The following is a 57,671-nucleotide window of genomic DNA, read 5'->3' on the forward strand; positions in this document are numbered from 1 at the left end:
CCCAACCGAAAGAACCACCCCATCCCCACATTCCGTAAGGAGAAGTACTGTTAATATCTGTTATTTTTTTGTGATTGGCTTTTACATTGACAATTAAATCTGGATTTTCTCCTGATGAAAGACCTTTAGTTTGTAATTGTCTCGATAGTTCATTCAGAACTCTATCTTTATCAATATCATTCAATTTCAAGTCATCAATTCTTATTTTATAAGTTTTATAAGATGTGAAATTTGCTGTTTCGGCGTAGTCAGAACGTACCTGAAATGGGCTACAAGAAGTTAATCCTAAAGTAGCCGCGGCTAACAAAATAAAAATATATTTTTTCATTTTATTTATTTTTTTTATCGTTTTTAATGAATGTATCGGTCTTTTTATCGTATCCGTAAGGACAGTGTCTACAGCCACTCTTACAACAATATCCTCGTTTCAGATGAAACTTTTCTGTAAAAACTTTGTACCCTTGTTCATTGTAGTAAAAGTCTTCATGTTCTTTGATGTCAAAATGAGCCATAAGTTAAATCTTGATCAAAAACTTTTATATTTGTTACTATGATAATTGTGTGCCAAAAACCATTAAAAAAATTAAAAATTAATGGCATTGCTCTCTTTCCCTTTATCTTCGTAAGGAAACCCGAAGATAAGGAAAATAATGTATTGATCAATCACGAGAAAATTCATTTAAGACAACAATTAGAACTACTGATATTTTTCTTCTATATTTTCTATGTTATAGAATATTATTATCACCTTTTCAAGCTTAAAGATCCTTATCTGGCTTATAAGAATATTTCGTTTGAAAGAGAAGCCTATGCGATGGAAAGTGATCTCAACTATCTGAAAAAAAGAAAATTATGGAGATTTTGGAAATACTTATAATAAGGGTCTGAGTTTGGTTTAAGTCAAAACCATCAGAACACTTGTTAATGCTAAAAACACTAATTTTGTTAAAACAGTATCATTTAAATTAAAATGCTATTAAAAGTCCCAACCGAAAAAATTCCCATTCAGGAAATTTTCATCGATAAAAAGGTTAAACTTTTCATTAAAAGAGAAGATCTTGTTCATCCTTTGATCTCGGGAAATAAGTACTGGAAACTTTTTCATAATGTTAATAATTATTTAGGAATCCATATTGAAGATCCATTGATCATCACTTTTGGTGGCGCTTTTTCTAATCATATTTCTGCTGTTTCTGCAGTAGGAAAATTATTGGGAGTTCGTACAATTGGAATTATAAGAGGTGAGGAACTTAAAGATAAATGGCGGGATAACCCTACATTGGTTTTTGCTTTTAGAAACGGGATGAACCTAAAATTTGTTTCCCGTGAAGAATATCGCAATAAAGAAAAATTATCAGAATTTTTACAACAGGAATTTCCCGGGGCTTTAATTGTTCCGGAAGGGGGAACCAATGATGATGCTGTTCAAGGTGTAAAAATGATGCTTAATAATGAAACAAAAGAATTTGATTATCTTTGCACGGCAGTTGGGACGGGAGGAACAATTGCTGGTATTTTGAAATTTTGTGAAGGGAATCAGAAAGTTATAGGTTTTAAAGTAGTTGATGATTCTTCATTACAGGAAACGATCTATCAATTAACCTTAAAGAAAAATTTTAATCTAATAGATTCTAGTTTTGGAGGTTATGGTAAAATAAAGGATGAAAACATTCGTTTTATGAATGATTTTAAAGAGAAATATGATATTCCTCTTGAACCGATTTATACAGGAAAAATGATGCAAAAAGTTTTTGAACTGATTGATGAAGGTTATTTTCCTGAAGATAGCAAGATTTTATGCTTTCATACCGGAGGTTTACAAGGGATTGAAGGTGCTAATTTGCTTTTAGAAAAACAGAATAGAAAATTAATTATATAAAGTAAAAATTGAAAAACATGAAAAGACTTTTCTTGCTAATAAGCCTTTTAGTTTTGTCAAAATTCTCAGCTCAGACTTGGGCTACTGAAGACCAGTATATTCAAAAATTTGCTCAATATGCAGTAGAAGAAATGGAGAAATATAAAATTCCCGCTTCTATTACTCTTGCTCAGGGACTTTTGGAGACAGGAGGGGGGCAAAGCAGGTTGGCTCAGGAAGGGAAAAATCACTTTGGGATAAAATGTAAAGAAGACTGGACCGGTAAAACGATGAAACATACTGACGATGCACCTAATGAGTGCTTCCGTGTATATGATGATCCCAGACAGTCCTACGAAGATCATTCGATATTTTTATCAACAAGAAAGTATTACACCAATTTGTTCAATCTGGATATGAAAGATTACAAAGCTTGGGCGTATGGTTTAAAAAAGGCTGGATATGCCACTAACCCTCGTTATGCTTCTATTCTGATTGGTAAAATTGAAAGATATAAACTTTATGAGTTTGATAATACCAATTCTAGAGAGGTTCTTTATGCCGTATTAAGCATGTATCCGGATCTAAAAGATGACAGAGCTTTTATGGCAAAGCTGGAGCCTTCAAAAGTTACAAAAAAAGACCCTGTTACAGTGAGTGTACCATATAAGCAGACTTCTTATGCACAGCAACAGAAAAGGGTAGAAAGAATTAAAACAAAAGCTGAAATTCTCAATTCTATTTTAATAAAAAGTCATCCGAATGATGGTTTAAAATACATTGTTATTCCTGAAGATACCGATGTGAAATACATTGCCAATAAATTCAAAGTAAGCGAAGGCAGGTTGATCAAATGGAATGAATTGGAAGGTACCACTCTTAAGAAAAACGAAATTGTATTTCTTGAATCAAAAAATTCAGCTGGAAATACAGCAATTTACAAAGCTGAATCAGGTGAAGATATGCATGATATTGCACAGAAATTCGGAATTAAGCTACATAAACTATACGCAAAAAACAGAATGGATGAAGGTCAGCAACCTTCTGCAGGCCAGTTAATTTACCTGATAGATAAGAAGCCTAGAAATTAATACCCAGTCAAACCATGAAAATGCTCAATATGGATATTAAATATCTATGGATATTTTTATTATTCATATCCTGTACTATGTTTTCGCAGGAACTGGACTATATTCCATACAGAAGAGGAAAAGTCTGGGGATTATGTGATGCAAATAGACGTGTAATGGTTCAGCCACAATATTACAGTATTAGTTTTTATGATCATTCTGTTGGTGGGTTTCACGCTGAACAAAATGGTAAATTTGGTATTATTGATAAAAACTCTATTCAGATAATGCCTTTTATTTCAGAAGGCATACCTATAAGTATAAGTGGTGATACATATGTTGTTTTTGATGGATTTGACTTATACAGGTATTCTATTAAATCTAAAATGAGACTGGATAGATTTGTTACTGTTTCAAATACTGTATTGAATGACTCGGGATGGTCTTCTTCTAAGACCTACGAGGGCAAAATGATAAGAGAGAGTTTAGATGAAGAAGATTGGAAGATGCTGAAGCCTTTCGATAATGATCAATACAGTTTTAATTTTAGAATAAATTATCTTGAAATAGTTTTAAATAATAGATCTATAGGGATTTATATTCCTAAACTCAAGAAAATATTTTTAGATACTCCTAATATTACACATGTTGGAGTACAAATTTATAATGGAAAATTTTATGTTGTAACAACAGATTCGAATGGCTGGTTATTTGGTTTGATGGATGAGAACTCTAATGAACTTTATCCAATCAAGTACTTGTCAATTGCTTTAATAGATGGTAGTGGCATTATTATTCTTTCTGAGCCTGATCCAAACAATCAGAATAATCGAATTTTTAAAACAATTCTTCCAGATAATCGAATTTTAGATGGAGAATTTTATCCAGATAGTAAGATTCTAAAAAATGGCTATCCATTTCAGCTATACTTTAAAATGGTTGATGGACAAAAAAATTATGCAGGAGAAGATGGAACCCTTTATTTCGAGGGTTAAATAATAAAAAATAAAAAAATGAAGTATCAAAGAAGTTCGGCTTTATTTGAAGAAGCCTATAAATACATTCCGGGAGGGGTGAATTCCCCTGTTCGGGCATTCAAATCAGTGGGTGGAGTTCCTGTGTTCATGAAATCGGCAAAAGGAGCTTACCTTACGGATGCGGATGATCATACCTACATTGATTATATTAATTCTTGGGGTCCTGCAATTTTGGGACATACTCACCCTGAAGTTTTGGAAGAATTAAAAATTCAGGCGGAAAAAGGGTTCTCTTTTGGTGCTCCTACAGAGCTGGAAACTGAAATTGCAAAATTTATTGTAGAGAACGTTCCAAATATTGATCAGATCAGAATGGTTTCTTCGGGTACTGAAGCTTGTATGAGTGCTGTAAGATTGGCGAGAGGTTTTACAGGAAGAGATAAGATTGTGAAGTTTGAAGGATGTTATCATGGTCATTCAGATTCATTTTTGATCAAAGCAGGAAGTGGCGCCGCTACTTTTGGAAATCCAAATTCTCCGGGTGTAACAGCTGGAACTGCAAAAGATACTTTATTAGCAAGATATAATGATTTTGAACAGGTAGAAGACTTATTCCGTCATAATCAGGGAGAAATTGCCGCTGTAATTATTGAGCCGGTTGCCGGAAATATGGGATGTGTTCTCCCGGGAAATAATTTCTTACAAAACTTAAGAAAGATCTGTGATGAGAATGGAGCTTTATTAATTTTTGATGAGGTCATGACAGGATTCAGATTAGCTTTTGGAGGTGCTCAGGAACTTTTCAATGTGAAAGCAGATTTAGTAACGTACGGAAAAGTGATCGGTGGAGGTCTTCCGGTAGGAGCTTTTGCTGGAAGAAACGAAATCATGGATCATCTGGCTCCGAAAGGGGGAGTATATCAGGCTGGAACATTAAGTGGAAATCCTTTGGCTATGAGAGCGGGTTTAAAAACACTTCAGTTGATTAAAAATGATCAGAATTTCTTCGAAAGACTTAATAAAACAACGGAAACCTTAGATTTTGAAATTGGAAAAATTTTAAATGAAAAAGGGATCGCGCATAAGATTAATAGAAAAGGTTCTATGATGTCGGTTTTCTTTCATATCAATAGGGTATCGAATTTTGATGAAGCGCAGGAAGCGAATCATTCCTTGTTCAATAATTTTTTCCATCAAATGCTAACCAATGGAATATATCTTCCACCAAGTGGTTATGAGACATACTTTATCAGTGATGCCATTAAAGATAAAGAAATTGATATGACATTGGAAGCAGTGAGAAAATTTGAATATTCCAATAAATAAATCAAAAAATAAGACCGGATTGTAAACCCGGTCTTATTTTTTGATTTAAACACTGGGTATTTTCTTTTTAAACTTTGCTTAACCTAAATTCACGTTAATTCAAAAAAAATATTGCTGCATTTTTTAACAAATGGTAATTGTGATCGTTCTGATATTCTTCAATTTTGTATCAAATAATATAATGATGGATACAAAAAAAGTTTTATTAACTGGTATCAGTGGTTTCCTTGGATCACATACAACAATCCAACTTCTTGAAAAAGGATACGAAGTAAAAGGTACATTGAGAAGTCTGAGTAGAGCAGGATCAATTAAAGATGTAATAGCAAAGCACACACGTTATGTAGACAATTTATCATTTTTTCAGGCAGATTTAAATGATGCCAATATATGGACTGATCTTACAAGAGGTATGGATTACGTTCAACATATTGCATCTCCATTTCCCAGAGAATTGCCTAAACACGAAGATGATTTAATCCTTCCTGCTAAAGAAGGAATATTAAATATTTTAAAGGCTTCATCTCAGAATAATGTAAAACGAGTGGTATTAACCTCGTCCGGGGCTGCAGTAGTATATGGAAAAACAAAGAGACAGCTTGAAAGTGTACTGAATGAATCGATCTGGACAGATATAAATTATAAACAAGACCTTTCTCCTTATTTCAAAAGCAAAACTGTTGCGGAAGCTGCTGCATGGGAATTTATGAAAAAGTATCCGTCAAAAATGGAATTGTCTACTGTTTTGCCTGGAGCTATTCTTGGCCCTGTATTGGAAAAAGACTATGGTACTTCTGCTAATATTGTAATCAAACTGATGGACGGAAGTATGCCTGCTGTACCACAAATTGGTTTTGAAGTCATTGATGTACGTTCTGTAGCAGATGCCTTAATTAAAGCAATGGAGGTAACCTCAGCGGCTAATAACCGTTATCTCTTATCGTCAGGTTTTCTGATGATGAAAGATATAGCACAAATACTTAAAAAAGTTTACCCGGAAAGAAAAATTCCAACCAGAGAGCTACCCAATTTCATTGTGAAACTTTTTTCTAAATTTGATTCTTCTTTAAGACCTGTTATTATTGATTTGGGCGTGAAGAGAAGAGTCAATGTGGATAGGGCTAAGAATGAATTACAGTGGCAGCCTATACCAGGAGAAGAAGCTGTTTTATCTTGTGCCAAAAGTATTTTTGAACAAGGAATTTTAAAATAATGGAAAAAATATTATCCGAAAACGATATTGAAATCTTTCTGTCTGCTTCAGCATACGCACTTTGAGAGCAAATGAATATATGAAAGTGAGCGGAGAGATTTCTTCGGAAATAGCTTTTGTAGATAGCGGAATTTTACGAATTTTCGATATGACAACTCTGGTTCAGATGTTACAAAATATTTTGTTCGCTCTGGGCAGTCTGTAATAGAGTTGGAGAGTTATTATTACGGTATTCGTATGGGCGAAGCTATACAGGCAGTCATAGATTCAAAAATATTCGTCGTCAAAAAAGTAGCTATAGAAAAGGTAAGCCTCCAAATTTTATCACTTTATCTTTTTTTGAAAAGCATGACCGAGAGTGCTTTACTCAACAAATTAAAGGGCCATGATTTTCTACATTATGGAATGGTGAAACAAAGTACACTGAATTTGTGAGAAGATATCCTGATTTAGCATTATACGTACCCCAATAGATGATCGCATCATACCTGAAAATTACACCACAATCATTTAGCCGAATGTAGAAAGAGGTTCAAGGAATAGATAAGTCTACAATACAGAAAATAGTAAAGAGTCAACAATACTTTTAGCAATTAGTAGGCATTGTTAACTATGTGCTATTGTCGAATTTCGATATCAAACGTCATACAAATAATTAATATTTAAGTCATGAATTTAATGAACAACCAAATTGTATTAACCAGTTTACCTAAAGGAAAATTAAATACAACAAATTTTAACTTCAAAAAAACGATGTTGCCCGTGCCAAAAGTTGGCGAGGTATTGGGACGGACACTATACATAGCAATCGATGCTGCCAGCCGTGCGTGGATGCAGGCTGACACTTATAGGCCTATACTTCGGGATAATGAATTGATGCCGGGATTGGCACTAGTTGAGGTGATGGAGTCACAGGTAGGTCATCTGAAACCGGGGGACCTTATTATTGCTGAGACAGGCTGGCAGACTTATTTAACTATTCCAGCAAACAAATTGGTTGCTTTACCAGAGATAGAACCGCTTACGAATCTTCTGAGTATTTTTGGAGTTCCTGGACTTACAGCTTATTTTGGACTTTTGCAGTGCGGTTTGCCTAAACCTGGGGATACATTAGTAGTCTCTGCAGCGGCCGGTGCCGTAGGCTCGATTGTTGGGCAAATTGGAAAAATTAAAGGATGTACTGTGGTTGGAATAGCAGGTGGTGTTGAAAAATGCAATATATTGGTTGAGCAATTTGGGTTCGACTCGGTGGTGAATTACAAGGAAGGAAACATAGAGGAGAATCTGCGCTTGACGTGCCCGAACGGAATTGATATCTATTTTGATAATGTGGGAGGAAGCATATTAGATGCTGTACTTTCCAATATGGCTAATTACGGGAGGATTGTTTGCTGTGGAGCCATATCTCAATATGACCAAAAAAAACTTGATGTCGGGCCAATTGGAATTCCTGGTCAGATTATATTGAAAAGCCTTATTATGAAGGGATTTTTATTGTTTGATTTTTTGCATGAGCAAGACAGGGCAATCCAAGATTTGGAGAAGTGGGTGAAATCTGGGAGTATAATCGTTCAAGAAGATATTATTGATGGGTTTGAAAAGCTTCCGGAAGCTTTGGTCGGTGTATTGAATGGAGAAAACGTTGGTAAAAGGATAGTGAAGGTTGCAAATCGTAATGAGTAAAAACTTAAACTTATTAATTCTGATTAATAGAATCTGGAATCTGAAATTTCTTTAATTGTTACTAATGGTAATAAGAGAAAAATAGATAGGAATATCAAAACCGTTTGTTTTAAATATAGATTTTGATATTTGAACTTTAAAGAAAATTTTTAATGTTGCTTAATTAATGACTATTGTTTTTTTCCTTAGAAGTTAGCAAATCGAAAATTTGAAGAAACAGTTTAGTACACGATTAAACCAATTAATATTCCAAAGCATAAATCATACAGAAACTGTTATAAACTATACTCGTTCTTTAGATGCGGTGTTCTTAACTTTGTAATAAATCGACTCGGAATGAACATTTCAAATAATATATCCCGCAAAGACTTTATTAAAAGTTCTGCTCTGGCAATGGCAGGATTAACTTTAACTTCAGGTACTATGAGTGCTACAAATTTATTTTCAGAAAACATCTCTCCTTTAGCAAAAGGGAAGCTTAGCCTTAAAAATGTACGTTTGGAAACCGGTTTTGAATATGAAGAAGGGGAGGTGATCTCGACGAAAACTGATTTGTTCTGCGTTGAAATAGAAAACGGAAAGATAATAGCAATAGCTCCGAATCAACCTAATAGTAAAGCAATTGATGTCAAAGGCTTTTTGATGCTTCCTGCATTTAAGGATATGCATATTCACTTGGATAAGACTTTTTATGGTGACCAATGGCAGGCGGTAAGAAAAAGAACAGGTGGTGTAAAGGGGATGATCGCGTTGGAGCAAAAGATACTTCCGGAAATGTTGAAAAATTCAACTTTTAAAGCTGAAAAAATGATAGAATTGCTGCAATCTAAGGGTACTTCCTTTGCACGAAGCCATGTTAACGTTGAGCCCACTTCAAAACTGGATTCATTAAAAAATCTTGAAAAGGCTTTAGTAAATAAAAAGAAAACTTTTGGAGCAGAATTGGTTGCCTTTCCTCAACATGGAGTTTTTTATACCGATTCAGTACCTTATCTAAAAGAGGCGGCTTCTATGGATATCGACTACATCGGTGGGCTAGATCCATATACGATTGATGGGGCCATTGAAAAAACAATTGATTTTACAGTCCAGTTGGCATTGGACCATAAAAAAGGAATTGACATTCATTTGCATGAATCAGGAGAATCAGGATTAAAAACCGTAGAGTATTTAATTGATAAAGTCAATGAAAATTCCAGTCTTAAGGGGAAAACCTACTTAAGTCATTGTTTTGTATTAGGAAAATTGGATAAACCAAAACAAGAGGAAGTTGCTGAAAAATTGGCGAATGCTCAAATAGGAATTGTTTCTACTATTCCTTTCGGAAGTCTTATTATGCCAATTCCCACCCTATATAAGCATAATGTATTGGTTTTAACAGGTAATGACAGTATTGTTGATCATTGGAATACTTTCGGAACGGGAAGTGTTTTGCAGAAAGCGAATCTGATGGTGCAATTGTATGGATATTCAACAGAGTTTTTATTATCAAGAAGTTTGAAACTGGCGACGGGAAATATTCTTCCTTTAGATGACAAAGGAAATCAGCAATGGCCTAAAAAAGGGGATGATGCTAATTTGGTATTTCTTAACGCCAGCTGTTCCGCAGAGGCTGTTTCAAGGATTTCACATGTAGAATCTCTAATTCATCAGGGAAATGTAGTCTTTTAGTAAAGTCTGTTATTCACTCTCATAAAATTTACTTATTTTAGAAAGTAAATTAAGAGTAGAATGAGTCACGGATCAGATTATTTTCCTGTTTTAGGTATTCATGAATTTAGTGAAGATCAGTCGAAGGGTTGTAATCTGGTGTTTAATGAGCTTCATGGGGAAAGATCAATTGATAAACCTCATAAGCATGATTTTTTTATCATTAATCTTTTTGAACAGGGCAGAGGCTTTCATACGATTGATTTTAAAGAATATAAAGTTGAAAACAATCAGGTTCACCTGGTTTTTCCAGGCCAGGTTCATCATTGGATCATAGAGAAAGAAACAATAGGATATCAGTTAATGATAAGTCGTGAATGGTTTGAAAGTTTCTTACCTGCCTTAAGGTTTTCTGCTTCTTACTACCACAATCATCCTGTTATTACTATTTCAAAGGAAATATATCAATTGCTTTTGTATGAGTTTAAAGGCATTCAGAGTATTTTAAATGAAAAAGTGGCATTCTGGGAATTGATACAAAAAAGAAGTGAAGTGATCGGATTGCTCATAAGTAAATCCGTTGAAGGGACTTTTAATGATTTTGAAATCTTTAATTCAAATCCCATTATCTCCAAATTTTTACATTTAATCGATAAACATTTTAAAGAAGAGCGTTCTGTTTCTTTTTATGCTGAAAAGTTGAGTATTTCTGCAAATTATTTAAATATTGTCTGCAAGAAAAACTTGAATGCTTCAGCTTCTTCTCTTATCCAGGATCGGATCTTACTTGAAGCAAAAAGGCTGCTGAAGGTTTCAGAAATGTCGGTAAAAGATATTGTCTATGATCTTGGTTTCTATGATCACGCCAGTTTTTCCAAATTTTTTAAAGCCCAGACAGGAATGACTCCTTCTCAATTTAAAGAATAATAATTGATACAAATGTTGATATAATTGGTACACCTGGTTTAGATATGACGGATGTAACTTTGTGGTGTAAAATCATGAGTATGAAGTCAGAATATCAATCTATCGGTACAGGAAGTTATACATTAAAAAATGTACGTCTGGAAACAGGCTTTGAATATGATGATAAAGAGGTTGTCAGAACAAAAACAGCTCTCTTTTGTATTGAAATTGAAGCCGGAAGAATAAAGGCTGTCAGACCTAATGATGTACATTCAAAGGGGATTGATGCAAAAGAGTTTTTGATGCTTCCTGCATTCAAAGACATGCACGTGCATTTAGATAAGACTTTATATGGACTGCCCTGGCAAGCGCTTTCACCGAAAAGAAAAACGGTAAAAGACATGATTACTTATGAGCAGGAGATTATCCCTGAACTTTTAAAGACCTCTGTTGAACGTGCAGAACAATTGATTTCTTTGCTACAAGGTTATGGGACAAGTTTTGCAAGAACCCATTTCAATATTGATCCTACTTCTGGATTAAAGTCTTTAGAAAATTTAGAAAAAGCTTTAGAGCATAAAAAAGATTTCTTCAAAGCTGAATTGGTTGCTTTTCCACAACATGGATTGTATTATACGGATTCGGCTCCTCTGATGAAAGAAGCCGCAGCATTAAAAACTGTTGATTTTATTGGAGGCTTAGACCCATATAGTATCGATGGAAGTATTGAAAAGGTGATTGATTTTACCGTTCAATTGGCTTTGGATAATCAAAAAGGAATTGATATTCATTTACACGAAGTCGGCGAGTCAGGAATCAAAACAATCAATTATCTAATTGATAAGGTGATTGAGAATCCACAACTTAAAAGAAAGACTTTTGTCAGCCATGCTTTTGCTCTAGGGCATCTTTCATTAAAGGAAACAGAACACATTGCAGAAAGATTGGCAATGGCTGAAGTTGGAATAGCTTCTTCCGTTCCATTCAGGGGAACAATTATGCCAATTCCAACATTGAAAGAATATGGAGTCAATGTTTTAATAGGTAATGACAACGTACAGGATTACTGGAGTACTTTCGGATCAGGAAATATGCTGCAGAAAGCCAATTTAATTGCTGAGCTCTATGGTTATGAAACAGAATTAGAGCTTTCACGTACTTTAGAGTTTGCTACCCAAAATATTCTCCCATTAGATGAAAAAGGAACTCAACAGTGGCCTAAAGGAGATGATGAAGCTGATGTGGTTTTCGTAGACGCAAGCTGCTCTGCAGAAGCTGTTGCAAGAATATCTGAAGTAAAAGGATTTATGGCTCAGGGAAATTTACTCTGGAAAGAGGATTAATATATTTTTTAATACTTGTTTTTGTAATCAAGCACCTTTGGGAATTAATTTCCGAAGGTGTTTTCTATTTTATGTTGAATGAAATTTGGTTAATATAATTTTAATATTAATTTTACGTAATAAAATGCGTTTATTATTTAAGAATAAAATAAATTCGCACAGTTATTTCAGAGCAGTGATGCTGTGGAAAATATTAAACACTATCGCACAAAAATTTTTTATGAAAAACTATTGTTTCACCTTCCAAAATTTTGGAGAGGCTAATAAATAATTATATATCATGAACTATTTAGAAGTAGATTACAAACAAATTCTTTTCTTTTATGCTTTTTTGAGACAGGTGGATTTGTCACTGGATAGAAGCAGATGGACCTCTTTAAAAGAACTTCAGGATTACTATCAGGATAGAATATCCCCTGAACAGATGATTAGCTATCTAAAGATAAAGCTTAATGTTCCTGATGGGAATTTTAATCATTCAACTGCACAGGCTGAGAACAGTAAAAGTAAGTTTAAATTATTTTCCAAAAAAGCGCTTCTTTCTGAGGAAGAGATGGTTAACCTTTATCAGCTGCTGTCATTATTTGATGAATGCCTTAAATCTGGTCAAGAACAGTATACCATAGAAACAGAGGGTCTAAGAGTGGATATAGCAAGATTCTACTCATTACTATTAGAACCAAAAATTGCTAAAAGCGACTTAAAGAAAGTAATTACCATAGAACATTACGGACAAAACAGATTGCTAAAAGCAAAGGAATTAAAAAATGTGATTCCTAAGGATTTTCTTACGACTTAATTTATACGATAAAATATGACGAAACTATATTAATAAAAAAGCAAAGATCATCCAAAATAGAGAGGTATTGAATATTATTCAATACCTTTTGTGTGATAAAAATATACGAGATTATTCTGGTGGAAGAGAAAATAATTTACTTACCCAAACTACAATACAACTGTTATTTTCTTGGTGATAGCTGGAAGGTTGTTTATAAAGAAAAGGTACAGAATATTAGTGTTAATTCATTTTATGGCTATCCATTCTATATAGTATTTGAAAATATAGAAGCGGTAAGTGAGCAATTGAGAATGCTAACTAAGAAATATCATGTTTTACTTTCAGATATTTTTCCTATAGAATTAATATTAAAAGATATGGTGGAGAATAAGCAAAGTTATTGGTTAAATCTATTTGTTGATTTTATTCTTGAAATGAATTATTTAAATGAAAATATTGCGAAAATTTTAACTGAAACTAAGAATAACAGAAACTTTACTCAGGTACTTAGACATAAAATAAGGAGAATCATACTTCTTAATAAGTATGAATATTAATAAAAGAAAAAGCCATCAGAAAATTATTTTCTGATGGCTTCTTTCAATTTGATATGAGAAACTAATTACTTAATTATTGTAATCCAGCTAAAAGGTTAACACCATCTACAGTAGCCCAAGCTCCTGCAACTAAAGATACTTTTGTAACCGTTGTAGAGTTAGTGAAAGTCTTAGCTCCGTTTGGAGTATATGCGTACCCCCAAACTCCAGCGTTGTCAGAGTTTAAATATGTAAGTGGGGAAACTACTACCTTACCATTGTTTACTTGGTTTGTTTCAGTTGCAGCATCTTGAATAAGAACTGAGTAAGCACTCTTACCACCCATATTTTTGTATCCGCTGATGTATACGTTAGAGAAAATACCTGTTCCTTGTCTCTTAAACTGGATTGCAGATATCTCTACTGAACCAGCAACTTCTGGATTAGTATTTGTATCCCTAATCAATGTAATGTTAGAGATTTTTGGCGCAGTATTGTCAACATTTGCAGAAGCTTCTATTTCCATTCCAAAGTTTCCTGTTCCTGTCTGAAACGCATACCAGTTTGTATTGTTTTGTCCACTCCAAGCATCTTGCCAGTCAAAAGAGTCATCGTAGTTACCATAAGAAACGATATTCTTAGCACTTACTGTACCTCCAAAGAACTCATAACCATCATCAGTTCCTTTATAAGAAACAAGGTTTTCTAGAGTTGTTCCAGCACCCACAGCATAAAATGTCATAGAGTTAGTCTCAGACGTACCATCGTTAATTTTCTTACCACCATATTCAACTCGAACAAATTTCATTGTCCCAGAATTATGATTTGCATCATTTCCACCATAGTATACACTATTTCCGTCTTCAGATAAAGCTTGGGATAATCCATTAACAGCTTTGATCGGAGCATTTCCATACAGTGTAATTCCACCCCAATCTCCTGGTGTTTTTGTTGTAGTTGTAAATACGATTGGTTCAGCTGCGGTTCCAACAGCATTTATTTTTCCATCTTGCAATATCACTAAACTACTTGATTTTGTTGTTACTACATTAAAAGTGGCACCAGCTTCAATTGTAATAGTAGCACCATTAGTTATTTTTACAATACCATCTAGTGTGTAATTTCCTTTCTTAATTAATATATCTTTTGTAATTGTTCCGGAAAGTGTTCCACTGCCGCTAAGTACACTTTCAGTCGTACCTGGGGTATTTACTGTTCCATTACCATTGTCTCCGTCATTAATATCAATAGTACATGAAGACAATGTTGCACTCAATACCAGAGCTAAGGAAAATAAAGTTAAAAGATTCTTTTTCATTTTATAGTAAGATTTAATTTTTATAATTTTTTAAAATGTATAGCCAACTGTGAAATTAAAATTGACTCCGTTGAAATAACTGTTTAGAGCATAATTATCATTAGTTTTTACTGGATAATAATTATTATCACCTAATTCAACACGATATTTACTGTTTAGAATATTTTGAATTCTGAATTTTACATTCCAGTTTTTATCAATTTGATTTTGATAAACAAAGTCTAATTGATGAAATGGTCTTTCATAATAATTGTCTGTTCCAGATCCCCCAACAGCATAAACCTTTGATCCAGAAACATTATAGACTAGAGAAAGTGTACTGCTAAGGTTTTTAGAATTTTTATATTCATATTTTAAGTCTCCATTGATTGTATATGGAGCAGCCCCTTGTAGTCCTCTTTTATGAAGATTATCATCGTTAAAGCCAACAATACCTGGTCTTTCAGTATTTAGCTGCTCGTTGCCTCTTGTGACATCTGAATACATAAACGTTGCATTAACTCCAAACGTAAACTTGTCCAGCGCATCTGAAATTCTTCCTAAACTTAGAATGCCTTCTAATTCTACACCTGCAAGATTTGCTTTTTTGGAATTATAAAAGGTAGTAACAAGACCACTGGCATTTCCCGACGGTGAAATAGATCTTTCAATAGCTTTATCGATTCTTTTTGCAAATAGATTCACAGCAAACATTTCTTTACTGGTTGGAAAGTATTCCCACTTAAGGTCTATATTATAGTTTTCGCTATTTTGGATAAATTCATTACCACGAACAGAAGAGTTATCTGGATTTATATACTCAATTGGCATGGTTTCAATAAGTATTGGACGTGTAATTGTTTTGCTTAATGAAAGTCTTAAATTATTTTTATTATCTAGTGCTTTTTTAATTGAAATTGAGGGTAAAATATAAGTTTTATTCGATGTTATATTTCTGCTTTTTTGCCCATCTGAATATCTAATGATTCTCATGTCATTTTCAGCCCTTCCACCTATCAAGATATCCCAACTATCATTTGGCTTATAGTCAAAATTAGCATAACCTGCATTTACAAATTGGTAGATATTAGATAAGTATGCATTGGGATTACTTCCTTCTTTATAATATAACTTGTCATTTTGAATTGAGTTATCTAAAGTAGATTGCAGCTGGTCAATATTAATAAAAACAGGATTATTTATACCTTTAGGTTCTCCAAAAATAAATCGATACGAGTTTTTTCTGATATCAGAAAATCCATTATATCCAACTGATAATTGCATAGGATAATCTTTTCGCTCACCCTTATTACCAAGTAAGACTGAATATTCTCCAAATGCTGACCCATAAAACTTACCATCAACATCTAAATATTGTCTGATAAGGTTATTAGCACCATAAGAAAATGCAGCATGACTATGGTCTTCAGGATCACTAAGTTCAAATATTTTTCTATCTGGTTGGCTATAATTATTAAGTACATAACTTCCACCAACTTTAAATAAATGACGTTCACCAATTTTTTGAGAAGCAGTTAATTGTAAATTTAAGAATCTTGATATATCCTGTTGATTGGTTCTAAAAAAACGTATGTCTTGTACGCTAAAATTTTTGTAACCTGTAAAATCTTCGATGATATTGGCTGAATTTTGAAGATAGATTGCATTTAAATTAATATTAGTCCCTTTATTTTTATACGCAGCTCCAAGTAAAACTGAGGATTCAAGTTCATGTACATAACTCTTTTTCCATAAAGAGTTACTTAACTCTATAATTTGTCCGTTATCTCTAAATTGATTATTATCCCCTTCTCTATATGAATATTTTGAACCTTGATTTAAAGAGAATAAAATTCCTATATTTCCAGTTTCGCCAGCCTTTACTTTTTGAACAGTTGTAAATCCTATACTTGTGTTAGGTAAAGATTTGATGTTATCAACATTCCATGAATCTTTAAAAGAATTTAATGATTCATCTTTTGAAAAGGCATAAGTGTTAGGTCTGAAATTTCTAACCTGACTAGGAAGTCTTCTATTTCTGGAATTCAAGCCTAAATAACCTTCAAAACCTTCTGCGCCTTCAGATACCTTAAAGTTATCTCTGAATGTACTTAATGTATTTACACCAACACTAAATTCAATTTTTGAAAATGACTTATCAATCGTTAAGGTTTCAATATCAAAAGTGGCTCCGGCGAAATCACCGTAAAGGTTAGAGTTGAATGTTTTGTAGATATTTAATTTACCTACAACATCGGTTGGGAATTGCTTTAATGCAATGATTTTTTGGAATGGGTTGTTGGAAGGAGATCCTAGTCCGTTTATTAATAGATAGTTGTATCTTTCTTCAAGACCTCTTACGAAAAGTCCTCTTCCTTCAACTGTAGTGATTCCGGTTACTTTCGTAAGACCTTGTTCTACGTTAGAGATTCCTTTTCTGGAAATTTCCTCGGCGCTTACAGCTTGTTTCTGGATAATTGCCTTTTTCTGTTCTCCTAATACAGCAGTTTCAGTTTTTTTATTGCTACTACCCTGGATGACAACACCTTCGATCTTTTTCTCTTTCTTGATGGTATCTTGCCTGGTATCTTGAGCATAAAATGCAGTCGATGAGGCGGTTAAAAATATAACCGCTATACTAACTTTCTTAAAATTCATTTTATTTTACTATATTCTTTCGCTGCAAAGAAATAAAAGTTAATCGGTCTTAATGGTTTAGTTTAATTTAATTTTTTCTTAACTAAACATTAACAAAACGATATAATTGTTAACTTTATATGAACGATAGATGATTTGTTCATCTGTGGTATAAAAATTATTAACTTTGACTCGTAAAAATTGAAAATGAACCAAAAGAAAATACTCTTAATAGACGATGAACTGGATATTTTAGAGATTCTGTCTTATAACCTGGAAAAGGAAGGCTACGATATTTATACCGCTACCAATGGTAACGAAGGAATAGAAAAAGCTAAAGAAATTATTCCGGACCTTATATTACTGGATGTGATGATGCCAGAAAAAGATGGTATCGAAACTTGCCAGGAACTTCGCAAAGTTAAAGAACTTCAAAAATCATTAATTGTTTTTCTTTCTGCAAGAAGTGAAGAATTTTCTCAATTAGCCGGTTTTCAGGCAGGAGCAAATGATTACATCGTAAAACTGATCAAACCAAAAATTCTTATTTCTAAAGTAAACGCCCTATTACAATTAACATCTCAGGTTTCTGACAATGCTAAATTAATTGAAATCGGAGACTTAATTATTGATAAAGATAATTTCAGAGTTTCTAAAGCTGGGCAGCAGTTTTTACTTCCAAAAAAAGAATTTGATCTGCTTTATCTTTTAGCATCTAACACTGAAAAAGTTTTCAAAAGAGAAGAAATTCTAGAGAAAGTTTGGGGTAATGATGTTATCGTTGGTGAAAGAACGATCGATGTTCATATCAGAAGATTGAGAGAGAAATTAGGAATTAATACCATTCAGACTCTAAAAGGAATAGGATATAAGTTGATCGTTTAATAACGAAATATCCTACCTTTACCCTACTAACCCATAAAAATTGTAAAATTGAAATTTTACAGGCTCACTCTTGTCGCATCATGTTTAATAACATTGGTGATGTTCTTATTGGTGATCATTTTTGATTCACTGAAAGATATTTATTATAAAACTCCTTTTTTCAAAATAGGACTTATCCTTTGTCTCGTTATTATCTTTATTGTTAATTATTTAGTCCTTGAATTGCTGTTTAATTACTACGGTAAAAAGCAGGTTCGTGGGCTTTCACAGCTTTTACCACAGGAGATTGTAAATAACAATGATGAAAATATTACCATTAAAGAATTAGGAGAAAGGTTTTCTGATCTTAATCAGCAGAAAGTTTCTGAGATCGATATGATGAAGGAAATGGAAAGCTATCGTAAAGAATATATTGGAAATGTTTCTCATGAGCTCAAAACGCCATTGTTTTCCATTCAGGGATATGTGGAAACCCTAAGAGATGGTGGGGTAGATAATTTAACCATCCGGGATAAGTATCTGGAAAGAATAGATATTTCTGTTGAAAGACTGATTGCTATTGTCACCGATCTGGATATGATTAACAGACTTGAAGCAGGAGAAATTAATCTTACAGTTTCAAGATTTGATGTGAATCTTTTGATAAAAGAAATTTTTGACCTTCTGGATCTTGAAGCTGAAAAACATAATACAACATTACAGATTCAAACCCTGCATCCACAGATTTTTGTAGAAGCAGATAAGCAAAAGATGTCTCAGGTTTTTATCAATCTGGTTTCCAATGCTATTCATTATGCTAACAGACAGGAGGCAAAGGTTGTTGTAAAAACAAGTGTCCTGAAGAACAAAGTCTTAATCGAGGTTATTGATAATGGGATGGGGATAAAATCGGAAATCTTACCAAGAATTTTCGAGAGATTTTATCGCGTAGAGACAAGTAGAAGCCGAAGAGAAGGTGGCTCTGGCTTAGGTTTGGCCATTGTAAAGCATATTCTTGAAGCCCATAAAGAAAATATTACAGTTGAAAGTGTGTACCTTGAAGGGACAAAATTCAGTTTTATGCTTGAAAAAAGCAAATAATCCTGGCAAAATGTAAGGAAAAAAAATATTTTAAAAAATCTTGAAATATTTTTTTGTGACATGTCATTTATTATATATTTGCAACAGAAATTTATCATAATAAATAAAGGCAAAAAGTAATTTAAAGACTGATATGGTTTACAAAATCCGCGTAATATTAGATGCGAAAGAAGATATTTTCCGTGATATCGAAGTAAAGGGAAAACAGACACTATGGAATTTACATCTAGGAATTAAGAGTGCGTTCAGCTTGCAAGGAGATGAGCTTTCAACTTTTAATTTACTGGAAGAAGATGGTACGATAGTAAAAAGTGTTCCACTAGAGGATATGAGTGATGATGGTGATGGCGAAATTATGTCAGATGTATATATTGATGAGGCTTTTGCAAAAGAAGGGGATAAAGCTCAATTCCAATATGGACTTCTGGATCTTTGGGAATTCTTCTGTGAGCTTGTTGAAGTAATTGAAGAAACAAAAGGAGTTAATTATCCAATTACAGTATACCGATTTGGAAATGTTCCTTTAAAAGCACCAAGTAAAAGTGGAAATGGGGGTGCATCTAAAAAGAAATCGGCTATGCCTCTGATGGACGACGAATTCAATTTTGACGATGATTTTGGAAGTGGTGATAGCTTTGCTGATGAAGATGACAACTTTGATGATGAGGAAGAAGAAGACTATAACGATGATGTCTTCGATGAGGAAGATGATAATGAAGAAGTATAAGATTTATACACTATTAAAAATATACAGTCCTGGATTTATATCCGGGACTTTTTTATGCTTGAACCTAAACAAAAGATAGAACAATAAATTTGCTTTTCTGCTTTTTATATTAATCATCCGAACAATTCCTATTTTTGTTAAAACGGGATTAATGAAAAAAATAATTTTATTAGCAATTATTGGCTTAGGAATTGTTTCCTGTGCTATACAAAATACAAATAAGACAATGGATTTACCCAGAGATTGGAAGCATTCTACTAATATTTATGAAGTCAATATAAGACAATACACTAAGGAAGGAACTTTTAAAGCATTTGAAAAAGAAATGCCGCGCCTAAAATCAATGGGAGTGAAGGTACTCTGGTTTATGCCTATTACTCCAATTGCCCAGCAAAATAAAAAAGGAAGCTTAGGAAGTCCTTATGCAGCTGCAGATTACACTTCTATTAATTCGGAGTTCGGTACAATCAATGATTTCAATCATATGGTGAATGAGGCACATCGATTAGGGTTTAAGGTGATCATCGATTGGGTTGCCAATCATACAGGGTGGGACCATATCTGGACAAAAACACATCCTGAATTTTATTTAAAAGATCCTGATGGAAAGTTTCACATTGCTTCAGGAATGGATGATATCATTGAACTTGACTATAAAAATCAAGAGATGCGAAAAGCAATGATTGATGCAATGAAATTTTGGGTTAAAGAAACAAATATCGACGGTTTCAGATGTGATCTTGCTTCGTGGGTTGAAGTTGATTTCTGGGTGCAGGCACGTCCTGAAGTGGAGACCATCAAACCGCTTTTCTGGTTAGGCGAGTTTGATGAATTGGAAAGTCCCGAATATGGAAAGGTTTTCGATGCGAGTTATTCATGGAAATGGATGCACACATCTGAAGACTATTATAAGAAGGATCTTCCATTACAGGATTTAAAAGACTTGCTGATTAAATATTCTAATATTGGAGACTCTTCAATGCGGGCATGGTTTACCAGCAATCATGATGAGAATTCATGGAATGGAACAGAGTACGAAAAGTACGGAGTCATCACCAAACCAATGGCTGTTTTCTCAGCAACATGGAATGGTATTCCTTTATTGTATTCCGGACAGGAGCTGCCTAATATGAAACGATTGGAGTTTTTCGAAAAGGATGCTATAGAATGGACAAACAATTATCAGGTTGCAGATTTTTACAGGACATTATTGGAGTTGAAATCTTCAAATTCGGCCTTAAGAGGTGGGGATGCAAACGTTATAACCTATCTTCTGAATACAACTGCTAATGATAAAATTTTAGCCTATATCAGGAAGAATGATAAAGATGAGGTTTTAGTTATTTTAAACATGTCAAAAGAAGATGTAAATTTCAGTATTCAGGATGAAAACCTGTCAGGAACATTTAGAAATGTATTTGATGGAACAAAAATGGACTTTAATACAGGTAAAGATTTTAATTTTAAAGTTTCTGATTACAAAGTGTTTGAAAAATGAAATTTTAAGCCATTGAAATTCTGGCTTAAAATATAAAAAAGATTGATTATATTTAAGTTTATAATACCAATAGAAGCGGGCTCCGGCCTGCTTTTTACATCAAGTAAATACAGGATCTAGTTAATTGTAAAATGAATAAGAAAGAAATATTAAATATTATAAAAACAAAACTCTCAGAGAGAATTCAAAAGTTTGAAACCCTAATTGCTGAAACCCGGGCCTCAAATAATGAAACCAAGAGTTCAATGGGGGACAAGTATGAAACCAGTCGTGAAATGGTTCAGCAGGAAATCAATAATCTTCAAAGACAGCTTAATGAATCTTTAAATCAGCAGACTATTCTTCAGAAAATAAGTTCAGATGAATCTTCCAAAGTACAGAACGGAGCATTAGTGAAGACCGATAAAGGATTGTTTTATATTTCCGTACCTGTTGGAGAAATTGTATCTGAAAATCAGAAAATAATGACCGTTTCTGTAGAATCTCCGCTGGTAAAAGCAATGTTTGGCAAGAAAATAGCAGAGAAGTTTGATATTAATAATATTGATCAAACTATTGAAAATATCTGGTAAATGATGAAATTTTAACGATAAACTTCTGTATTTCTTCCCTTGTCATTGAATGACAAGAGAATCATATATCATAATCATATTTTAATAAAATATGATCAAGTAATTGATAACAAAGCATTCACGATATTGAACTTTTTTTTATGATATATGATAATAGATTTTCTCTCATATTTTTCTAAATTTGAACCATAAAACAGTTTCAAAATGCAAAATTACTTAGACCTTTTACAGCATATCCTGGATAATGGAACAGACAAAACAGATCGAACAGGAACCGGAACAAGAAGTGTTTTCGGATATCAGCTGAGATATGATTTATCAAAAGGTTTTCCCTTGGTAACAACCAAGAAGGTGCATTTGAAATCTATAATTTATGAATTACTATGGTTCTTAAAAGGAGATACTAATGTTCAATATTTAAATGATCATGGGGTAAGCATCTGGGATGAATGGGCCAATGAAAATGGAGATTTAGGTCCCGTTTACGGAGCACAATGGAGAAGCTGGAGTGGAGCAGATAATAAGATAGTGGACCAGATTTCAGAGGTAATTGATCAGATCAAAAAAAATCCGGATTCCAGAAGGCTGATCGTTTCTGCATGGAATGTAGCAGAAATTCCAAATATGGCTTTAGCACCTTGTCATGCATTATTTCAGTTTTATGTAGCAGACGGAAAGTTATCTTTACAACTTTATCAAAGAAGCGCTGATGTTTTCCTTGGAGTTCCTTTTAATATTGCTAGCTATGCTTTATTATTGATGATGGTAGCGCAGGTTTGTGATCTCGAAGTGGGAGATTATGTTCACAGTTTTGGTGATGTTCATATTTACAATAACCATTTTGAACAGGTAAACAGACAACTTTCAAGAGATCCAAAACCACTTCCTACAATGAAATTGAATCCAGAAATTAAGAATATATTCGATTTTAATTTTGAAGATTTTACGTTGGAAAATTACGACCCACATCCGGGAATTAAAGCGCCTGTTGCGATTTAATGACTTTCTCTAAAATTTCCATTATCCTAATTTCTGTGATTTTTCTTTTTAGTTGTAAAAAAGAGAAAGATCCGGTTTATTCTGAACTTTTAATAGAAAATTGGGATAATTCTAAAGATGCTGTTTTTGATACATTGCGAGTGCCCCAGCATTTGAGAGATATCGTTAAACATATTTCAATAATCAATACCTATCAAACTGGGGACATAGGGAAAGGAACAGAAAAACCTGCCAATGCTGAAAATTTTAAAAAATTAGTTGAGCTGGCTTCGGAAGACGAACTATTATCACTAATTAATAATAAAAACATAACTGTAGCTGTGTATGCCTCAGTGGGACTTTTAGAAAGAAAACCAGAGCTTATTGACAAAGTGTTTTCGAACTTCTTAAATCTAAAAACTAAAGTTCATACAAAATATGGTTGTATAATTGGGGATCAGAATCCTGCAGAACCTTTATATCGCAAATATCTTTATGCTATACCCGGGAAGAACGGGCAATCTGATCAGTTGTTGAAAAAGCTTGATAGCATCATTATTTTTAATCCAAATTCGCCGAGAAGCCTTTTACTAGAGGTATTTAGATATAAAAATTATCCTAAAAATTACCGAAAAAGAATTGAGACTTTAGCTTTTAAAAATCATGAAATTTTTGCGGCTATTTACCTAAGTCATTGGCATAAAGGGGACTATATTGATGCCTTGCAAAAGGAATTCATCTCAATCATTAAAAATGATACTTTAGTTGGTATTTCAAAGGATATATATCTAAAAGAACTGCTGTCTTTCAGAAATCCCTCAAACAAAGAATTTATTCTTAATTATATTAAAAAAGATACCCTTTTCAGTGATGAAATTGAAATCAGAAGAGAATTAGAAGCAAATGATATTTTTCCTGATGAATATCCGACCAGATAAAGGTTTAGATATGTAACAAGTCCCTTTCTTTCACTACTTATTAATGAAATGTCATTAGTATGTTGAAAAAAATACTTTTTTGTGTTTCTATTGGAGTTTTCAGTTTAAATTTCGGTCAAAATATTAACAAAGAAAAACTTGATAGCTACTTTAAAACTTTAGACAAAGAGCATAGAGTAATGGGTAGTTTTGCCATTGCAGACCATGGAAAAGTAATCTACACCAATACGATTGGATTTTCCGATGTTGAAAGTAATAAAAGAGCTGATATCAATACCATTTACAGAATAGGCTCTATAACGAAAACTTTCACAGCAGTTTTGATTATGAAAGCAGTAGAAAGTAAAAAACTCACTCTCGACACCAGACTAAGTCAGTTTTTTCCTCAAATAAAGAATGCCGAAAAGATCAAAATAGAATATCTTTTAGATCACAGAAGTGGAATTCATAACTTCACTGATGATGGTCTGTATATGACCTACTATCTGCAGCCCATTTCACAGGAAAAACTCATCGATATTATTCAGAAAGCAGGTTCGGATTTTGAACCGGGCAGTAAATTTAGTTACAGTAATTCAAATTATTCTTTACTCGGCTTTATTTTAGAGAAAGTTTATAAAAAATCTTACACTCAGTTAATTGAAGAATACATCACCGCACCCTTGCAATTAAAATATACTAAAGTAGGTGGCAAAATAGAGCCTTCGAAAAATATGGCTAATTCATATACTTATCAAAATAATAATTACGTGAAAAGTCCTGAAACAGATATGTCTGTCCCTCTTGGTGCAGGAAACTTAGTTTCTACCCCCTCCGAGCTAATCACCTTCATGGATGGTTTAGTTTCAGGGAAGCTTATTTCAAAAGAAAGTCTGGGAAAAATGCGTAATTTTAAAGAACATTACGGTTTTGGATTGACTGAAGTTCCTTTTGAAGGGAAAATGGGTTTTGGACATAATGGAGGAATCGATCATTTTAGTTCGGTAATATCATATTTTCCGGATGGTGAGAAGTCTTTTGCAATGATTAGTAATCAAAGTAATTTTGGAAATGAAAATATTTCTACAGCAGCTTTGAGTGCTGCCTATGGAAAAGATTTTGAAATTCCGAGTTTCACAGTGATTAGTGTTCCTGAAAATGAACTGCAGCAATTTATTGGAACTTATGCCACGAAAGAGATGCCTATGAAAATTAATATTTTTGTTAAAGATAAAGTATTAATGGCTCAGGCAACAGGGCAAGGAGCTTTTCCTTTAGAAGCAACTTCCAAAACAAGTTTTAAATTTGATACAGCTGGAATTGTCATTGATTTTAATCCAGCCAAAAAGGAATTTATACTCTCGCAGGGTGGTAATAAAATTATATTTGTAAAAGAATAACACAATGAAATATTTAAAAATAAATACAGATCAAAAAATAGACCTCGAACTATTACAAAATGCCATCCTTCAATTGAAGGGCGTAGATTCAGTAGAGATCATTGATGAAGAAAACCCAGAAAGTGAACTTAAAAAAGCTTTTGCTAAAACTAAAGAACAGCTTAAAAAAGGGGATTACGAAACATTAGTCAATGATATTTTCGAGATAATAACTAAAAATAATTCTAAAAAATAATGAAAAAGGCCATTTTATCGATTGCTTTATTAGGAATTTTCTTTTCTGCTCATGTATCAGCACAAACTGAAACGTCAGGAAGAGAAAAAGTATACAGAGCAACACACACTAAAGTAACGGAACTAAAACATACCAAACTTAAAGTAAATTTTGATTATCAGAAAGAACAGATGGGTGGTGAAGAGTGGCTTACTGCTTCACCTTATTTTTATCCCACAAATCAATTGGTTCTGGAAGCTAAGAGTATGTTGATTCATGAAGTGGCTTTAGATAACAACGGTAAAAGATCTCCTTTAAAATATGAATATAAAGATGATGTTTTAACTATTAATTTAGATAAAACATACCAGAAGGATCAGGATTATACGGTTTATATTAAATATACATCGCGCCCAAATGAAGTAAAACAAGAGGGTAGTGCAGCAATTAATGATGCAAAAGGGTTGTATTTTATTAATGCCCAGGGAAAAGATCCTGATAAACCAATTCAGATCTGGACTCAGGGTGAAACCGAGTCTTCTTCAGCTTGGTTCCCAACAATTGATAAACCCAATCAGAAAACCACTCAGGAAATTTATATGACCGTTCCTGATAAATATGTTACCCTTTCCAATGGAATTTTAAAAGACTCACAGAAAGAATCAAATGGACAGAGAACGGATCACTGGGTTATGGATAAAAGACATTCTACTTATCTGTTTTTTATGGGAGTTGGAGATTATGCTATCGTAAAAGACAAATGGAAAAATATTCCGGTGGATTATTACATAGAAAAGGAATATGAACCTTATGCAAAACAGATCTACGGAAATACTCCGGAGATGATCGAGTTTTTCTCTAAGAAAATGGGTTATGATTACCCTTGGGCAAAATATGCGCAGATTTCCGGGAGGGATTATGTAAGTGGAGCTATGGAAAATACTACGGCAACACTTCATGGAAGTGATATCTTACAAAAACCGGGACAGCTGATTGATGAGAATAAATGGGAAGATACTATTGCTCACGAATTATTCCACCATTGGTTTGGAGATCTTGTGACAGCAGAAAGCTGGAGTAATCTTACAGTAAACGAATCTTTCGCCAACTATTCAGAGTACTTATGGAACGAATATAAATATGGTAAAGATCAGGCAGATTATCATCAGATGAGCGATGTGAATATGTATATTCATAATCCTACTGATTTTAAGAAAAATCTTGTTCGATTTAATTATGATTCCCGTGAAGATGTTTTTGACCTTGTAACCTATCAGAAAGGTGGTGGAATCCTTCACATGTTGAGAAATTATTTAGGGGATGATGCATTCTTTGCCGGAATGAATGATTACCTGAAGACCAATGAATATAAAAATGGGGAAGCACATCAGCTAAGACTTTCTTTTGAGAAAGTTTCGGGAAAAGATTTGAACTGGTTTTTTAATCAGTGGTATTTTGGTAGCGGAAATCCAAAGTTGAACTATTCTTATACATTTGAACCTGTTAAAAAGCAGGTTACTTTGGTGATCAACCAAACCCAGGATCAACTATTTGAATTCCCATTGGCTCTTGATGTATATGATAACGGAAAACCTAAAAGATATAATGTCTGGGTAAATGCTGAAGGTAAGAATACATTTAATTTTGATGTTTCAAAAACTCCTGATTTGATCAATATCAATGCTGATGGAGTATTGGTGTCTGAGATTACAGAGACAAAAACTCCTGAACAGAATTTAATGCAATTCACAAACTCTAAAGAATTTAAGAGCAGATATAGTGCATTGAAAGCAATTAAGGATCAGGTTGGTAAAAATCCGGCTGCAACAAGGTTATTGTCTGCTGCTTTAAAAGATCCTTACTTCAGGGTACGAATGAAAGCATTGGAATTAATGGATCTATCCAATCCTGAGCAATCAAAAGCTTTAGCTGCGGATGTGGAAAAATTGGCAACCAATGATCCAAAAACTTTAGTGCAGGGTGCTGCTGTTGCTGCTTTAGCAAAAACAAAGGATAAGAAATATATTCCGATTTTTGAAAAAGGAGTGAATGCTGTTTCTAACTCAGTAAAAGGAAACTCTCTATCAGCATTAGTTACTGTTGATCCTTCTAAAGTTAATACATTAGCAGATAAGATTGATTTAAAAGGAGCTTCCGATGATTTATTGGCACAGTTGCTACCTATTGTGGTCAAAAATAAAGTAACTTCTCAAATGGCTAATATTGCTCCTATTGCAGCTTTTTATCCATTTATTAAATTCCAGAACCCGGAATTAGGAAAGTCTGCAGAAGACGGCTTCAACTGGATCATGACTTCAAATGATCTTAAAGCTACAGAAAGCATTACCAAATTGTTGGGGCAGGCAAAAGGTCAGGTTGCTCAAAATCCTCAAGCTAAGATGATGATCTCTCAAATGTTGAAAGATGGTCTTAGTAAAAAAATGGAATTATTGAAGCAAAACCCACAAAATGCAGCAAGCATTAATAAGCAAATAGATGCCATAAACAAAAGCATCGAAGATTATAAATAAACTTGTAATTCCAGCTAATAGAAAAGCACTTCCATTGTGAAGTGTTTTTTTTGTTTTCGGAAATATTGTGGTTGATTTTTAAAAACAAGATAATATAAGAGTAATAAAACGGGTGCTTTTTTTTAAATTCGTATAAAATTTGAATACTATGAGTTTTGGAATAGAAGCGGCGAGTTACTATGCACCTTCTTTATATTTGGAAATAAAAGATTTAGCTGAAGTAAGAGGAATTGAACCTGCAAAATTAGAAAAAGGTTTAGGATTAAATAAAATGGGCTTTCCTGATGTTCATGAAGATGCAGCTACTTTTGCCGCCGAGGCGTTATTGAAATTAATAAGAGATTACCATCTTGACCCTAAAAATATAGCTAGAATTTATCTGGGAACTGAAAGTGCATTAGATGCTGCGAAGCCAACAGCATCTTACGCAATGCAGATGGTTGAAAAAGTGCTGGAAAAAGATTATGGTGAAAGGTGTTTTAAAAACTGCGATGTGGTTGATATGACATTTGCTTGTGTTGGCGCTGTAGATGCACTACATAATTCTCTGGATTTTGTAAGAGTAAACCCTGATAAAAAAGCAATTGTTATTGCCAGTGATTATGCAAAATATGAATTGGCTTCTTCTGGTGAATATACGCAAGGTGGAGGAGCGGTAGCTTTATTAGTTTCTTCCCAACCGGATCTGTTAGAAATTGAAAATCTATGGGGAGTAGCCACAGAAAGTGTTTTCGATTTTTTCAAACCCAGACGTCACTATAAAAAAGAAAATCTGAAAGATGCCCCGGAATCCTTTTCTGATAAGATAGAAATATTCACGGATGAACCTGTTTTTGATGGACAGTATTCTAATCAGTGTTATCAGGATCGGATCAGAGAAGCTTATCATCATTATAAAGAAATTAGTGGCAAGGATAAACCTTATACAGACTGGAGGTATTTGATCTTCCATCTTCCCTATGCATTTCATGGTAAAAGGGTGTTTACAGAAATTTACAGTTTAGAAAATGGCCTGAGCTACGAAACTCAGGAAGACCAAAAGGCAGTAGCCAAATCTGAAAGTTATCTACAATTCATCAATGAGAAAATTGAAAAGACACAACGTGCATCTTCAGAAATAGGAAATATGTATACAGCATCCATCTTTATGGCATTACTCTCTGCTTTACAAACTTCTTATAATGAAGATGAAGATCTGACAGGAAAAGAAATAGGATTTCTAGGCTATGGAAGTGGATCAAAATCTAAAGTATTTACAGGAAAGGTTTCTGCAAACTGGACAAAAGTTGTTTCCAAATGGAATTTATTTGAAAGCTTGAAAAATAGAACTCCAATTAATTTCGAAATCTATGAAAAACTACATAGAAAACAATTGGACCAATCCATTAATCAAAATTATAAAGGGTTTGGATTAGACTCAGTTGAACTTGAAAATCCATTATCGAAAGGAGCGAGATATTATACCTATCAGAGCTAAGTTATTATTTAAAGTACTCATTAAAAACATCTCTATTCAGAGGTGTTGTTTATGCAGAATACAATTGTGCCTGTAAAAAGAGGATTAAGTTAGTGCGGGACGTTTCAAAGGATGGCTAAAATTTATGTATTATCTGTAAATGTTGAAATAGACGCTGTTCCCGATATAGATGTTAATTTTAACAGAACAATGTCAGCTGATAGATTTATTAAATTAAAGTCAATATTACAAAAATAAGATTATGAATTATTATTATGCAATCATTGTAGTTGTTTTATGCATTCTACTCACTTTTAGTTGTACAGATAAAAAGGATAAAAGCCTCCGTGATTTTAATGATTATTCTTTTGATACTCTATTGAGTGGAGAAGGATTGTATAATATTGGATATGAATTCAATATAGATGGGAAATATTATGTAGACAAAAAGTATAATTTTATTTATCAGACTCAAGATTTAAATAATAAAAATATTTTAATTCCAAATACTTTTTCAAATAATCAATTTCCTATTTATTGGAGAGAAACTAATCTTCCTTTTAGAATGATAAAAAAAGCTAATAGTGACACTTTGATTATTATAAAGGATAATAAAAAGTTCATTTTTAAAAGGAAAAAAAATGTTAATTAAAAGTTTAAAACCAGTGCTTTGTACTGGTTTTTTAATAATTCTTTAAAACACTTGAAATAAAGTATTATTTCCCAACTTCAATCCAGCTCCTAAAAAGCCCCGGCCACGCCGCCACCTCACTCCCTTTCTTCCCCATTCCCCAACCATGCCCACCATTCTGAAACAACTGCATTTCAACAGATACATTTGCTTTCTTTAAGGCATTATTCATTAGTGTACTATTCTCCACAGGAGAAATAGGGTCATCAATTGCCTGAGCTAAAAAAGTTGATGGAGTCTGAGCATTCACTTGTCTTTCCACTGAAAATGCAACTTCTTCAGAAATAGAAGGATTAGTTCCAAGAATACTTTTAAAAGCGTGGGTTTTATTATTGGGTGGAAGCATTGAAATAACCGGATAGATCAATCCTACAAAATCTGGTCTTGCGGATAGTGAATCTATAGCATCGATGGGTGTATAAAATTTTTTATTAGGCTGTGTTGCGATCATTCCAGCCAGATGTCCTCCTGCTGAAAACCCTAGAATTCCTATTTTGTGAGGATCAATTTCATAGTTTTTAGCCGAGCTTCTGATCAGTCGCATGGCTCTTTGAGCATCCTCAAAAGGAACATTAGTAGTCTTCCAACCTTCTTGTGGTAGCCTATAAATAAGTTCAAAAGCTGTAATTCCTTCTGACTGCAACCATTTCGATGTTGGAGTACTTTCTTTTCCTAATTCAATATGAGCATACCCGCCGCCACTGATGACCAATATAGCTGTACCGTTTGGGCTTTCAGGACGATGGACAATTAATCTTGGTGTAGATATATTGGTAAGTGATCCTTTATAGGTTATTATTTCTGCTCCTCTTGTACCGGGTTGATCGGGTATTCTATTTTTTGGCCATAAAGAGATCTGCTGTAAATCAGAGGAGATCTGAAACTTTCTTCCGGAAGTTTGAGAATTGTACATATTGCTTAAAAAAAGTAATAGGCTGACAGTAATATTTAAAAGTTTCATACAGCGTATTTCTAAAAGATAAAGAAGAAGTGATAGTAGTGCTATTAATTTAATCAAAAAAAATAATCTTATTCTGATAGCTCTTAGGTGTCACACCCACCAATTGTTTAAATACCCTTGTAAAATAATTGGTATCCGAAAAACCAGTTTGATAAGCGGTCTCTTTAATACTGTTTTGACCAGCCAGTAACTCTTTTGCTCTGTTGATTCGTTCCTGAAGAATGAAATCATTGGGCGAAGTCCCTAATTCATCTTTAAACATTTTAAAAAAGTTCGATTTGCTGACATAAGCCAGTTTTGCAATACTGTCAATGGATAATTTCTGATGAAGATTTTTTTTGATATAATCTACAGCAAAACCTATCCTCGATTTATTTTTAGCAATATTTTTCTCCACCATACTTCTGGCTTGAGTTTGCATGAGTCGTATCAAAAGTTCTTTTAAAGCAAAGTCCGCCATAATATCTTTTTGAGAATTATCATCCATGGCGATTCTCATAATGTTGTTGGTAGCAGACGCAAGAGATTTATTGTTAAAAAGAAAATATTCGTCCAATTGAATATTCCATTGGGAAGTTTCATCTACTTTAGGCAGAGTATAATTTAAATGATTGAGCGAATCTTCTATAAAATCAGGATTTAAACTTAAAGAAATACATTGTGAGGGCGTTTCATCCGCTTCAGGAAAATCAATAACCATTGTTTCTCCCGGAGCAACTAATATACTTTCCCCTGGAAAATAATCAAAATAGCCTGTTTTGTTTTCCAGCTTCATGTGTTTTTTTCCTCTCAACATAGCCGTAAAAGCAATGGTGTCAAAATGAAGTTTTACATCAAAGGCTGCTTTATGGGTTTCATAGATGCTAAATTCACAGTTGTTTAGATTGAATTTCGTTTGATTTTCAACTAGGCTCATCAGCTGATTTTCTTTTTTCAGTTCAGGAGTATTTAATAAAAATTTATTATTATTCATTTCTAAACATGTTTAAGGCCCATTCTATCAAATATAAGAAAATATAAAATGAGGGTATTGTTAAAAAAGTATAAAATTCGGGTCGTGCACTATTTTGAAGTTTTTTTATAGGATTGTGCTATTGGTTGTTGGTTCGGAAGTGTAATTTGGCTTTACAGAAAAATTAAAATAAATACTAATATGAGCACAATAACAGAACAAAAATCAGAAACTACTTTACAGTGGCCTGAATTCAAAAGTAAATATGATAATTATATCAACGGTCAGTTTACAGCTCCGGTTAACGGACAATATTTTGATGTGGTATCACCGGTTAATGGAAAAAACTTCACACAGGCAGCCCATTCCTCCAAAGAAGATTTGGAGCTTGCTGTAGACGCTGCTCATAAAGCATTTCAAACGTGGAAAAATACCTCGTCTACTGAGAGAAGTATTATGCTGAATAAAATTGCAGATAGAATAGAGCAGAATCTTGAATATCTTGCCATAGTAGAAACAATTGACAATGGGAAAGCGGTAAGAGAAACTCTTGCAGCAGATTTACCTCTTGCAGTAGATCATTTCCGCTATTTTGCGTCTGTCGTTCGTGCAGAAGAAGGTTCACACAATGAACTGGATAAAGATACCGTTTCTCTTATCGTTCATGAACCTTTGGGAGTAATCGCACAGATCATTCCATGGAACTTTCCTTTATTGATGGCTATTTGGAAATTGGCTCCGGCATTAGCTGCTGGAAACTGTGTGGTTTTAAAACCTGCAGAAAGCACCCCGATTTCTATTATGGTTTTAATGGAAATTATTGGTGATCTATTACCTGCGGGTGTTGTAAACATTGTAAACGGTTTTGGTGCAGAACTAGGAAGAGCTTTAGTGACAAATCCTAAAGTTTCAAAAGCGGCCTTTACAGGTTCTACAGCTACGGGTCGTTTGGTAATGCAGTATGCTACAGAAAATATTATTCCTGTTACATTGGAACTTGGTGGGAAATCTCCGAATGTCTTTTTCAGTTCTGTAATGGCTGCTGATGATGAATTCCTGGATAAAGCAATAGAAGGGGCCGTTCTTTTTGCACTTAATCAGGGTGAAATATGTACATGTCCTTCAAGATTATTGGTTCAGGAAGATATTGCAGATGCATTTATTGCAAAAGTAATTGAAAGAGTAAAAGCTATTAAAGTTGGAAATCCTTTGGATAAAACAGTAATGATGGGAGCTCAGGCTTCCCAGATTCAAAAAGATAAGATCTTATCCTATATTAAATTAGGAAAAGAAGAAGGTGCAGAAATTCTTGTGGGTGGGGATGTAAATAATGTTGGTGAAGGTTTAGAAAGTGGATATTATATCCAACCCACAATTTTCAAAGGAAACAACAGGATGAGAATCTTTCAGGAAGAAATCTTTGGACCTGTTTTGGCTTTCACCACTTTCAAGGATGAAGAAGAAGCTGTAAAAATTGCGAATGATACTATTTATGGCCTTGGAGCGGGAGTTTGGACGCGAGATGCCCATCAATTGTATAACATTCCACGTCAGATTCAGGCAGGAAGAGTTTGGGTAAATCAATATCATTCTTATCCGGCAGGAGCGCCATTTGGAGGATATAAACAATCGGGAATTGGTAGAGAAAATCATAAAATGATGTTGGATCACTATCGCCAGACAAAAAATATGCTGATCTCTTACAACAAAAATAAATTAGGTTTCTTTTAATTTTTTAAATATTAGGGCGTGCCCGTTTGTCCCGCTTTAACAGCGGGACAAAACGGTCGGGCTATGCAGGGCTTCACTTCGTTTCGGTGCTTCATTGCGTTTCGCACCGGCTCGTTCCTCGCCGCCCTTACTATCCCTCACGCAAAATTGTAATGTTAATGCTTTTTCAGTATTATTTTAGAATCATATAAATTGGTGAACCCAATTAATATTTTAAGTTAATATAGCCTGACAGGACTTGTTTTGTCAGGTTTGTTTAACTTTATAAGAGATAGCTATACTAATGGGAAGTGCGTCTTAAAAACAGAAAAATACACCTTGCAATTAATTCAAAACTAAAAAAATGGAAACAAAAATATCCAGATTGTCTGCTACAGAAAAAGCACTTGAAGTCATTTGGGAATTAGAAAAGAAATATGGTGATCTCATGTTCTATCAATCTGGTGGATGCTGTGAAGGAACCCAGCCCCAATGTTTTGAAAAAGGCGGTTTCTATCCACGGATGAATGATGCAATGATTGGAACCATCAACGGCCATGAATTTTGGATCGATCGCGATCTGTTCGAATACTGGAAGTACTCCCACTTTACATTAGATGTTACAGATGGTTTTGGTCCGGGAGGTTTTTCTTTGGAAACACCATTAGGTAAAACCTTTAAAGTAGAATATAAACTTTTCACTCCTGAAGAATATGAAAACCTGGAACCAGTGAAGCGCAGTGAATAAGATCTTAACAACAGAAATAAAATCTGCTCGACCTGCAAAATCTGCTCGAGTTTAATATAAATCCTCTTAGAAATATTTTAACAGAAATCTTTCAGCTATCGACCTTCACAAACCGATTTACAAACATAGCTGCGACGACATTACCGACAGCGTTTAAAACTGTAGCCAAGGGATCTACCAATGTTCCAATAATCATTACCGCAGGAATTGCTTCATGTGGCAATTTGTAAACAGAAATCATCAGCAGCTCACCAATATAGCCACCATTAGGAATTCCACCTTCTACAATACTTACAAAAACAGTAATCCCCAGTGCTAAAATCAGATTTGAAGGTTCGAAAAAGTCCTTTCCAATGATTAAAAATGCTACGTAGATCTTAATAATTGAAGATATAGAAGAACCATTTTTATGTAAAGTAGTACCGATCGGAATAACAAGATTGGCTATTGAGGTTGGAATACCAATTTTTGAAGCAGCCTGTAAATTCGCAGGCATTGTTGCAAAACTACTGCAGGTACTTAATGCAGTCAGTGTAGGATAGGGAGCGTTCTTCCAGAAACTCTTAACTCCATTTCGCCCATTGGCTATGAAAGTATACAACGTGAAAAATATAAAGAAATAAATAGTCCCTACAATATAATAGATTCCCAGGGGTTTGCCATAAAATCCGAAAAGCTGAGGTCCGACAGTAGCTACCTGATAAGCAAAATAAGCTCCCAGACCTATTGGTGCTAGTTTCATAACAAGCATAAGCAATTCTTTCATCACTTCATATCCTGAAGCTATAAATGCTCTGAATGGTTTTCCGCTTTCACCGGTTTTTCTGGCCGCAAAACCAGTAAGAAAAGCAAATATCAACAAGGCAAGCATGTTTTTTCTGGAAAACAACTCTGTAAACTCACCCACGGTAAAGAAGCTGACAATCCTGTTACCCCAGGTCTCATTATCCGTTCCTTCAGATATGATCTGCGAACTTCCTGAAATAGGAGACATAGGAAAAAGATAAACAGCGCCAATGGTAAAAATAGCCGCAGTAAGTATAAAGAACAGAAAAGTAAATGACATCACAGCGATGATTTTTCCAAACTTTGACTGTTGTTCTAAAGAAGCTATTGAATTGGATACAGCAAAAAATACCAATGGAACAACACTCACAAAAAGTAAATTAAGGAAGATATCCCCAAGAGGTTTAATGTATCCAACAAATCCGGGTGCAGTAATGCCGATGATGCTTCCAACTATGATTCCTAATAGTAAAAGTAAAATTCCTGAGTAGTTTTTAAATACCTCTTTCATGCGCTGCTTTTTATCAAAGATAGGTTTATTTTTAACATATTATTATATAATTTTCAGGCTTAATTTTTCTAAATTTGAGTAAATAAACGTTTCTATGGCTTATATAGATTACTATAAAATTCTGGGCGTAGATAAAAAAGCCACGCAGGATGATATCAAAAAAGCATATCGGAAGCTGGCAAGAAAACTACATCCCGATCTTAATCCTGATGATAAAGAGGCTGAGCGAAAATTCAAGGAGCTGAACGAAGCTAATGAAGTTCTTAGTAATCCTGAGAACCGCAGCAAATATGATAAATATGGTGAAAACTGGAAACATGGTGAAGAATATGAGAAAGCTCAACAACAGCAAAGACAATATCAAAATCAAGGTCAAAGTTATGGGGGTGGATATTCAGGGGCTGATTTTGGAGAAGGTGAAGATTTTTCAGACTTTTTTCAAAGCATGTTTGGACAAGGTGGAGGCTTTGGGAGAAGCTCTCGTGGAAGCGCTTCCGGGAAATTCAAAGGACAGGATGTTCAGGCTGAGCTCAATTTACAGCTAAAAGATGCTGCTAAAACACACCCACAGACTTTTGAGATCAATGGTAAAAAGGTAAGAATAACAATTCCTGCCGGAGTATATGATGGACAGCAGATTAAATTAAAAGGCCATGGAAATCCAGGCATTAACGGTGGTCCATCAGGCGATTTATATATTACATTCAGTATTCCACCAGATCCTGATTTTGAAAGAGCAGGGAATGATCTTAAGACAAAAGTGTCAGTTGATTTGTATACCGCTGTTTTAGGAGGAGATGTAAAAGTAAATACATTGGATGGTCTTGTCAATCTAAAAGTAAAACCTGAAACTCAGAGTGGATTAACAGTAAGATTAAAAGGAAAAGGATTTCCGGTGTATAAAAAAGAGGGGCATTTTGGTGATTTGTTTGTAACCTATGAAGTGAAATTACCAACAAATCTTACCGATAAGCAAAAAGAACTTTTTGAACAACTTAAAAATTCTTAAACCATGGACGAGAAGATATCACGAGAGGAACTCGTAAAAATATACAATATAGAGATTACTTTTTTTGATGAACTGGTAGAATATGGCCTGCTTCGGGTGCAGACAGAAGATGATGTACGATATTTATTGTATGAAGATCTGCCAGCTTTTGAAAGGTTTACCAATTGGCATTATGATCTTGAAATTAATCTGCCTGGTTTAGAGGTTATTCACGACATGCTTCAGAAAATGGCGGATCTTAAACAAAAGAATAAAGATCTCTTAACTAAACTTTCTGCAATAAATGCTCATTATGAAGATATTTAATTTAGTTTTGCAATCTTCAAACAAATTAAATACTTTCACGAAATGAGTGACGAAAAAGTGATCAGGCTAAATGTAAATAGAAAGGATTTCGAAGAGATTTACTTTAAAGGAAATCAGGGAAGTTTATTTTTTTCACCTACAACCAAAAGCAAAACAATTATCACGATTATTGTTGCCCTTATTTTCTTTATAACATTTTGTCTAAAAGGAAATTTAAGTCAGGAAAGCTTTGGAGTTCTATATTTCATAAGCTTTGTTTTCCTTCTTTGTGCTGTGTATCTTTCAGTAGCCATCAACAAGGTATCGAGATGGAAAAAAGAAGTGAACAGATATTTAAAATCACTTGAAAAAGCAAGCATTTATGAAATAAGATTTAACAGTGAAACTTTTAATGTTAATCTTAATGATCAGCATGAACTCAGTACATGGAAAGAATTCACAACAGCTGATATCAATGAGGATTATATTTCTTTGGAAGGTAAATATAATTATATGTTTCCTCAGAAGTCAATGACTAAACAGGATTATAACATATTAATACAGGCTGTAAAGAAAAATATAAAATAAAAAAATCAGAGCAAACAGCTCTGATTTTTTTATTTATCGTTTAATCTAACCAACCCATTTCTTTCATCCATTCATCATTATAGATCTTTCCTACATATCTTGAACCGTGATCATGAAGTAAAACAACGATCACGTCATCTTTAGTAAACTGCTCTTTCATTTGTACTAACGCAGCCATCGCACTTCCTGCCGAATAACCACAGAAGATCCCTTCTTCTTTAGCCAGCTTTCTTGCGTAAATAGCACCGTCTTTATCTGTTACTTTTTCGAAATGATCGATAACAGACATATCATAGTTTTCAGGAATAATATCTTCCCCAATTCCTTCTGTAATATAGGTATAAGCATGATCATAATGAAGTTCACCTGTTTCATGGAATTCCTTTAGTATAGAACCGTAAGTATCAATACCAATTACTTTAATGTCTGAATTTCTTTCTTTAAAGAATTTTCCACATCCGGTAATGGTACCTCCTGTTCCGGCGCCCACTACAAAATGAGTAAGTTTTCCTTCTGTCTGTTCCCAGATTTCAGGAGCCGTAGATTCATAATGAGCTGCTCTGTTGGATAAGTTGTCATATTGATTAACATACCATCCGTTTTCAGTCTCTTTAGCCAGTCTCTTGGAAACTGAATAATAAGAACGAGGATCTGTAGGTTTTACATCCGTTGGGCAAACAATAACTTCTGCTCCCACCGCACGGAGAATATCACATTTTTCCTTTGATTGCTTGGAATTGGTTACAAAAATACATTTGTAGCCTTTGATGATAGCTGCAAGAGCTAATCCCATTCCTGTATTTCCAGAAGTACCTTCAATAATGGTTCCTCCGGGTTTTAATCTGCCGTCTTTTTCGGCATCTTCAATCATTTTAAGAGCCATTCTGTCTTTTACAGAATTTCCAGGATTGAAAGTTTCAACTTTGGCTAAAACTAATGCGGGAAAGTCTTCACCCAAAACCTTATTAAGTTTTACTAGTGGCGTGTTTCCTATAGTTTCAAGAATATTTTTTGCGTATTTCATACTTGTTTTATAAGCCCTGCAAAGATACAGCTTTAAAATTATTTATAAAGTTTGCCTCAAAGTAAAATGAACCAATTATAATATAGTTTGGACTTCCTATATAATTCGTTTACTCTGTTTTTAAGAATAAGAAATGATTTAAGCTTAATTGTATTTAATGGCTTTAACTGGTGAAATCTTACTGATCAGATAACTTGGAACAATCAATGCTAATGCAGAGATAATCAATATTCCTACAGAAATTGAAATGATGGCAATAGGGTTGAGGTCAACAGGAACTGTACTTACATAGTAATTTTCAGGATTCAACTTTATAATTCCAAAAAACTTCTGTAACAATAATAAGCCCAGCCCTATAATATTTCCATATAAAAGCCCAGGAACCATGATGATCAAGGTATAATTAATGAACGTAGCTCTTATCTGGGAATTACTTGCTCCCAAAGTTTTTAATAAACCAATAGAATTTGTTCTTTCAATGATAAGGATTAAGAGAACCATGATGATATTAATGATCACGACGATGAGCATAATAATGATGATCAAAGCGATATTAGTATCAAAAATGCTTATCCAATCAGTAATTTGGGGAAACTTTTCAGTTGCTTTTTCAGCGTAGTTCTTATAACCGATTAATTTTTCAATTTCTGGAAAGTCACTATCAATATCATTAACGTTTTTAAAGAAAATATCCAGTCCCCCTATATCATCAGGTTTCATATCCTGAATCTTTCTTACATGATTAATTCCGCCAATTACAAACTGTTCATCAATCATCTTAATGTCAGTCCTGTAAATTCCAACGACTTCGAATTTTCTATAAATAGGTTTCTGATCAGCTTTTGAAAATATAGTAACAATGCTGTCCTTAACTTTTAAATGCAGATCATTGGCAATCTTTTGAGAAATAGTAACCCCATGGTTATAACCTTCTTCTGTTACTTTTGGAGTCCTGCCTGCTATTAAAAATTTTTTAAAGCGGGCACTGTCAAAATCTTTACCTATTCCTTTAAATATAATCCCGGCGAAATTATGCTCATTACGCATAATACCAGTAACCATAGCATATTTTTGAACGCTTTCAACATCAGGAAGCGCTTTTATTTTTTGAATATTTAGGCCCTGTTTATCAAGAACGGAAGTATTGTATGATGAATTTGATCGTGTGGATTTTACAGTAATATGCCCACTAAAATCTGCAAGTCTTTCTTTGATCGCTTTTTTTGAACCGAAACCTGTTGATACGGTAATTAATGAAACAATGATTCCTAGAGCCACAGAAAGCCTGCCTATGAAGATGATAACCCTTGAAAGATTATTTTTGTTATCTTTGGAAAACGCTATTTTTCTAGAGAAATATAAAGGAAAGTTCAAGCTTATGAATTTAGATCTCAAAATTAAAAATTTACTTCTTATTTGCCTAATTTTTTTAGGAGTATTCAACCAATATTATTCTCAGAATCAAACTAAAGATGATTTTAAGACTGGTGCAGACCAGCCTGAGCTTTATTTACCATTATTAAAAGGAAAAACAATTGGTATTGTCACCAATCAAACAGGCTTGATGAAAGATCGTAGTCATTTGGTAGATTTCCTAGTAAAAAATAATATTAAAATAAAAGCCATTTTTGCCCCTGAACATGGTTTCAGAGGAAATGCCGATGCCGGAGAAACGGTGAAAAATGGAGTAGATGCTAAAACAGGAGTGCCTATTGTTTCTCTATATGGAAATAATAAAAAGCCAAAACCTGATCAGTTGAAAGGAATTGATATTGTAGTTTTTGATATTCAGGATGTTGGTGTCCGATTCTATACTTATATTTCAACACTAACTTATCTTATGGAAGCTGCTGCAGAGAATAATGTTGAGGTAATGGTGTTAGACCGTCCAAATCCACATGATGGTTATACAGATGGTCCCGTTTTAAGAAAAAAATGGACAAGCTTTGTAGGAATGCATGAGGTTCCTGTAGTATATGGTTTAACAATTGGCGAATATGGAAAAATGGTAAATGGTGAAAAGTGGATGAAAAATGGAATACAGGCAAAATATACGTTGATTCCAATGTTGAATTATCATAAAAAACATCGATATTCAGTTTCCGATAAGCCATCTCCTAACTTACCTAATGATAAAGCGATAAATTTATATCCTAGCTTATGTTTTTTTGAAGGAACCCAGGTTTCTGTTGGAAGAGGAACGGATAACCCTTTTCAGGTATATGGTTCACCCTGGACGAAGAATCTGCCTTATCAATTTACTCCAAAGCCTAATTATGGAGCTAAAGATCCTTTTCTTAATGGACAGCTATGTTATGGTGAAAACTTATCCAACTACACAACAGATTTAAGAGAATTGAATTTGGAATGGGTGATCAAAGCATATAAAAACTATAAAAATCCACAACAGGATTTTTTCCTTAAAAATTTATGGTTCGACACTTTATCAGGAACTGATGAATTCAGAAAACAGATAATCGCAGGCAAATCAATTGCAGAAATCAAAGCTTCCTGGAAATCAGACCTGGAAAAATTCGAAAAAGTAAGAGCTAAATATATTGTCTACGAAAACTAATCAAAATCCTGCGGCGGATTCTTATCATTTTTACCTTTATTAAGGATAAAAAGCCCAATAGATAAACCAACTACTCCGGCAAAGGCCGTCATAATAGCCCTTTGTAATTTATCAGGTGCATCATTTCCGATGTAATTCATCAAGAAAAGAATGACAAAGGTGATCACCAAAATGATGATATGATTTTTTCCGAATAGCTTCATTGCATTATTTTATTTTGTACGAAATCATAATACCACCTCTGTAAGGAAGTACCTCACCACTTTTATTATATTCACGCGCTATATCATAACGTTTTCCTGTAGTGCGGTCATAGCCTTTGTAGTAATCCTGTGATGTTCCTACCGTGGCATAAACATCCAGGTTCCAGTTTTCAGAAAGTTGGAACTGATAACCGGCAGTGACACCAACTATTACAGAAAGGCCTTTTTGATAGAGATTGGATTTCTTAAATTTTTCATTTCTGTCATTAGTGTATGTGCCGTTTCCCCAATAATTCCATTTTTGTAATACAAAAGAAGCAGCAGAAAGATTAGCTCCTACATACCAATGTTTAAAGGCTTCATCAAAATAATATCTGCCTTCTAAAGAAATTGAATAGTATTGGAATTCATGGCCTGCAAAAGATTTCCATGGAGAAATAAAAACATCACCCTGTAAAGTGTATTTTTTGCCAAGTTGATATTCTAGTCCTGCATTCAGTATTCCTACTGGAAGTAAAAGAGCATTGCCTTTTACATACAAACTTTTTCCATTTTCCTGTATAGGTTCTAAATTCTTTTCTGTTTCCTGTGCATATAGATTTCCTATAGAAAGTAGACTAAGAAAACCTGCTAAAATTTTGTACTTCATGAAATTTATTTGATTTGTTTAAGTAATCCTTCAGCCAAAGTAGCATCTTTATTGGCTTGTGTTGCCATATTTTTTGACATTTCAGCATACGTTTTTGCCATATCATTATTTCCTGTTAAGAAATAAAGCTTCGCCAAAATAAAAGTGTTTTCAGATGTTTCTCCTCTCATGACGGATTTTTCTGCCCATTCAACAGCCTTTTTTAATGATGAAGTATTTTTAATATGTTCAGAGAAGATCCAGGCAGCTTTCAATAATTGATTGGGCTCAAATGAATCCGAATTCTTGTAATATTCTAAGGCAGCTTTTTCATACTCAGGATAATTAGCATTTTGCTCGTAGTAGCTTAGCTTAGTTTGATTAAGTTTTACTTCAGCATCATATTTTCCAACCAAAGGTTCTGCTGTTTTTAAAAAATAATCTTCGTTGATTCTTTTATTTTTTTCATCAATAGATTGAACAACTATTTTTGATAATATAAGCTGATGGTCAAATTCCTTATAGGTTTCTTCGGGAAGGTATTTAATGATATCAGCCTTTCTAGAAGTGAAAATTTTATAATTTGGATCTTCAACAGATTTTAGAAAGAATAATAAGAATCCTATATCATCTTTAGAGAGCTCCTCTGTTTTTTTCTTATTTTCAAAATATCTTTCAGAAGCTTTTTTTGCAAAATCAAAATCTGATGTGGAATTTAATTTCATAATATTAATTAAAAATTCCGGGTCTTTTTCACCATTTGCAAAGCGATCTTTTAAAGATCCTTTTTTATTGTTTGGGGAGTTAATATCCTGTGCCATTGTTAAGAAAATACTTTCTTCCATATAGCCAAGATTCTGAGAGACCAATTCTCCATCACCATTAAGAAACAGGTAAGTAGGATAGGAACGAACACCATATTTAGCGGCAATTTCCCTTCCTTCTCCTTTTTCCATGTCGAACCTGGCGTTCACAAAATTGGCATTGTAATAATCTCCTACTGATTTTTTAGTGAAAACATTTTTTTCCATCAGCTTGCATGGTCCACACCACGAGGCATAAGCATCTATAAAAATTATCTTGTTTTCCTTCTTAGCCTTAGCAACAAGATCTTTAAATGGCAGATCCTGAAATTGGATAGATTCCTGTGCAAAAAGAATGACAGTGAGAAAAACAAAAAATCCGGAGATAAGCTTCTTCATTCGATTAAAATTTGTAGGCGAAGATAGGTATTTTTCGAGATATAGATTCCGAATTTAGTCTTCGGATATCTTACATTAACTAATTTTAAGAACCGAAGCTAAATTTCACATTGATAAGATTAAGCAAACCTTTCTTTTTTTTGTCATCATTACATGGAAGTTATTCTTTATTTTTGTGAATTAGACGATTAAAATTTATTAGCGCTATAACAAATAATAAAAGCTCTTTATGCTTTATCTTTCCGGGATATTTATTGCTTTCTTTTTGACATTTCTTTTGCTTACAAAGAAAGGTAAAAGTTCTGCAGATTTTATTTTAAGCGGGTGGCTTCTGGTAATTGGAATAAACTTACTAGCACATTATTTATTTCTTACCGGTCAATATGCAAAATACCCTTCTTTTGTCTTTCTGGGATTTACGCTTCCACTTGTCTACGGTCCGTTTTTATATCTGTATGTAAAAAAACAAACATCTCCGAATCCTTTTTCATTAAAACAGTTACTGCATTTTCTACCCTTTGTAATTTGCAATCTATTATTTGTATCATTTTATACTGCTTCTTTTAACGAAAGATTGAATATTTTTAAACATGAAGGAAGAGGATTTAATGTTGAAATGCTTTTAAGATTGTATGGTATCTATATTTCAGGTATTGTTTATGTAGCTATTTCCTTTCTTATTTTATATAAATTTCGGAAAAATATGGTTCAGCAGTTTTCAAATACTGAAAGAATAAACTTCAATTGGCTGCTGTATCTTATCATCTGGATTGGTATGATCTGGGGATTGGTTCTCTTTAACGAGAATGCCAATATCATTTATGGTGCAGTAGTGATTTTTATTATGTGGTTAGGTTATTTTGGTATAAAACAAGTACAGGTTTTCAATCAGTCCAATTCTTTTTTTAGTGCCGAAAAAGTTGTAGAGGTAATTGTAAATGTTACAGATTCTCAGGATAAGAAATATCAGAAATCTGGACTGACAAAGGAAAGTATTGAAGATATACATACAAGATTACTCATCGTCTTAAACGAAGAAAAGCCATTTATTAATCCTAATCTTACTTTAAATGAACTGGCGGAATTGCTTAAAGTTCACCCCAACTATCTTTCACAAGTAATCAACTCCAAAGAAAATAAAAACTTCTATGAGCTTATTAATGAAAAAAGGATAGAAGAATTCATGCATAAGATTATACAGCCGGATAGTAAGCAATATACTTTTCTGGCCATTGCTTTTGAATGCGGTTTTAATTCTAAAACATCCTTCAACAGAAATTTCAAAAAATATACTGGAGTTACCCCTACAGAATATCAAAAAACTTTTTAATTCTTATTTTTTACGGTTCAATTTTCAGGGAAGAGTTTCATATTTCATAAGTTGTTGTTATATAGTCATTTGTGTTCTCTGTTTTTTATGAACCAACTTTCCTAATGGAGCGTGTAAGTTTCGGGTTTGATGAATCTTTGCATCAAACATTTTAAACCGATACTATGACAACATTAAGAAAAAAGAATGCCCTGGTGGTTTCTTTTGCAATTTTCACACTGTTATTTTCCTGTACAGATGGGCGGCTTATAGATGAGCCGGGGAACCTCGTACCTAAAACGGTGGACCAGGATTCTTCCTTACCATCAATTAATGCTAATGGTACACTACTTCATTCTGAAGCTTTCGGACCTGAAAACGGGACTCTTATTATTGCTCTTCATGGTGGGCCAGGAGGGGATTATAGATATCTTCTGAATTGTAAAGATCTTGCAGCCCAGGGATATCGGGTTGTATTTTATGATCAGCGAGGTTCTGGATTATCACAACGTTTTTCCAAACAGTCCTACACATCGTTGGGAGCAGAAGCACCTGATCTTATGTATGAGGAATTGAAATCTGTAATTGCCTACTATCAGAAAACTCCAAATCAAAAAGTAATTTTATTAGGACATTCCTGGGGTGCCATGTTAGCTTCAGGATATGCCGGGAAATATCCAAATGCTGTTCAAGGTCTTATTTTATGTGAACCTGGCGGGTTAAAGTGGGATGATATTAAAGATTATGTAAAAGAATCAAGGTCATTTAAGTTATGGAGTGAAATCCTTAACGATGCAACCTATTTAGATCAGTTTATTTCCGGGAAAGATGACCAACATGAAGTACTAGATTATAAAATGTCCATGTTGAGCTCAAAGAACAATATTACCGGAGAAGGAGATTTTGATCCAAGTATGAGTTGGAGGAGTGGAGCAGTGGTTATGGATGCTTTATTTGAGGTTGGAGATCAATACAAATCTGATTTTTCTAAAGGTTTACAGGATTACAATGCTCCTGTACTGTTCTTTTACAGTGAAAGAAATAAAGCATATCCGGATTCCTGGGCGCAAAAAGTAACTTCAACTTATAATCATATAGAACGGGTAAAAATTTCAGGAGTAGGACATGACGGTATTATTACCAATCAAAATGCATGGAACTCTCAGACAAAACCAAGAATGATCAACTTTATCAACAGTCTTTAAAAATGAGAAATAATAAATTATATATCAACATAGCTTTTTTTAGCCTGATGTTTAGTGTGGTAAAGTCACAGACTGTGAATTGGGGGGCACTTATTGATCGTGAAAGGCATATTCTTAATGCTAATATCGGTGCAGAGTACGGAGCTGTGGTTGGACTTGGATATGGGTATAAATTTAATAGTAAATTGTTTCCTACTATTGCTAATGTGGAAATCTCAGTACCTGCAGGTGATCGGTTGTTTGATGATTTTAAAGTAAAGGCAGGAGCGAATGTAAGATGGCTGAAAATCCAAAATTTACAGTTCTCGACTAAAGCTCAAGGGATTTTTCGAAAATATGAAAATGAAAATATACAGCTTATGAATTTTGGATTGGATATGTCCGGTACTATAGGATATTACCGCCCCAAATGGTTTGCAGGTGTGGAAGTTGGTTTTGATAAAGCCATTGTCACTCATTTTAAACATTCCGATCATTACAGACAGATTTATCCCGAAGTAAAAGATGGATGGTACGAACCGTCAACAGGAGGAAACTTCTATGCCTCAGTTCAAGGCGGGTATTCATTTAGTAATCAGGAAATTTATTTGAAAGTTGGGAGTATAGTGTCTCAGGATCTTAAAACGAAACCTCAGTTACCTTACCTTCTTCAAATAGGATATAATTATAAATTACCCTTCTGATCATAATAAAAAGCCGAATCTTAAGATTCGGCTTTTTGTTTTTTTTAATATAAAATATTAGGCTCCCAGTTCGAGTTGATTTTTGACTAGATTAAAATAATCTGATTTTCTTTCAACCAAAGACTGATGATTTCCTTGTTCAATGATTTTTCCTTGTTTTAATACAATGATCTGATCTGCATTTTTAACAGTCGAAAGACGATGGGCTATAATTACAACCGTTTTCCCCTTGAAGAATTCCTGTAGGTTATCATGAATTACTTTTTCATTTTCTGCATCCAGCGCAGAGGTTGCTTCATCAAAGAAAATAAAGTGGGGTTCTTTGTAAACCGCTCTTGCAATAAGGATCCTTTGCTTTTGTCCCCCCGAAATGCCATTTCCTGAAGCTCCGATTTTAGTTTTTAAACCAAGTGGTAAGTCGTCTACAAATGATTGGATGTTTGCAATCTGTAAAGCTCTTTTTAATTTATCTTCATTAATGACTTCATCACTTGTTGCTATATTTCTTTCAATGGAATCTGAGAAGATATGACCATCTTGCATTACGACACCACAGTTTCTTCGTAAATCACGTGGTGATATTTCTTTTAGATTGGCATGATTAAAATAGATTTCCCCTTCAACAGGTTCATAGAATTTCAACAATATTTTCATCAATGTAGTCTTTCCGCTTCCACTTGCACCAACAATAGCTGTAACTTTTCCTTCAGGAATAAAAAGATTAATGTCTTTTAATATATATGGGGATTGTGGTCCTTCGTATTGAAACGACATGTTTTTCAGATATATACCTCGTTCTATTCCATTTTTCTTAGCATATTTTTCATGATCAAGACCTATAAGTTGTTCGGATTCTTCTTCAGGGTGGTTTTGAACTTCATGGAGTCGGGATAAGCTTAATTTAGCTTCCTGTAAAGAACGAAAGAAGGTTATTAACTGACTTACCAAGGGGTTCATTTGTCCTATAATGTAGGAAACACTTAATAATGCACCTAATGTCATATGCCCTTTTACTACAAAAGAAGCTGATAAGAACATCACAATAATATTTTTCAGCTGGTTAATAAATTCAAATCCTGAAAGCTGAATTTGATCAATCTTTAAAATTCTAAGATTAACGGTAAATAACTTTTTCTGAATTTGCTCCCATTCGTTACGCTTATAATCTTCAAATTCATTAAGTTTCATTTCGGATATTCCATTAATGATCTCATAAATGGATTCCTGATTTTCACTTTTCTCCTGAAAGCGATAATAATCTAAAACTTTTAATTTTTTCAGCCAGTATAATGACCATACTATAGAAAGTACAGTAAGAATAAAATACGTGGCTAGAATGCGGAAATCATAAGTCCATAAGACTACAAAAAATACCGAAAATGTGATCATCGAAAAAATGGTAACCAGACTGTTGGAAGTCAAAAACAGCTCTATCTTTTCATGATCCTGTATTCTCTGATTAAAGTCACCCATGAATTTTGTTTCAAAGAATTTGATAGGTAAACTCATCAACTTCTTTAGAAAATCAGAAATAATTTTGATATTGAGCTTACTACCAACATATAGCATGATCCAGTTCCGGAATATTCCTAATGTTATATTGCCGGCAAAAAAGGCAAGTTGAGCAACAAGGATGTAAGTGATAATTCCTAAATTCTTCTTGCTTACTCCCTCATCAATTAGTTTTTGAGTTAAAATAGGAAAGGCCAGAGTTGTTAAAGTTCCCATTAAAAGAATGAAAAATAACCAGGCAAACTGTTTCTTATGAGGACCTAGATAACTGGATAGGTACTGCAAAGATATTTTTTTGTCAGGTACATTTTTTCTTTGGAAGAATGCCTCGGTGGGTTCCAGTAAAAGAGCGACTCCTTTATCTGTGTTTTTTAACCATGACTTTTTAAACTCTTCTTCTTTAAGTTTCAGGATTCCATGTGCAGGATCGGCAATGGTATATGTTTTCTCTCTACTGAACAAAGATCTTGATATTCTTAGAAGAATAACAAAGTGATTTTGATTCCAATGTAAAATGCAGGGTAAAAATTCGTCTTTTATATCCTCAATAGATAATTGTGTTGCTATTGTTTTAAAACCGATTTTTTCGGCAGCATTATTGATCCCCAGGATAGAAACACCTTCCCTGGAAATAAAGCAGGTATCACGTAAGTACTGAAGCCCATATGCTTTGCCATAATAAGAAGTTATCATAGCTAGGCACGATGGGCCACAGTCCATTTTATCATGTTGAGGGATAAATTTCATTATTTTTCTTCTAGTAGTATATCCTCAGTTTGTTTCACAGTTTGAGTTTCTCCTATTATTTCAATTCCTTTTTTATCATAGATCATTGAAAGGAAGTATAATCCTGCTTCCACAGGCCATTCTTTTTCTAGATCTTTTAGTAAATCACTTACTTTCCAGCTTTCATGGCTGTTAAGGTGATCAACGATATTTATTAACTCGGGATGATATCTCATTTCTATTTTTGACCCTCTTACAAATAGATAGAACATATCTTTAGCTTCATCTATTTTGTAGATCATTTTAAAAGGATTATTGGTGTAAATTTCCTTTTCAAGAAGGAATTCGTAATCATCAATATTATAGCTGTCTTCTTTTTCCCGCGATTGAGGTGGTGCCTGCCAACCAGCATTACTTAGTAATCCATGCTTAAACTCATCGTAGAAATATTTGAAGAATGATCTTGTGGATCCGTTAAGTATTTCTTCGTCGATTTTCAAAATAGACAAAAATTCATCGAATGTCTCATTGTTTTCCAGGAAATTGTGTTGTGGTTCAATGATATCCTTATTAATATCAATATAATCTCTGTAGAAGGTATTAAGTATTCTATCAAAGAATTTTACTTTTGATGGATTGTTGAACCAAAAAGTTACCCCTACAGAAAGATCATCACTTTTACCTATATGAAACTTGTTCCAAGGCATGAAAAATAAATCTCCTGCTCCAAAATCATATTTTTCAGCATGTTCCAATAAAGGCTCTATTTCAAAATTATTATGTTTTGTACCTGTAAGATCTTTGTATTTTTCCTGATCCCAGATATACATTGTTTTATCACCAGGGCCTAAATGGAAATGTAAAACATTTTCTCCTTTATGATCCTGATGAATTCCAAGAGGTGTCCATCCGTAATTTCCTATAAATACAGTTACATCTACTCCTGTTGCAGGAATGCCAATGATTTCAAGCAAAGGCTCAGTGATTAATCGTAATTCTTTGGATATGAAATTAGAATGTCTCTCCAGAAAATTGATGATCAATCCAAATTTTTCTTTGAAAACTCTGTTACAGTATTCAATGATTTCTTCATTTTCAAGAGGTGGATTTTTATATAATTCATCAATGAAGTCAGCATTTTCTTTACCTTTCCCTTGAGAAGGAAAATAAAGTCTGAAACCATCGAGGTCTTTTGTTTTAAATCTATTAACAAGGCCGTCCACCACTGCGTCTTTTAATTTTTTAATTAAATCTTCCGGAATGACGTCTTTGATTACACAGGTTTGGGTGAAGTTTTTATTGGTAGCAATAAAGTTTTCCCAAAACTCTTTATTAAACTCTTTATTATTCATATTAAAATGTATTAATGGTGGAAAAAAGTAATAGAGAAAATAAATTTCTCTATTACATTATTCATTTTACAAGCCGATAACTCGTTGTACTTGTTGTACTACACGTACTACACGTACTACTACTACGTTGTCAGCTGCGTCAGCTGCTTCACCGAATCCTCCTCTTAATTGATTTTGCTCAAGTGGAGAAAGAGTTTTTACCTTTAAGAACTCTTTTGCGTTAAATTTTGCTTTTTTCATGATAATAAATTTTTAAAATGATTTTTATGGTTCAAAGTTTATAGACATTAGCCCCTTCGTCGGTCTCTTCTTGCAAGAAAATATTTTTAACATCTATCTCATTTTATTTTTTTTTAGTAAAAATGAAAGAGAAGACTGGTGTGTATCTTAAAAAGATTGCTAGATTATTTTCATTGTATAAAAAAGAATAGTGTTTTTCATTTTATACTGTTTTGTACGTATAATACTCTTCACAGTGAAATGTATTTATTTTCGGACTATAAGAACATATAATATTGTCAGTAGTTACAGTCAATTTTAATTTCAAATAATTGTGAATTGATTTATGTAAAGATGTCTTGCTCATGGGAATTATTTTTCATAAATTTATATGGATTGATTTAACTGAATGCTACACTTTAGTGTAGAATTATCATTTAAATTAAATTAATCATGAAAAAACTATAACCAAACTTAAATTTATGAGTGAAATTTTTAATGACTTTTTTTTCTCTGAAACTAAAGTCAAGGGGGTCTTGCGTGAAGAAACTTCACAATCGAGTAATTATCTGGAAGTGACAGATGCATTTTCCAGGGCAATTTATATGAGTGTATATATTATTGACTATCAAAAAAGGAATTTTGAATATGTTTCCGAAAATCCATTATTCCTTTGTGGGAATACTGCCGAAGAAGTCAAGAATATGGGATATGATTTTTATTTTAAGTATGTACAGAAAAGTGATGCAGATTTATTATCAAAAGTTAACCAGATAGGATTTGAGTTCTATGAAAAGATTCCGGCTGATGAGAGAAAATACTATACGCTTTCTTATGATATTCACTTGTTGAATAATAATAAGGCTTTTTTAGTAAATCAGAAATTGACTCCACTTTTTCTTACAGAAGAAGGGAAGATATGGAAAGCGATGGGTGTAGTTTCCCTTTCCACAAATACCAATTCCGGAAATATTACCATTTCTAAACAAGGTACGAATGATTATTGGAGATATGATACTAAGGAAGGGGTATGGAGAAACGAGAAAAAAATAAAATTAACGGAAAGGGAACTGGATGTTTTACGATATCACGCACAAGGTTACACCATTAATAAAATAGCAGAGAAAATTTTTGTTTCTCCTGATACCATAAAATTTCATCGCAGGAAATTATTTGAAAAAATGCAGGTAACTAATATCTCAGAAGCATTGGCATTTGTAACCAATAATAAATTGCTATAGAGAGATGAATGATATTTAAGAATTCAGTAGTGTATCTTAAACTAACTGTTCAATTAAAATAAAACAAAAAACCACCTAATTAGGTGGTTTTGTGGTTTCTCCAGGAATCGAACCAGGGACACATGGATTTTCAATCCATTGCTCTACCAACTGAGCTAAGAAACCAATATGTTTGTTTGGCTTACTTCGTTGTTTAAAGTGGGTGCAAAAATAGTAATTTTTACTATATCATGCAATAAAAATTAAAAAAATGTATAAAAATAAAAGCCTGCTATTATTTTTCCCAAATGGTAATAGCAGGTTATATCTCTTATATGAATGTTTTATGGAAGATTTGAAAAATCTATATTGGGAGCTTGTGTTGGTGCTGTAACCGAAAACTGAGTTCCTGGGTTTACAACAGTATTAAAGAATCCTCCATTTTGTAAAAAGAATGCATTACCATTTATTCCACCCATAGCATCTATCCTTTGCTCTGCATTATAAGTATTATCCACACTGAATCTCGCTCCTGAAATTGCCATCCAGTTTCCAGAAGAGGTTCTTACCCACTGATTTTTAAATTCTACCTTTCTTCCCTGATATCCATTCTCAGGTTCAAAATTTTCTACGAAACTGTAGAATCCTTTAAGATAAGTGCTGGTTTGTGGCCTCTTCCAGCTGGCAATGAGTTTCCAGGAAGTGGTTTCTGGAGAGAGGAACCATGCTGTATAATCCGTTTTTCCATTTCCATCAGGTTCACCTTTTAATAAGAATTTATAGGTCTGTCCAGCTGTCCAATTATATTTATAATAACTCTGTCCTCCTGAGCCTTCATTACCAAATTCTCCAATAGTAACTCCACTACCTGCTCTGTTTAACACAATCTTGTGATCGGGTGGGATATTATTGGGATCGTCTGTTTCAAATGGGCTCCATACAGAGAATAAAATCCTTCTTTCAGTGGCAGAATTAACCTGCATCCCAAAGTAGCCCTCTTTGAAGCCGTTTGCCATAAAATAAGAGCCGATCTTATCTTCACCAATGGGAATTGTCACTTCGTTATAATAATAACTTACATTGGTATTTGTTGGGATCGTGTAATTCAAGTGACAGGAAGGCCCTCTACGAGCCCAGTAATAATATGAGGGATCATTACTGAAAATATGAATTCCTGTGGCTGCGGATCCACTAACTAAAATATCGGTGAGGTCCGCAAAGTAACCTCCTGTTTTAGATACCCCTTGAAGATCAACTTTTACATAACCCGGGTTAGAAATGGTAAAATCTCCCACAGTATAATTGGTATAAGCCAATCCTGTTAATGTAATGTTCTTAGATTCATTACCAATCGTTACTTTAACTATGCTACTACCGGAAGGGACTGAAGCCTTTAATCCGATATTTAACGTTCCAGTATTGCTTAGTCTGAAATAAGTACTAATAACCGTATGGGGATTGGTCCAGTTGGCTAATTTGGCAGATGTGATTACCTCATTGGCTCCGGAAGGCTTTACGGTCAGAAATGAATTTCCAGCTACCGGAACACTGAATGGTGGATTGTTTATTAAAGAAGATGCTTTATTTTGTTTAGAAATGGTGTCTTCCGTGGCTATGCTATTATTTTCTGCACACGACTGAAAAACAAGAAAAGCAATACCTAAAAAGATCTCTGTCAATAGTTTTAGTCTCATAATTTATTTGTGATTGGATTTACAGCACTAATTTAATTTTTTATCTATAGAATAAAAAATTAATTCTCACATTGTTGATTAAATTATAAGTGAATTCATATTGTTTCAATAAAAAAAAGGGTAGAGTATAAGATGGTGGGTTGTATATAAAACAAAAACCACCTTAAAAAGGTGGTTTGTGGTTTCTCCAGGAATCGAACCAGGGACACATGGATTTTCAATCCATTGCTCTACCAACTGAGCTAAGAAACCATTATATTTTTGTTTGTCTTACTTCGTTGTTTTAAAGTGATGCAAAAGTAGTAAGTTTTGGTATATGAAGCAAGTATTAATAGAATTTTTTTATAGTTTAAATAAAAACCTACTGATTCTCAGCTGGATTATTTTCCTGTTCCTTTCTGATTTGCTCACTCATTTCTTCTAATACAGGCTTAATCGTACTTTCCGGAAGATCACTGATTCGGATATACATAAGTCCATCTATTGCATCATTAAAATTAGGATCTACATTAAATGCAATTACTTTTGCATTTTGCTTGATGTATTTTTTGATCAAAACAGGCAGTCTTAACTCCGGTTCAAGATCATCAATGATTTTATCCAGCTTATTAAGATCAGATTCCATTTCCTCAAAAAAGATATTTTTGTCACGATCTCTAAGCTTCACTTTATATTCATTTCTGGGCGTAATATATTGGGCAACTGCACCATCATAATAATTTGAACGCATGAATTCGATCATCAAAGATTTTGAAAACTCTGAAAACTTATTCGAAATACTTACTCCACCCATAAGGAACTTATGATCAGGGTTTCTCAAGCACACATGAACGATTCCACGCCATAATAAAAAGAGTGGAAGCGGTTTTTGCTGATATTCCTGACAGATGTACGCTCTTCCCATTTCAATCACTTTTTTGAAGAAAGGATGGATATCCTGTTCGAATTCAAAAAGTGAACTGGTATAAAATCCTTTAATGCCATATTTTTTCATAACATCTTTACCTAAGGCCATACGATAGGCTCCAACCAGCATTTCTGCAGTACTGTCCCAAAGGAAAAGATGGTGGTAATGCTTATCATATTCGTCGAGATCAAAAGGTAAATTACTCCCTTCTCCCACGGCGCGGAAAGTAAGCTCTCTCTGTCTGCCTATTTCCCTCATTACAGAAGGGATCTCCTCATATGTAGTGAAATAGATTTCATAATTGCCATTACTGAAAAGCATTTTATCAGTACCTCTCAGCTTACTAATATCATTTAGAATATTTTCTTTAGGCGTTTCATCAATGATATTTTGTACAATATTTTCCTCCTTAAGTAAAGGGAATTTTAAAGATAGATTTTGAAGATTTATAACCTGGGCAAGTGACTTCCTTTTTTCATAGTAAGATTTCATCATATACACCTTACGTTTTAAAAATTCACCTAGCTCCTCAATATTTTCCATCTCATCCATGGCTTTTACAGCAATGGGTTTACCTATTCTTACACGGATGGGTTTTTCTCTGTCATTCATCATTTCAGATGGTAACATTAATGTTTGCAAACTCGCATGCAGTTTTGCCACCTGATAAAATAATGTGCTGTTTTTGGCATGGAAGTACATCGGAACAACCGGTACTTTTGCCATTTTAATCAATTTTAAAGCTGGTTTTTCCCATTCCCTGTCTAAGATCTCACTATAAGCATTGTTTTTGTTTGAAACTTCCCCTGCTGGGAAAATGCCAACACAACCTCCATTTTCAATGTGTTTTAAAGTCTCACGCATTCCTGAAGAACTGCTGTAAGCTCCCTTTCTGTTTTCAAAAGGATTTACAGAAATTACATAAGGTTCCATAGGTTTTATTTTCTCTAATAGAAAATTACCCATTACTTTAAAATCAGGACGTACTTCTAATAATATTTTACACATTAAGATTCCATCAATTGCCCCAAGCGGATGATTGGAAACCAGGATAAATGGTCCTGTCTTTGGGATCTTAGCTAAATCTTCTTCAAATGCGATATAGCTTAAGTTTCTCTCCCTTACAAATGAATCGAAAAAGTCTTTACCTTCCTTGTCTTTTAGTTTATCATATAATCTGTTGACTTCATTTATTTTAGCAACGCTCATGATAGCAGATGCTACAGGATTCTTTAGAAATCCTATTTTACTTAAGCCGGAAGCTTGGATTAAATCATTTTTCGAAATTAAGCTCATATGTGTTTAGTCGCAATTATATTTATAGTGTTACCATTTGAAGCGTACTCTTGGAAATTTGTTCCAATAATACACTTTTTTCCTGGTAAAATTTATCAATGTTATCCATCTTCGCATTTCTTACGGTGAATAGAGATACATTCTTAACTACCTCAGTTTTAAAACCTTTTTGTAATTCTTCGTTCAGCTCATCAATAGTATTGAATTTATCTTCCAAACATAAAGCTAGTGAAATTGCAGAATTCTGCATCAATGAAACTTTAATTTTATGTCTTGATAAAAGACTAAAAATTTCACTCATATGATCTTCAGCAATAAATGAAAAATTTCTTGTAGATATTTTTAAAAGATTCTGGTTCTCTTTTAAAATATAAGATTCTTCATGTTGATTTTTTTCTGAAGCTCCTACTTTCGTTCCTCCCTTTGTAGGGTCTACAAAAGATTTTACATAAAAAGGAATGCTTTTTTGTTGTAAAGGCTGTAAGGTTTTTGGGTGAATAACACTTGCTCCATAATAAGCCATTTCAATAGCTTCCTCATAAGAGATATTAGAAAGAAGGGTAACATCCTTGAATTTTCTGGGATCCCCCGTCATTACCCCGGGAACATCTTTCCATATCGTCATTGCTTCCGCATTGGTGCAGTAAGCGAAAATGGCAGCAGAGTAATCAGAACCCTCTCTTCCTAAAGTAACTGTAAAATTATTATCGTCAGAGCCGATAAAACCTTGTGTTACATAACAGATCTCAGAATTTAAAGTAGAGATAAACTCTTCTGTTTTTTTCCAGTCTACATTACCATCTCTATAAGAATTATCAGTTTTTATATAATCTCTTGCATCCAGCCATTGATTAGTAAACTGTATCTCATTAAGATATTCACTCAAAATTTTTGTAGAAATCATTTCTCCACAACTTACTACCTGATCGTAAACAAAATTATAATTTGGAGATTTATTTCTTCTTAAAAAAGAATCAAGATCATCAAAAAACAAATTAATTTCCGAAAATACTGGGTGGTTTTCTTGGAAAAGACCCTGAGCAATCTCGATATGCTTCTGTTTAATAATCTTAATTTCAGTTTGATAGTTTTCCTTCTTGAAATAAAGTTCTACAACCTTTTCCAACTCATTAGTCGTTTTGCCCATTGCTGAAATTACCAGCAAGCATTTGGCAAATCCTTGGCTTTTTAAAACCATTGACACATTTTTTACACTTTCAGCATCTTTTACAGATGCTCCACCAAACTTGAAAATTTTCATTAAATTATTAAAAATAAAATTGTTAGATAAATAATAGTTGAGTTTTTTACGGACGTCAAAATTATAAATTTACAATGAGATATGAAATACCTGAGTGGTAGGATGAGATAAAGATTTTTATGATAAATGGATGATTTTATTGGGTTTTCTTTAATATCAACCTCTATTATGTAGTTTTATTTCTATGTAATCGAGTTATATGACTAAAAATGATGATAATTGATGAAATTTCTTTGCAATGAAAAACGGGAACAGATTATTGAGAAGATAGAGAAGGATAATGATAAAATAACACTATATAACATTGATATACAGTGTTTAAGATCTTTTAAAAGAATTTTTTTTAGATTGCGATAAATTTTACGAAATTTGGAGAAATCGTAAATAGTAAAATATGTCAGATCAATCGTTGCAGACTTTAGGAGAATTTATTATAGATAAACAAGAAGATTTTCAATATTCTACGGGGGAACTTTCCCGACTTCTAAGTGCTATAAGATTGGCTTCAAAAGTGGTAAACAGAGAAGTAAATAAAGCTGGAATTGCAGATATTATCGGAAAAGCCGGTAATGAGAATATTCAGGGTGAAGAGCAGCAGAAATTAGATGTGCTTGCCAATGAAATATTTATCACTGCATTATCGCAAAGAGAGGTAGTTTGTGGAATTGCTTCGGAAGAGAACGATGATTTTATAGATATTAAATGTGTTGGAAACGGGCATCTTAGTAAATATGTAGTTTTAATTGATCCTCTTGATGGTTCATCAAATATTGATGTTAATGTTTCGGTAGGAACTATTTTCTCAATTTACAGAAGGGTATCAGAACCTGGAACTCCGGTTCAGTTAGAAGACTTCTTACAGAAAGGAGTAAATCAGAT

Annotated in this window: 53 protein-coding genes and 2 tRNA genes (2 of these 55 cut by a window edge); 35 read left to right on the forward strand and 20 right to left on the reverse strand. The window is 33.6% G+C overall.

Features of this window, described 5'->3' with window-relative positions; all coding sequences use genetic code 11:
• Together NG806_RS20990 and NG806_RS20995 are read right to left on the reverse strand one after the other, a co-directional pair.
• A protein-coding gene (locus NG806_RS20990; RefSeq protein ID WP_214832291.1) for a DUF4136 domain-containing protein crosses the window boundary here: on the reverse strand, positions 1 to 328 show its 5' portion. Its footprint begins 200 nt before the window's first position; only the first 328 of its 528 coding nucleotides appear in the window; the start codon lies at positions 326 to 328; its stop codon lies beyond the left edge, outside the window.
• A gap of 1 nt (position 329) precedes the next feature.
• Positions 330 to 512, reverse strand: coding sequence for a DUF5522 domain-containing protein (locus tag NG806_RS20995; RefSeq protein ID WP_089027353.1), 183 nt, complete (start codon positions 510 to 512; stop codon positions 330 to 332).
• Positions 513 to 550: 38 nt separating this feature from the next.
• Between NG806_RS20995 and NG806_RS21000 the strand changes: the two genes are divergently transcribed.
• The 12 genes from NG806_RS21000 (at position 551) to NG806_RS21055 (ending at position 13,364) form a co-directional block, all read left to right on the forward strand.
• Positions 551 to 877 carry a hypothetical protein gene (locus NG806_RS21000; RefSeq protein WP_261511232.1) on the forward strand — a complete coding sequence of 109 codons (327 nt, stop codon included), beginning with the start codon at positions 551 to 553 and terminating at the stop codon, positions 875 to 877.
• A 93-nt stretch (positions 878 to 970) separates the two neighbouring features.
• The gene (locus NG806_RS21005) at positions 971 to 1,879 is read left to right on the forward strand and encodes a 1-aminocyclopropane-1-carboxylate deaminase/D-cysteine desulfhydrase (protein WP_261511233.1); all 909 of its coding nucleotides are present in this window, start codon (positions 971 to 973) and stop codon (positions 1,877 to 1,879) included.
• Positions 1,880 to 1,896: 17 nt separating this feature from the next.
• Entirely contained in the window at positions 1,897 to 2,949 is a 1,053-nt protein-coding gene (locus NG806_RS21010) for a glucosaminidase domain-containing protein (protein ID WP_214832284.1), read from the forward strand.
• A gap of 29 nt (positions 2,950 to 2,978) precedes the next feature.
• A complete protein-coding gene (locus NG806_RS21015) occupies positions 2,979 to 3,923 on the forward strand; it encodes a hypothetical protein (protein ID WP_261511234.1) in 945 nt (314 codons plus the stop codon).
• 18 nt (positions 3,924 to 3,941) lie between these two features.
• On the forward strand, positions 3,942 to 5,231 hold the full coding sequence (gene hemL, locus NG806_RS21020; RefSeq protein WP_261511235.1) for a glutamate-1-semialdehyde 2,1-aminomutase: 1,290 nt from the start codon (positions 3,942 to 3,944) through the stop codon (positions 5,229 to 5,231).
• A gap of 184 nt (positions 5,232 to 5,415) precedes the next feature.
• Complete coding sequence (locus NG806_RS21025) at positions 5,416 to 6,444, forward strand: SDR family oxidoreductase (protein ID WP_261511236.1); 1,029 nt, start codon at positions 5,416 to 5,418, stop codon at positions 6,442 to 6,444.
• Positions 6,445 to 7,113: 669 nt separating this feature from the next.
• Complete coding sequence (locus NG806_RS21030; RefSeq protein WP_261511237.1) at positions 7,114 to 8,127, forward strand: NADP-dependent oxidoreductase; 1,014 nt, start codon at positions 7,114 to 7,116, stop codon at positions 8,125 to 8,127.
• Positions 8,128 to 8,463: 336 nt separating this feature from the next.
• Positions 8,464 to 9,798 (forward strand): amidohydrolase, encoded by a 1,335-nt coding sequence (locus NG806_RS21035; RefSeq protein WP_261511238.1) that lies wholly within the window; start codon positions 8,464 to 8,466, stop codon positions 9,796 to 9,798.
• 60 nt (positions 9,799 to 9,858) lie between these two features.
• Positions 9,859 to 10,704: an AraC family transcriptional regulator gene (locus NG806_RS21040; RefSeq protein ID WP_214832267.1), complete on the forward strand. Its 846-nt coding sequence runs from the start codon at positions 9,859 to 9,861 to the stop codon at positions 10,702 to 10,704.
• Positions 10,705 to 10,784: 80 nt separating this feature from the next.
• On the forward strand, positions 10,785 to 12,026 hold the full coding sequence (locus tag NG806_RS21045) for an amidohydrolase (protein WP_261511239.1): 1,242 nt from the start codon (positions 10,785 to 10,787) through the stop codon (positions 12,024 to 12,026).
• Positions 12,027 to 12,306: 280 nt separating this feature from the next.
• The gene (locus NG806_RS21050; protein WP_214832259.1) at positions 12,307 to 12,825 is read left to right on the forward strand and encodes a hypothetical protein; all 519 of its coding nucleotides are present in this window, start codon (positions 12,307 to 12,309) and stop codon (positions 12,823 to 12,825) included.
• Positions 12,826 to 12,917: 92 nt separating this feature from the next.
• The gene (locus NG806_RS21055; RefSeq protein WP_261511240.1) at positions 12,918 to 13,364 is read left to right on the forward strand and encodes a hypothetical protein; all 447 of its coding nucleotides are present in this window, start codon (positions 12,918 to 12,920) and stop codon (positions 13,362 to 13,364) included.
• Between the two features lie 73 nt (positions 13,365 to 13,437).
• Here the strand turns inward: NG806_RS21055 and NG806_RS21060 are convergent, their stop codons facing one another.
• Both NG806_RS21060 and NG806_RS21065 read right to left on the reverse strand, forming a co-directional pair.
• A complete protein-coding gene (locus NG806_RS21060) occupies positions 13,438 to 14,661 on the reverse strand; it encodes a hypothetical protein (RefSeq protein WP_261511241.1) in 1,224 nt (407 codons plus the stop codon).
• Positions 14,662 to 14,691: 30 nt separating this feature from the next.
• The gene (locus NG806_RS21065; protein WP_261511242.1) at positions 14,692 to 17,298 is read right to left on the reverse strand and encodes a TonB-dependent receptor plug domain-containing protein; all 2,607 of its coding nucleotides are present in this window, start codon (positions 17,296 to 17,298) and stop codon (positions 14,692 to 14,694) included.
• Between the two features lie 186 nt (positions 17,299 to 17,484).
• Here NG806_RS21065 and NG806_RS21070 point away from each other — a divergent pair, with 186 nt between their 5' ends.
• The 12 genes from NG806_RS21070 (at position 17,485) to NG806_RS21125 (ending at position 30,187) form a co-directional block, all read left to right on the forward strand.
• On the forward strand, positions 17,485 to 18,162 hold the full coding sequence (locus NG806_RS21070) for a response regulator (protein ID WP_214832248.1): 678 nt from the start codon (positions 17,485 to 17,487) through the stop codon (positions 18,160 to 18,162).
• Between the two features lie 48 nt (positions 18,163 to 18,210).
• A complete protein-coding gene (locus NG806_RS21075; protein ID WP_214832246.1) occupies positions 18,211 to 19,242 on the forward strand; it encodes a sensor histidine kinase in 1,032 nt (343 codons plus the stop codon).
• 133 nt (positions 19,243 to 19,375) lie between these two features.
• Positions 19,376 to 19,969 carry a plasmid pRiA4b ORF-3 family protein gene (locus tag NG806_RS21080; RefSeq protein WP_214832244.1) on the forward strand — a complete coding sequence of 198 codons (594 nt, stop codon included), beginning with the start codon at positions 19,376 to 19,378 and terminating at the stop codon, positions 19,967 to 19,969.
• Positions 19,970 to 20,120: 151 nt separating this feature from the next.
• A complete protein-coding gene (locus tag NG806_RS21085; protein ID WP_261511243.1) occupies positions 20,121 to 21,467 on the forward strand; it encodes an alpha-amylase family glycosyl hydrolase in 1,347 nt (448 codons plus the stop codon).
• A 131-nt stretch (positions 21,468 to 21,598) separates the two neighbouring features.
• Positions 21,599 to 22,039 carry a hypothetical protein gene (locus NG806_RS21090; protein WP_214832234.1) on the forward strand — a complete coding sequence of 147 codons (441 nt, stop codon included), beginning with the start codon at positions 21,599 to 21,601 and terminating at the stop codon, positions 22,037 to 22,039.
• A gap of 204 nt (positions 22,040 to 22,243) precedes the next feature.
• Entirely contained in the window at positions 22,244 to 23,038 is a 795-nt protein-coding gene (locus NG806_RS21095) for a thymidylate synthase (RefSeq protein WP_214832228.1), read from the forward strand.
• Between the two features lie 35 nt (positions 23,039 to 23,073).
• The gene (locus NG806_RS21100; protein WP_261511244.1) at positions 23,074 to 23,955 is read left to right on the forward strand and encodes a hypothetical protein; all 882 of its coding nucleotides are present in this window, start codon (positions 23,074 to 23,076) and stop codon (positions 23,953 to 23,955) included.
• A gap of 59 nt (positions 23,956 to 24,014) precedes the next feature.
• The gene (locus tag NG806_RS21105; protein ID WP_261511245.1) at positions 24,015 to 25,334 is read left to right on the forward strand and encodes a serine hydrolase domain-containing protein; all 1,320 of its coding nucleotides are present in this window, start codon (positions 24,015 to 24,017) and stop codon (positions 25,332 to 25,334) included.
• 4 nt (positions 25,335 to 25,338) lie between these two features.
• A complete protein-coding gene (locus NG806_RS21110; protein ID WP_214832222.1) occupies positions 25,339 to 25,569 on the forward strand; it encodes a hypothetical protein in 231 nt (76 codons plus the stop codon).
• Entirely contained in the window at positions 25,569 to 28,079 is a 2,511-nt protein-coding gene (locus tag NG806_RS21115; protein ID WP_261511246.1) for a M1 family metallopeptidase, read from the forward strand. Before NG806_RS21110 ends, NG806_RS21115 begins: the two co-directional genes overlap by 1 nt.
• Before the next feature lie 148 nt (positions 28,080 to 28,227).
• Positions 28,228 to 29,556 (forward strand): hydroxymethylglutaryl-CoA synthase family protein, encoded by a 1,329-nt coding sequence (locus NG806_RS21120; RefSeq protein WP_261511247.1) that lies wholly within the window; start codon positions 28,228 to 28,230, stop codon positions 29,554 to 29,556.
• Between the two features lie 241 nt (positions 29,557 to 29,797).
• The gene (locus tag NG806_RS21125; RefSeq protein ID WP_261511248.1) at positions 29,798 to 30,187 is read left to right on the forward strand and encodes a hypothetical protein; all 390 of its coding nucleotides are present in this window, start codon (positions 29,798 to 29,800) and stop codon (positions 30,185 to 30,187) included.
• 64 nt (positions 30,188 to 30,251) lie between these two features.
• Here NG806_RS21125 and NG806_RS21130 read toward each other — a convergent pair whose 3' ends face one another.
• Together NG806_RS21130 and NG806_RS21135 are read right to left on the reverse strand one after the other, a co-directional pair.
• A complete protein-coding gene (locus tag NG806_RS21130) occupies positions 30,252 to 31,187 on the reverse strand; it encodes an alpha/beta hydrolase (protein WP_261511249.1) in 936 nt (311 codons plus the stop codon).
• A 49-nt stretch (positions 31,188 to 31,236) separates the two neighbouring features.
• Complete coding sequence (locus NG806_RS21135) at positions 31,237 to 32,160, reverse strand: helix-turn-helix domain-containing protein (RefSeq protein ID WP_214832212.1); 924 nt, start codon at positions 32,158 to 32,160, stop codon at positions 31,237 to 31,239.
• A 180-nt stretch (positions 32,161 to 32,340) separates the two neighbouring features.
• Here NG806_RS21135 and NG806_RS21140 point away from each other — a divergent pair, with 180 nt between their 5' ends.
• Together NG806_RS21140 and NG806_RS21145 are read left to right on the forward strand one after the other, a co-directional pair.
• Positions 32,341 to 33,870 (forward strand): aldehyde dehydrogenase family protein, encoded by a 1,530-nt coding sequence (locus NG806_RS21140; RefSeq protein WP_261511250.1) that lies wholly within the window; start codon positions 32,341 to 32,343, stop codon positions 33,868 to 33,870.
• 343 nt (positions 33,871 to 34,213) lie between these two features.
• Entirely contained in the window at positions 34,214 to 34,597 is a 384-nt protein-coding gene (locus NG806_RS21145; protein WP_261511251.1) for a DUF779 domain-containing protein, read from the forward strand.
• 91 nt (positions 34,598 to 34,688) lie between these two features.
• Here the strand turns inward: NG806_RS21145 and NG806_RS21150 are convergent, their stop codons facing one another.
• Positions 34,689 to 35,894: a dicarboxylate/amino acid:cation symporter gene (locus NG806_RS21150; protein ID WP_261511252.1), complete on the reverse strand. Its 1,206-nt coding sequence runs from the start codon at positions 35,892 to 35,894 to the stop codon at positions 34,689 to 34,691.
• 94 nt (positions 35,895 to 35,988) lie between these two features.
• Here NG806_RS21150 and NG806_RS21155 point away from each other — a divergent pair, with 94 nt between their 5' ends.
• The 3 genes from NG806_RS21155 to NG806_RS21165 are packed head-to-tail and all read left to right on the forward strand — an operon-like array spanning position 35,989 to position 37,776.
• A complete protein-coding gene (locus NG806_RS21155) occupies positions 35,989 to 36,903 on the forward strand; it encodes a DnaJ C-terminal domain-containing protein (protein WP_214832204.1) in 915 nt (304 codons plus the stop codon).
• A 3-nt stretch (positions 36,904 to 36,906) separates the two neighbouring features.
• Positions 36,907 to 37,209, forward strand: a complete 303-nt coding sequence (locus NG806_RS21160) for a chaperone modulator CbpM (protein ID WP_214832203.1) — start codon at positions 36,907 to 36,909, stop codon at positions 37,207 to 37,209.
• A gap of 42 nt (positions 37,210 to 37,251) precedes the next feature.
• Positions 37,252 to 37,776 carry a hypothetical protein gene (locus NG806_RS21165; protein WP_261511253.1) on the forward strand — a complete coding sequence of 175 codons (525 nt, stop codon included), beginning with the start codon at positions 37,252 to 37,254 and terminating at the stop codon, positions 37,774 to 37,776.
• A 40-nt stretch (positions 37,777 to 37,816) separates the two neighbouring features.
• Here the strand turns inward: NG806_RS21165 and NG806_RS21170 are convergent, their stop codons facing one another.
• Positions 37,817 to 38,800 carry a PLP-dependent cysteine synthase family protein gene (locus tag NG806_RS21170; protein ID WP_214832193.1) on the reverse strand — a complete coding sequence of 328 codons (984 nt, stop codon included), beginning with the start codon at positions 38,798 to 38,800 and terminating at the stop codon, positions 37,817 to 37,819.
• A 144-nt stretch (positions 38,801 to 38,944) separates the two neighbouring features.
• The gene (locus tag NG806_RS21175; RefSeq protein WP_214832191.1) at positions 38,945 to 40,174 is read right to left on the reverse strand and encodes an ABC transporter permease; all 1,230 of its coding nucleotides are present in this window, start codon (positions 40,172 to 40,174) and stop codon (positions 38,945 to 38,947) included.
• Positions 40,175 to 40,178: 4 nt separating this feature from the next.
• Between NG806_RS21175 and NG806_RS21180 the strand changes: the two genes are divergently transcribed.
• Complete coding sequence (locus NG806_RS21180; RefSeq protein ID WP_261511254.1) at positions 40,179 to 41,375, forward strand: exo-beta-N-acetylmuramidase NamZ family protein; 1,197 nt, start codon at positions 40,179 to 40,181, stop codon at positions 41,373 to 41,375.
• On the opposite strand, the gene NG806_RS21185 is transcribed toward NG806_RS21180, so the two are convergent.
• The 3 genes from NG806_RS21185 to NG806_RS21195 are packed head-to-tail and all read right to left on the reverse strand — an operon-like array spanning position 41,372 to position 43,408.
• A complete protein-coding gene (locus NG806_RS21185) occupies positions 41,372 to 41,578 on the reverse strand; it encodes a hypothetical protein (RefSeq protein ID WP_214832187.1) in 207 nt (68 codons plus the stop codon). The genes NG806_RS21180 and NG806_RS21185 overlap by 4 nt on opposite strands.
• Positions 41,579 to 41,582: 4 nt before the next feature.
• Positions 41,583 to 42,227 carry a DUF3575 domain-containing protein gene (locus NG806_RS21190; RefSeq protein ID WP_261511255.1) on the reverse strand — a complete coding sequence of 215 codons (645 nt, stop codon included), beginning with the start codon at positions 42,225 to 42,227 and terminating at the stop codon, positions 41,583 to 41,585.
• A 5-nt stretch (positions 42,228 to 42,232) separates the two neighbouring features.
• Positions 42,233 to 43,408: a thioredoxin family protein gene (locus tag NG806_RS21195; protein WP_261511256.1), complete on the reverse strand. Its 1,176-nt coding sequence runs from the start codon at positions 43,406 to 43,408 to the stop codon at positions 42,233 to 42,235.
• Positions 43,409 to 43,637: 229 nt separating this feature from the next.
• Here NG806_RS21195 and NG806_RS21200 point away from each other — a divergent pair, with 229 nt between their 5' ends.
• The 3 genes from NG806_RS21200 (at position 43,638) to NG806_RS21210 (ending at position 46,605) form a co-directional block, all read left to right on the forward strand.
• On the forward strand, positions 43,638 to 44,738 hold the full coding sequence (locus tag NG806_RS21200; protein ID WP_261511257.1) for a helix-turn-helix domain-containing protein: 1,101 nt from the start codon (positions 43,638 to 43,640) through the stop codon (positions 44,736 to 44,738).
• Between the two features lie 164 nt (positions 44,739 to 44,902).
• Positions 44,903 to 45,922, forward strand: coding sequence for an alpha/beta hydrolase (locus NG806_RS21205; RefSeq protein WP_261511258.1), 1,020 nt, complete (start codon positions 44,903 to 44,905; stop codon positions 45,920 to 45,922).
• A 2-nt stretch (positions 45,923 to 45,924) separates the two neighbouring features.
• Complete coding sequence (locus tag NG806_RS21210) at positions 45,925 to 46,605, forward strand: hypothetical protein (protein WP_214832177.1); 681 nt, start codon at positions 45,925 to 45,927, stop codon at positions 46,603 to 46,605.
• A 57-nt stretch (positions 46,606 to 46,662) separates the two neighbouring features.
• Here the strand turns inward: NG806_RS21210 and NG806_RS21215 are convergent, their stop codons facing one another.
• From NG806_RS21215 to NG806_RS21225, 3 genes are all read right to left on the reverse strand, one after another.
• Positions 46,663 to 48,864, reverse strand: coding sequence for a peptidase domain-containing ABC transporter (locus NG806_RS21215; protein ID WP_261511259.1), 2,202 nt, complete (start codon positions 48,862 to 48,864; stop codon positions 46,663 to 46,665).
• Entirely contained in the window at positions 48,864 to 50,195 is a 1,332-nt protein-coding gene (locus NG806_RS21220) for a hypothetical protein (protein WP_214832173.1), read from the reverse strand. Before NG806_RS21220 ends, NG806_RS21215 begins: the two co-directional genes overlap by 1 nt.
• 66 nt (positions 50,196 to 50,261) lie before the next feature.
• Entirely contained in the window at positions 50,262 to 50,435 is a 174-nt protein-coding gene (locus NG806_RS21225; RefSeq protein WP_214832171.1) for a hypothetical protein, read from the reverse strand.
• A 461-nt stretch (positions 50,436 to 50,896) separates the two neighbouring features.
• On the opposite strand from NG806_RS21225, the gene NG806_RS21230 reads away from it, so the two are divergent.
• Entirely contained in the window at positions 50,897 to 51,655 is a 759-nt protein-coding gene (locus tag NG806_RS21230) for a response regulator transcription factor (RefSeq protein WP_214832169.1), read from the forward strand.
• Positions 51,656 to 51,747: 92 nt separating this feature from the next.
• Here the strand turns inward: NG806_RS21230 and NG806_RS21235 are convergent.
• The 5 genes from NG806_RS21235 to NG806_RS21255 form a co-directional block, all read right to left on the reverse strand.
• Positions 51,748 to 51,820 (reverse strand) — tRNA-Phe (locus tag NG806_RS21235).
• A 158-nt stretch (positions 51,821 to 51,978) separates the two neighbouring features.
• A complete protein-coding gene (locus NG806_RS21240; RefSeq protein WP_261511260.1) occupies positions 51,979 to 53,328 on the reverse strand; it encodes a DUF3472 domain-containing protein in 1,350 nt (449 codons plus the stop codon).
• Positions 53,329 to 53,507: 179 nt separating this feature from the next.
• Positions 53,508 to 53,580, reverse strand: a tRNA-Phe gene (locus NG806_RS21245).
• A 109-nt stretch (positions 53,581 to 53,689) separates the two neighbouring features.
• Positions 53,690 to 55,531: a lysophospholipid acyltransferase family protein gene (locus NG806_RS21250; protein ID WP_261511261.1), complete on the reverse strand. Its 1,842-nt coding sequence runs from the start codon at positions 55,529 to 55,531 to the stop codon at positions 53,690 to 53,692.
• Positions 55,532 to 55,553: 22 nt separating this feature from the next.
• Positions 55,554 to 56,792, reverse strand: a complete 1,239-nt coding sequence (locus NG806_RS21255; protein ID WP_214832164.1) for an aspartate kinase — start codon at positions 56,790 to 56,792, stop codon at positions 55,554 to 55,556.
• Between the two features lie 394 nt (positions 56,793 to 57,186).
• Between NG806_RS21255 and fbp the strand changes: the two genes are divergently transcribed.
• Positions 57,187 to 57,671, forward strand: the 5' end (the start) of a protein-coding gene (gene fbp, locus NG806_RS21260) for a class 1 fructose-bisphosphatase (RefSeq protein ID WP_214832162.1). Its footprint extends 532 nt past the window's final position; the window shows 485 of its 1,017 coding nt (coding positions 1–485); it begins with the start codon at positions 57,187 to 57,189; its stop codon lies beyond the right edge, outside the window.

Origin of the sequence: Chryseobacterium paludis (assembly GCF_025403485.1) — a bacterium.
GTDB lineage: Bacteria > Bacteroidota > Bacteroidia > Flavobacteriales > Weeksellaceae > Chryseobacterium > Chryseobacterium paludis.

Coding starts and splice junctions, on each gene's coding strand:
- NG806_RS21115 (WP_261511246.1), top strand. CDS start 25,569: ATGAAAAAGGCCATTTTATCGATTGCTTTATTAGGAATTTTCTTTTCT.
- NG806_RS21140 (WP_261511250.1), top strand. CDS start 32,341: ATGAGCACAATAACAGAACAAAAATCAGAAACTACTTTACAGTGGCCT.
- NG806_RS21240 (WP_261511260.1), bottom strand. CDS start 53,328: ATGAGACTAAAACTATTGACAGAGATCTTTTTAGGTATTGCTTTTCTT.
- NG806_RS21255 (WP_214832164.1), bottom strand. CDS start 56,792: ATGAAAATTTTCAAGTTTGGTGGAGCATCTGTAAAAGATGCTGAAAGT.
- NG806_RS21060 (WP_261511241.1), bottom strand. CDS start 14,661: ATGAAAAAGAATCTTTTAACTTTATTTTCCTTAGCTCTGGTATTGAGT.
- NG806_RS21125 (WP_261511248.1), top strand. CDS start 29,798: ATGAATTATTATTATGCAATCATTGTAGTTGTTTTATGCATTCTACTC.
- NG806_RS21230 (WP_214832169.1), top strand. CDS start 50,897: ATGAGTGAAATTTTTAATGACTTTTTTTTCTCTGAAACTAAAGTCAAG.
- NG806_RS21105 (WP_261511245.1), top strand. CDS start 24,015: ATGTTGAAAAAAATACTTTTTTGTGTTTCTATTGGAGTTTTCAGTTTA.
- NG806_RS21095 (WP_214832228.1), top strand. CDS start 22,244: ATGCAAAATTACTTAGACCTTTTACAGCATATCCTGGATAATGGAACA.
- NG806_RS21220 (WP_214832173.1), bottom strand. CDS start 50,195: ATGAATAATAAAGAGTTTAATAAAGAGTTTTGGGAAAACTTTATTGCT.
- NG806_RS21025 (WP_261511236.1), top strand. CDS start 5,416: ATGGATACAAAAAAAGTTTTATTAACTGGTATCAGTGGTTTCCTTGGA.
- NG806_RS21205 (WP_261511258.1), top strand. CDS start 44,903: ATGACAACATTAAGAAAAAAGAATGCCCTGGTGGTTTCTTTTGCAATT.
- NG806_RS21085 (WP_261511243.1), top strand. CDS start 20,121: ATGAAAAAAATAATTTTATTAGCAATTATTGGCTTAGGAATTGTTTCC.
- NG806_RS21010 (WP_214832284.1), top strand. CDS start 1,897: ATGAAAAGACTTTTCTTGCTAATAAGCCTTTTAGTTTTGTCAAAATTC.
- NG806_RS21065 (WP_261511242.1), bottom strand. CDS start 17,298: ATGAATTTTAAGAAAGTTAGTATAGCGGTTATATTTTTAACCGCCTCA.
- NG806_RS21045 (WP_261511239.1), top strand. CDS start 10,785: ATGAAGTCAGAATATCAATCTATCGGTACAGGAAGTTATACATTAAAA.
- NG806_RS21090 (WP_214832234.1), top strand. CDS start 21,599: ATGAATAAGAAAGAAATATTAAATATTATAAAAACAAAACTCTCAGAG.
- NG806_RS21145 (WP_261511251.1), top strand. CDS start 34,214: ATGGAAACAAAAATATCCAGATTGTCTGCTACAGAAAAAGCACTTGAA.
- NG806_RS21050 (WP_214832259.1), top strand. CDS start 12,307: ATGAACTATTTAGAAGTAGATTACAAACAAATTCTTTTCTTTTATGCT.
- NG806_RS21155 (WP_214832204.1), top strand. CDS start 35,989: ATGGCTTATATAGATTACTATAAAATTCTGGGCGTAGATAAAAAAGCC.
- NG806_RS21000 (WP_261511232.1), top strand. CDS start 551: ATGATAATTGTGTGCCAAAAACCATTAAAAAAATTAAAAATTAATGGC.
- NG806_RS21185 (WP_214832187.1), bottom strand. CDS start 41,578: ATGAAGCTATTCGGAAAAAATCATATCATCATTTTGGTGATCACCTTT.
- NG806_RS21015 (WP_261511234.1), top strand. CDS start 2,979: ATGGATATTAAATATCTATGGATATTTTTATTATTCATATCCTGTACT.
- NG806_RS21005 (WP_261511233.1), top strand. CDS start 971: ATGCTATTAAAAGTCCCAACCGAAAAAATTCCCATTCAGGAAATTTTC.
- NG806_RS21195 (WP_261511256.1), bottom strand. CDS start 43,408: ATGAAGAAGCTTATCTCCGGATTTTTTGTTTTTCTCACTGTCATTCTT.
- NG806_RS21200 (WP_261511257.1), top strand. CDS start 43,638: ATGCTTTATCTTTCCGGGATATTTATTGCTTTCTTTTTGACATTTCTT.
- NG806_RS21030 (WP_261511237.1), top strand. CDS start 7,114: ATGAATTTAATGAACAACCAAATTGTATTAACCAGTTTACCTAAAGGA.
- NG806_RS21160 (WP_214832203.1), top strand. CDS start 36,907: ATGGACGAGAAGATATCACGAGAGGAACTCGTAAAAATATACAATATA.
- NG806_RS21225 (WP_214832171.1), bottom strand. CDS start 50,435: ATGAAAAAAGCAAAATTTAACGCAAAAGAGTTCTTAAAGGTAAAAACT.
- NG806_RS21190 (WP_261511255.1), bottom strand. CDS start 42,227: ATGAAGTACAAAATTTTAGCAGGTTTTCTTAGTCTACTTTCTATAGGA.
- NG806_RS21035 (WP_261511238.1), top strand. CDS start 8,464: ATGAACATTTCAAATAATATATCCCGCAAAGACTTTATTAAAAGTTCT.
- NG806_RS21040 (WP_214832267.1), top strand. CDS start 9,859: ATGAGTCACGGATCAGATTATTTTCCTGTTTTAGGTATTCATGAATTT.
- NG806_RS21215 (WP_261511259.1), bottom strand. CDS start 48,864: ATGAAATTTATCCCTCAACATGATAAAATGGACTGTGGCCCATCGTGC.
- NG806_RS21165 (WP_261511253.1), top strand. CDS start 37,252: ATGAGTGACGAAAAAGTGATCAGGCTAAATGTAAATAGAAAGGATTTC.
- NG806_RS21120 (WP_261511247.1), top strand. CDS start 28,228: ATGAGTTTTGGAATAGAAGCGGCGAGTTACTATGCACCTTCTTTATAT.
- NG806_RS21130 (WP_261511249.1), bottom strand. CDS start 31,187: ATGAAACTTTTAAATATTACTGTCAGCCTATTACTTTTTTTAAGCAAT.
- NG806_RS21070 (WP_214832248.1), top strand. CDS start 17,485: ATGAACCAAAAGAAAATACTCTTAATAGACGATGAACTGGATATTTTA.
- NG806_RS21150 (WP_261511252.1), bottom strand. CDS start 35,894: ATGAAAGAGGTATTTAAAAACTACTCAGGAATTTTACTTTTACTATTA.
- NG806_RS21170 (WP_214832193.1), bottom strand. CDS start 38,800: ATGAAATACGCAAAAAATATTCTTGAAACTATAGGAAACACGCCACTA.
- NG806_RS21210 (WP_214832177.1), top strand. CDS start 45,925: ATGAGAAATAATAAATTATATATCAACATAGCTTTTTTTAGCCTGATG.
- NG806_RS21180 (WP_261511254.1), top strand. CDS start 40,179: ATGAATTTAGATCTCAAAATTAAAAATTTACTTCTTATTTGCCTAATT.
- NG806_RS20995 (WP_089027353.1), bottom strand. CDS start 512: ATGGCTCATTTTGACATCAAAGAACATGAAGACTTTTACTACAATGAA.
- NG806_RS21250 (WP_261511261.1), bottom strand. CDS start 55,531: ATGAGCTTAATTTCGAAAAATGATTTAATCCAAGCTTCCGGCTTAAGT.
- NG806_RS21110 (WP_214832222.1), top strand. CDS start 25,339: ATGAAATATTTAAAAATAAATACAGATCAAAAAATAGACCTCGAACTA.
- hemL (WP_261511235.1), top strand. CDS start 3,942: ATGAAGTATCAAAGAAGTTCGGCTTTATTTGAAGAAGCCTATAAATAC.
- NG806_RS21080 (WP_214832244.1), top strand. CDS start 19,376: ATGGTTTACAAAATCCGCGTAATATTAGATGCGAAAGAAGATATTTTC.
- NG806_RS21135 (WP_214832212.1), bottom strand. CDS start 32,160: ATGAATAATAATAAATTTTTATTAAATACTCCTGAACTGAAAAAAGAA.